55 protein-coding genes (2 of these 55 cut by a window edge) are annotated in these 57,671 nt (G+C 41.3%); 9 read left to right on the top strand and 46 right to left on the bottom strand.

Annotation, left to right across the window (positions count from 1 at the left end; genetic code table 11):
• The 26 genes from C0213_06880 to C0213_07005 form a co-directional block, all read right to left on the bottom strand.
• Window positions 1-1,053: the 5' portion of a citrate transporter gene (locus tag C0213_06880; GenBank protein AUX12151.1), read on the bottom strand. Its footprint begins 297 nt before the window's first position; 1,053 of the gene's 1,350 nt are visible here — the first part of the coding sequence; the start codon lies at window positions 1,051-1,053; its stop codon lies off the left edge, out of view.
• 194 nt (window positions 1,054-1,247) lie between these two features.
• A complete protein-coding gene (locus C0213_06885) occupies window positions 1,248-2,021 on the bottom strand; it encodes a biotin--[acetyl-CoA-carboxylase] ligase (GenBank protein AUX12152.1) in 774 nt (257 codons plus the stop codon).
• Window positions 2,022-2,035: 14 nt separating this feature from the next.
• Window positions 2,036-2,299 (bottom strand): hypothetical protein, encoded by a 264-nt coding sequence (locus tag C0213_06890; GenBank protein AUX12153.1) that lies wholly within the window; start codon window positions 2,297-2,299, stop codon window positions 2,036-2,038.
• A gap of 163 nt (window positions 2,300-2,462) precedes the next feature.
• A complete protein-coding gene (locus tag C0213_06895) occupies window positions 2,463-3,614 on the bottom strand; it encodes a molecular chaperone DnaJ (GenBank protein ID AUX12154.1) in 1,152 nt (383 codons plus the stop codon).
• Window positions 3,615-3,733: 119 nt separating this feature from the next.
• A complete protein-coding gene (locus C0213_06900) occupies window positions 3,734-5,575 on the bottom strand; it encodes a molecular chaperone DnaK (GenBank protein ID AUX12155.1) in 1,842 nt (613 codons plus the stop codon).
• A gap of 36 nt (window positions 5,576-5,611) precedes the next feature.
• Window positions 5,612-6,208, bottom strand: coding sequence for a nucleotide exchange factor GrpE (locus tag C0213_06905; GenBank protein AUX12156.1), 597 nt, complete (start codon window positions 6,206-6,208; stop codon window positions 5,612-5,614).
• 15 nt (window positions 6,209-6,223) lie between these two features.
• A complete protein-coding gene (locus C0213_06910; protein AUX12157.1) occupies window positions 6,224-7,282 on the bottom strand; it encodes a heat-inducible transcriptional repressor HrcA in 1,059 nt (352 codons plus the stop codon).
• Window positions 7,283-7,544: 262 nt separating this feature from the next.
• Window positions 7,545-8,684: a coproporphyrinogen III oxidase gene (locus tag C0213_06915; protein AUX12158.1), complete on the bottom strand. Its 1,140-nt coding sequence runs from the start codon at window positions 8,682-8,684 to the stop codon at window positions 7,545-7,547.
• Window positions 8,684-9,637, bottom strand: a complete 954-nt coding sequence (gene ribF, locus C0213_06920) for a riboflavin biosynthesis protein RibF (protein ID AUX12159.1) — start codon at window positions 9,635-9,637, stop codon at window positions 8,684-8,686. The genes C0213_06915 and ribF overlap by 1 nt, the downstream gene beginning before the upstream one ends.
• An 18-nt stretch (window positions 9,638-9,655) precedes the next feature.
• Complete coding sequence (locus C0213_06925; protein AUX12160.1) at window positions 9,656-10,573, bottom strand: tRNA pseudouridine(55) synthase TruB; 918 nt, start codon at window positions 10,571-10,573, stop codon at window positions 9,656-9,658.
• A gap of 135 nt (window positions 10,574-10,708) precedes the next feature.
• On the bottom strand, window positions 10,709-11,449 hold the full coding sequence (locus tag C0213_06930; GenBank protein AUX12824.1) for a hypothetical protein: 741 nt from the start codon (window positions 11,447-11,449) through the stop codon (window positions 10,709-10,711).
• Between the two features lie 190 nt (window positions 11,450-11,639).
• Window positions 11,640-12,158: a hypothetical protein gene (locus C0213_06935; protein AUX12161.1), complete on the bottom strand. Its 519-nt coding sequence runs from the start codon at window positions 12,156-12,158 to the stop codon at window positions 11,640-11,642.
• A complete protein-coding gene (locus C0213_06940; GenBank protein AUX12162.1) occupies window positions 12,151-13,470 on the bottom strand; it encodes a glycosyl transferase in 1,320 nt (439 codons plus the stop codon). The genes C0213_06935 and C0213_06940 overlap by 8 nt, the downstream gene beginning before the upstream one ends.
• Before the next feature lie 251 nt (window positions 13,471-13,721).
• Window positions 13,722-14,078 (bottom strand): 30S ribosome-binding factor RbfA, encoded by a 357-nt coding sequence (locus C0213_06945; GenBank protein ID AUX12163.1) that lies wholly within the window; start codon window positions 14,076-14,078, stop codon window positions 13,722-13,724.
• A 22-nt stretch (window positions 14,079-14,100) separates the two neighbouring features.
• Window positions 14,101-16,914, bottom strand: a complete 2,814-nt coding sequence (locus tag C0213_06950; protein AUX12164.1) for a translation initiation factor IF-2 — start codon at window positions 16,912-16,914, stop codon at window positions 14,101-14,103.
• 17 nt (window positions 16,915-16,931) lie between these two features.
• Window positions 16,932-17,237 carry a hypothetical protein gene (locus C0213_06955; GenBank protein AUX12165.1) on the bottom strand — a complete coding sequence of 102 codons (306 nt, stop codon included), beginning with the start codon at window positions 17,235-17,237 and terminating at the stop codon, window positions 16,932-16,934.
• A complete protein-coding gene (locus C0213_06960; GenBank protein ID AUX12166.1) occupies window positions 17,234-17,536 on the bottom strand; it encodes a DUF448 domain-containing protein in 303 nt (100 codons plus the stop codon). The genes C0213_06955 and C0213_06960 overlap by 4 nt, the downstream gene beginning before the upstream one ends.
• 11 nt (window positions 17,537-17,547) lie before the next feature.
• Window positions 17,548-18,765 carry a transcription termination/antitermination protein NusA gene (locus tag C0213_06965; protein AUX12167.1) on the bottom strand — a complete coding sequence of 406 codons (1,218 nt, stop codon included), beginning with the start codon at window positions 18,763-18,765 and terminating at the stop codon, window positions 17,548-17,550.
• Window positions 18,766-18,783: 18 nt separating this feature from the next.
• Window positions 18,784-19,257, bottom strand: a complete 474-nt coding sequence (locus C0213_06970; GenBank protein ID AUX12168.1) for a ribosome maturation factor RimP — start codon at window positions 19,255-19,257, stop codon at window positions 18,784-18,786.
• A 273-nt stretch (window positions 19,258-19,530) separates the two neighbouring features.
• Complete coding sequence (locus C0213_06975; protein ID AUX12169.1) at window positions 19,531-19,830, bottom strand: nucleotide pyrophosphohydrolase; 300 nt, start codon at window positions 19,828-19,830, stop codon at window positions 19,531-19,533.
• Complete coding sequence (locus C0213_06980) at window positions 19,817-21,577, bottom strand: ATP-dependent exonuclease (protein ID AUX12170.1); 1,761 nt, start codon at window positions 21,575-21,577, stop codon at window positions 19,817-19,819. Before C0213_06980 ends, C0213_06975 begins: the two co-directional genes overlap by 14 nt.
• A gap of 104 nt (window positions 21,578-21,681) precedes the next feature.
• The gene (polC, locus tag C0213_06985; protein AUX12171.1) at window positions 21,682-26,022 is read right to left on the bottom strand and encodes a PolC-type DNA polymerase III; all 4,341 of its coding nucleotides are present in this window, start codon (window positions 26,020-26,022) and stop codon (window positions 21,682-21,684) included.
• A gap of 174 nt (window positions 26,023-26,196) precedes the next feature.
• Window positions 26,197-27,906, bottom strand: a complete 1,710-nt coding sequence (locus C0213_06990; protein AUX12172.1) for a proline--tRNA ligase — start codon at window positions 27,904-27,906, stop codon at window positions 26,197-26,199.
• A 25-nt stretch (window positions 27,907-27,931) separates the two neighbouring features.
• Complete coding sequence (rseP, locus tag C0213_06995; GenBank protein AUX12173.1) at window positions 27,932-29,209, bottom strand: RIP metalloprotease RseP; 1,278 nt, start codon at window positions 29,207-29,209, stop codon at window positions 27,932-27,934.
• Window positions 29,210-29,414: 205 nt separating this feature from the next.
• Window positions 29,415-30,203 carry a phosphatidate cytidylyltransferase gene (locus C0213_07000; GenBank protein ID AUX12174.1) on the bottom strand — a complete coding sequence of 263 codons (789 nt, stop codon included), beginning with the start codon at window positions 30,201-30,203 and terminating at the stop codon, window positions 29,415-29,417.
• 30 nt (window positions 30,204-30,233) lie between these two features.
• The gene (locus C0213_07005) at window positions 30,234-30,989 is read right to left on the bottom strand and encodes an isoprenyl transferase (GenBank protein AUX12175.1); all 756 of its coding nucleotides are present in this window, start codon (window positions 30,987-30,989) and stop codon (window positions 30,234-30,236) included.
• A 167-nt stretch (window positions 30,990-31,156) separates the two neighbouring features.
• Between C0213_07005 and C0213_07010 the strand changes: the two genes are divergently transcribed.
• Window positions 31,157-33,904, top strand: a complete 2,748-nt coding sequence (locus C0213_07010; protein AUX12176.1) for a phage infection protein — start codon at window positions 31,157-31,159, stop codon at window positions 33,902-33,904.
• A gap of 56 nt (window positions 33,905-33,960) precedes the next feature.
• Here the strand turns inward: C0213_07010 and C0213_07015 are convergent, their stop codons facing one another.
• The 6 genes from C0213_07015 to C0213_07040 form a co-directional block, all read right to left on the bottom strand.
• Window positions 33,961-34,518 carry a ribosome-recycling factor gene (locus C0213_07015; protein AUX12177.1) on the bottom strand — a complete coding sequence of 186 codons (558 nt, stop codon included), beginning with the start codon at window positions 34,516-34,518 and terminating at the stop codon, window positions 33,961-33,963.
• A gap of 3 nt (window positions 34,519-34,521) precedes the next feature.
• Window positions 34,522-35,247, bottom strand: coding sequence for a UMP kinase (locus tag C0213_07020; GenBank protein AUX12178.1), 726 nt, complete (start codon window positions 35,245-35,247; stop codon window positions 34,522-34,524).
• A gap of 135 nt (window positions 35,248-35,382) precedes the next feature.
• Window positions 35,383-36,258 (bottom strand): elongation factor Ts, encoded by an 876-nt coding sequence (locus tag C0213_07025; protein AUX12179.1) that lies wholly within the window; start codon window positions 36,256-36,258, stop codon window positions 35,383-35,385.
• Window positions 36,259-36,364: 106 nt separating this feature from the next.
• Entirely contained in the window at window positions 36,365-37,159 is a 795-nt protein-coding gene (gene rpsB, locus C0213_07030) for a 30S ribosomal protein S2 (protein AUX12180.1), read from the bottom strand.
• Between the two features lie 167 nt (window positions 37,160-37,326).
• Complete coding sequence (locus tag C0213_07035) at window positions 37,327-37,602, bottom strand: hypothetical protein (GenBank protein AUX12181.1); 276 nt, start codon at window positions 37,600-37,602, stop codon at window positions 37,327-37,329.
• On the bottom strand, window positions 37,595-38,338 hold the full coding sequence (locus C0213_07040; protein AUX12182.1) for an SAM-dependent methyltransferase: 744 nt from the start codon (window positions 38,336-38,338) through the stop codon (window positions 37,595-37,597). Before C0213_07040 ends, C0213_07035 begins: the two co-directional genes overlap by 8 nt.
• Window positions 38,339-38,459: 121 nt before the next feature.
• On the opposite strand from C0213_07040, the gene C0213_07045 reads away from it, so the two are divergent.
• Window positions 38,460-39,083, top strand: coding sequence for a 1-acyl-sn-glycerol-3-phosphate acyltransferase (locus C0213_07045; GenBank protein ID AUX12183.1), 624 nt, complete (start codon window positions 38,460-38,462; stop codon window positions 39,081-39,083).
• A gap of 59 nt (window positions 39,084-39,142) precedes the next feature.
• Here the strand turns inward: C0213_07045 and C0213_07050 are convergent, their stop codons facing one another.
• The 5 genes from C0213_07050 to C0213_07070 all read right to left on the bottom strand — a co-directional run bounded on the left by C0213_07050 (window position 39,143) and on the right by C0213_07070 (window position 44,450).
• Window positions 39,143-40,078, bottom strand: coding sequence for an alpha/beta hydrolase (locus tag C0213_07050; GenBank protein ID AUX12184.1), 936 nt, complete (start codon window positions 40,076-40,078; stop codon window positions 39,143-39,145).
• 139 nt (window positions 40,079-40,217) lie between these two features.
• On the bottom strand, window positions 40,218-42,008 hold the full coding sequence (locus C0213_07055) for a multidrug ABC transporter ATP-binding protein (GenBank protein ID AUX12185.1): 1,791 nt from the start codon (window positions 42,006-42,008) through the stop codon (window positions 40,218-40,220).
• A 1-nt stretch (window position 42,009) separates the two neighbouring features.
• Window positions 42,010-43,755, bottom strand: a complete 1,746-nt coding sequence (locus C0213_07060; protein ID AUX12186.1) for a multidrug ABC transporter permease/ATP-binding protein — start codon at window positions 43,753-43,755, stop codon at window positions 42,010-42,012.
• A gap of 141 nt (window positions 43,756-43,896) precedes the next feature.
• Window positions 43,897-44,127, bottom strand: coding sequence for a hypothetical protein (locus C0213_07065; GenBank protein ID AUX12187.1), 231 nt, complete (start codon window positions 44,125-44,127; stop codon window positions 43,897-43,899).
• 80 nt (window positions 44,128-44,207) lie between these two features.
• Window positions 44,208-44,450: a DUF896 family protein gene (locus C0213_07070; protein AUX12188.1), complete on the bottom strand. Its 243-nt coding sequence runs from the start codon at window positions 44,448-44,450 to the stop codon at window positions 44,208-44,210.
• Between the two features lie 134 nt (window positions 44,451-44,584).
• Here C0213_07070 and C0213_07075 point away from each other — a divergent pair, with 134 nt between their 5' ends.
• Window positions 44,585-45,199 (top strand): LexA repressor, encoded by a 615-nt coding sequence (locus tag C0213_07075; protein AUX12189.1) that lies wholly within the window; start codon window positions 44,585-44,587, stop codon window positions 45,197-45,199.
• 144 nt (window positions 45,200-45,343) lie between these two features.
• On the opposite strand, the gene C0213_07080 is transcribed toward C0213_07075, so the two are convergent.
• Together C0213_07080 and recJ are read right to left on the bottom strand one after the other, a co-directional pair.
• Complete coding sequence (locus C0213_07080) at window positions 45,344-45,862, bottom strand: adenine phosphoribosyltransferase (GenBank protein AUX12190.1); 519 nt, start codon at window positions 45,860-45,862, stop codon at window positions 45,344-45,346.
• A gap of 23 nt (window positions 45,863-45,885) precedes the next feature.
• On the bottom strand, window positions 45,886-48,198 hold the full coding sequence (gene recJ, locus C0213_07085; GenBank protein ID AUX12191.1) for a single-stranded-DNA-specific exonuclease RecJ: 2,313 nt from the start codon (window positions 48,196-48,198) through the stop codon (window positions 45,886-45,888).
• A 144-nt stretch (window positions 48,199-48,342) separates the two neighbouring features.
• Here recJ and galE point away from each other — a divergent pair, with 144 nt between their 5' ends.
• The 3 genes from galE (at window position 48,343) to C0213_07100 (ending at window position 50,129) form a co-directional block, all read left to right on the top strand.
• On the top strand, window positions 48,343-49,335 hold the full coding sequence (gene galE, locus C0213_07090) for a UDP-glucose 4-epimerase GalE (GenBank protein ID AUX12192.1): 993 nt from the start codon (window positions 48,343-48,345) through the stop codon (window positions 49,333-49,335).
• An 85-nt stretch (window positions 49,336-49,420) separates the two neighbouring features.
• On the top strand, window positions 49,421-49,786 hold the full coding sequence (locus C0213_07095; GenBank protein AUX12193.1) for a DUF1304 domain-containing protein: 366 nt from the start codon (window positions 49,421-49,423) through the stop codon (window positions 49,784-49,786).
• Window positions 49,787-49,802: 16 nt separating this feature from the next.
• Window positions 49,803-50,129 carry a hypothetical protein gene (locus C0213_07100; GenBank protein ID AUX12194.1) on the top strand — a complete coding sequence of 109 codons (327 nt, stop codon included), beginning with the start codon at window positions 49,803-49,805 and terminating at the stop codon, window positions 50,127-50,129.
• 50 nt (window positions 50,130-50,179) lie between these two features.
• Here the strand turns inward: C0213_07100 and C0213_07105 are convergent, their stop codons facing one another.
• The 5 genes from C0213_07105 to C0213_07125 all read right to left on the bottom strand — a co-directional run bounded on the left by C0213_07105 (window position 50,180) and on the right by C0213_07125 (window position 54,818).
• Window positions 50,180-52,018, bottom strand: a complete 1,839-nt coding sequence (locus tag C0213_07105; protein AUX12195.1) for a hypothetical protein — start codon at window positions 52,016-52,018, stop codon at window positions 50,180-50,182.
• Complete coding sequence (locus C0213_07110; protein AUX12196.1) at window positions 52,005-52,400, bottom strand: hypothetical protein; 396 nt, start codon at window positions 52,398-52,400, stop codon at window positions 52,005-52,007. Before C0213_07110 ends, C0213_07105 begins: the two co-directional genes overlap by 14 nt.
• Window positions 52,390-53,433 carry a hypothetical protein gene (locus tag C0213_07115; protein ID AUX12197.1) on the bottom strand — a complete coding sequence of 348 codons (1,044 nt, stop codon included), beginning with the start codon at window positions 53,431-53,433 and terminating at the stop codon, window positions 52,390-52,392. Before C0213_07115 ends, C0213_07110 begins: the two co-directional genes overlap by 11 nt.
• A 116-nt stretch (window positions 53,434-53,549) precedes the next feature.
• Window positions 53,550-54,161 carry a cell surface protein gene (locus tag C0213_07120; GenBank protein ID AUX12198.1) on the bottom strand — a complete coding sequence of 204 codons (612 nt, stop codon included), beginning with the start codon at window positions 54,159-54,161 and terminating at the stop codon, window positions 53,550-53,552.
• Window positions 54,162-54,305: 144 nt separating this feature from the next.
• Window positions 54,306-54,818, bottom strand: a complete 513-nt coding sequence (locus C0213_07125; GenBank protein AUX12199.1) for a hypothetical protein — start codon at window positions 54,816-54,818, stop codon at window positions 54,306-54,308.
• 163 nt (window positions 54,819-54,981) lie between these two features.
• Here C0213_07125 and C0213_07130 point away from each other — a divergent pair, with 163 nt between their 5' ends.
• Both C0213_07130 and C0213_07135 read left to right on the top strand, forming a co-directional pair.
• Window positions 54,982-55,665, top strand: a complete 684-nt coding sequence (locus tag C0213_07130) for a hypothetical protein (GenBank protein AUX12200.1) — start codon at window positions 54,982-54,984, stop codon at window positions 55,663-55,665.
• Window positions 55,658-56,533, top strand: a complete 876-nt coding sequence (locus C0213_07135; GenBank protein AUX12201.1) for an NAD-dependent protein deacetylase — start codon at window positions 55,658-55,660, stop codon at window positions 56,531-56,533. The genes C0213_07130 and C0213_07135 overlap by 8 nt, the downstream gene beginning before the upstream one ends.
• Before the next feature lie 62 nt (window positions 56,534-56,595).
• On the opposite strand, the gene C0213_07140 is transcribed toward C0213_07135, so the two are convergent.
• Window positions 56,596-57,045 (bottom strand): transcriptional regulator, encoded by a 450-nt coding sequence (locus C0213_07140; GenBank protein ID AUX12202.1) that lies wholly within the window; start codon window positions 57,043-57,045, stop codon window positions 56,596-56,598.
• 130 nt (window positions 57,046-57,175) lie between these two features.
• Between C0213_07140 and C0213_07145 the strand changes: the two genes are divergently transcribed.
• Window positions 57,176-57,370: a hypothetical protein gene (locus tag C0213_07145; protein AUX12203.1), complete on the top strand. Its 195-nt coding sequence runs from the start codon at window positions 57,176-57,178 to the stop codon at window positions 57,368-57,370.
• A gap of 57 nt (window positions 57,371-57,427) precedes the next feature.
• Here C0213_07145 and C0213_07150 read toward each other — a convergent pair whose 3' ends face one another.
• A protein-coding gene (locus tag C0213_07150; protein ID AUX12204.1) for an elongation factor 4 crosses the window boundary here: on the bottom strand, window positions 57,428-57,671 show its 3' end. The gene runs 1,595 nt beyond the window's last position; only the last 244 of its 1,839 coding nucleotides appear in the window; the start codon falls outside the window, past its right edge; its stop codon occupies window positions 57,428-57,430.

The following is a 57,671-nucleotide window of genomic DNA, read 5'->3' on the forward strand; positions in this document are numbered from 1 at the left end:
TGGTGCAGAAATAACAGCAATGACTAAGCCCCAGAAACCGGCTAATTGGTGCGGAATAATCTGAGTAAAGCTTTGTGCCAATGCTTCAGCCATTCCAGTTCCTTGGAATAATCCCATGAAGACCCCGGCTGCAAAGACAAGGATAACAACTTGAACGGCGTCCCCACCATTTTCACCAATTCGTTTAGATTGATCCTTTAAAGATGGATAGTTAACCATTAATGCAATACATGTCCCAACAAGGAATAGTAGTAATGGTGGCATTTCAATCGCTGAGATAAATGACCCTGCAACTAACCAACCAATTAAGACAATTGTCAAAATACCATTAAAAACAAAATTCTGTGGGCGACGCATTTTTTGAACTTCTGGATCAGTGACAGCCGTCATTTCTTCAATTTCAGCGTCTGTTAATTGCTTAACACCTAATCGTTTACGTTCTTGACGTCCCATATGTGGTGCAACGTAGAAAATAACGTAGGCTAATGCTAAAATCATCCCTGGTGCTAGATAGGCTAAAATACTAGCATCAACATTTAAAACGGCCATTGCTCTAGCCGTTGGTCCGCCCCAAGGCAGTAAATTCATGATCGTATTTTGTAAAATAACTAAAACACCTAAGTTCATTAGTTTCATATCAAGTTTTTTGTAGATTGGAATAAAAGCAGAACAACAGATTAAAGTAGTTGTTGTCCCATCCCCATTTAGGGAAACGGTTGCCGCAACAACGGCTGTTGCAATTAAAACTTTCATCGGATCACCTTTAGCGAAGTGAATCATCTTCTTAGTAATCGGATCAAACAATCCCGCATCTAACATAATTGAAAAATATAAAATTGCAAATAATAACATAATACCGGTGTTCGCTGTAGTTTTGATACCTTCTAATACGAAATCACCCAAAGTTCCTTTTTTAGCAACACCTGTCAGCATTGCAACAATAGCAAAGATTAGTGGAATAATAACTAGTGCTGTGAAAGGTGACATTTTTTTCTTCATGATAATATACATAAAAACAATAATCATAGCATAAGCAATAATAGTTAATAGCATGTTCTAACCTTCTTTACTTTATATTTTGTCTTTCATTTCGGAATCCCTATCATCATAATAGCCTGTTATAAAACGCAATGAAAGTGCTTACAATATAAAGAACAATTAAAAAACAATCGTTAGAAATATCAAATAAAAGAGGTATTAATAAGTCCTAACAACTTATTAATACCTCTTTTATTATTTTATCTTTATCACCATGATAAGACCCGCTCTACCTCACCAGCTCTGATAATTTGAAGTCGCTGTTTCTCCGTTTGGATCACTAACTCACCATTATTTGTAATATCTTGAACGTACCCCGTCAAAATTTTCTCTTCATTCAATCGGACAACAATCTTCTTTGATATTAATAAGGAAGCTTCGCGATATTCTGCCATAAATGCTTTTTGACGATAGACTGGTAATAAGCAATCAAATTCTAATAGGATTTGACTAATCAATTGATTACGAGTAATCGGGCTTGTATTAGGTAACAAGACGCCAGCTTTTTCTACTAACTGCTTCAATTGACCATCGTTTTTAAAGTCAATACCAATACCAATGACAATACCGTGATTCGGGATTGACTCTGCTAAAATACCAACCACCTTTCGTCCTTCATAATAGATATCATTAACCCATTTAATCTGCGTTTCAATCTGACAAATTGTTCGAATGGCACGCATAACCGCCACTGCGCTCAAGGGGGTTAGCAATGACGCGTCTTCATTCAATGGTATGTTAGGTAAAAGAAGACTCATATAAATTCCTGTTTGTTGTGGTGAATAAAATTGACGCTTTAAACGGCCATACCCTGCTGATTGTTGATTAGCAATAATTACTTCTGGCATAGCAGACCTATTCAATAAATACTGTTTAGCCCTCTGATTAGTTGACGTCACAAGGTCGTGAATTTCAAGTCTTTTAGTCTTGGTTAAGCCTTGATTAATAAGATCAGCGTCTAATTGATCTATTAGCATACACATCCCCCTCTTTCAGTCTACCAATCACCAAATTTCGTATCTTGAAGCTGTTGTAACAATTTTTGATACTCCTGACTTGTACTTAGCCCTGAATTAAAGGTTTGATCTTGCAAATTATTAAATTTCTCGGCAAGATAATAGGCTGTTAAATAAATCGTCAATTTTCGTTTAACAATTGCTTCTGGATCAAGTTCATCGGACACACGATGCGAATTAACAATCATTTTAGCGAATTCTTTTTGATCTAACTTTAAATTATCATCTGATGCTTGAGTTGTCATACGATAACCTCCGTTTTTTATGGTTTACATTTAGAATATCACAACCAATTCATAAAGAAATTAAATGTTGTTTTTTTATTGTTCTTTTTACAAAAAAGACCGTCAATCAACGGATAAATTGTTGATTGACGGTCTCAAAAGTTAATTGTGCTTAAACGCACTTCTATTTCTTATGTTTTTTATTCAAAATCTTATCGAACAAATTGCTGTCTTGTGGGTTAACTGAGTCACCACTAGCTACTGCAAATGCTTTTAAGGCATCTCTTTGTTTACTGTTTAAGGTCTTTGGTGTCACCACGTTGACTGTCACGTTTTGATCACCGTTACCTGTGCCGTGAAGTTTAGGCGCACCCTTACCACGTAGCCGGAAAACAGTATTCGTTTGTGTCCCAGCAGGAATCTTCAATTTAACTGGACCGTGGACCGTGTTAACTTCGATTTCATCCCCTAAGGCAGCTTGAACAAATGTGATTGGCACTTCAACAAAAATCTGAGCACCGTCACGTTCGAATTCATCACTAGGTGCAACGCGGAAGACGATAAATAGATCCCCATAAGGACCACCATTTGAACCGGCTTCACCTTGACCTTGAAGGCGCATTTGTTGTCCGTCTTCAACCCCAGCAGGTACTTTCACCTTAACGGTGTGCCGTTCTTCTTCGCGACCTGTCCCATGACAAGTATCACATTTTGACTTAATTTCCTTACCAGTTCCACCACAGACATCACATGTTTCGCGTGACATCATGCGACCAAGTGGTGTTTGACGTTCCACTTGAATTTGACCAGCACCGTGACATTTATGACACGTTTCAGGACTTGTCCCAGGTTTAGCACCTGAGCCATGACAGGTATGACATTCAGCTTCACGGCTATAAGAAATTTTCGTTTCCTTACCAAAGATAGCTTCTTCAAACTTCAAGTCCATTCGATATTGTAAGTCAGAACCTTGACGTGGGCCGTTAGGTTGTTGACGAGCGCCGCCACCAAAGAATGAACTGAAGATATCGTCGAAACCACCGAAGCCTTCAGCGCCACCGCCAAAGCCACCAAAGCCTTGACCAGCACCAGCGCCGCCACCAAAACCACCATTCATGCCCGCATGACCATATTGATCATAGGCTGCTCGTTTTTGCGGATCACTTAATGCCTCGTAGGCTTCAGTAACTTCTTTAAATTTTGCTTCTGCATCAGGTGCTTTATTGATATCTGGATGATATTTTTTAGAAAGTTTACGATAGGCTTTTTTAATCTCATCGTCAGAAGCGTCGCGTCCGACACCTAAGACGTCGTAATAATCTCTTTTTTCAGCCATTGTGGGCCTCCATTCATTTACTTACGGGTTAAATCTACCCTAACAAGAATAGCATAACTGACTGATTAAAAAAAGCCAAAGCCCTAGACCATACTAGGTTTTGGCTTTTTTTATCGTTCTTATTCTTTGTCGTCTTTAACTTCTTCGAAGTCGCCGTCAACAGTACCATCATCAGTCTTAGCATCAGTTGCGTTACCTTCAGCGCCACCTGCAGCTTGTTGTGCTTCTTGGGCTTGTTGATATAACTTAACTGTCAATTCTTGAACAATTTCACTTAACGCATCGCGTTTGGTCTTCATATCTTCAAGATTGTTTTCTTGTTGTGCTTTAACTAATTCTTCTTTAGCATCTTTTGCTTTTTGTAATTCTTCGTCAGAAACTTTACCTTCAAGTTCTTTCAAAGTCTTATCTGTTTGGAAGATTAATTGATCAACATCGTTCTTCAAATCAACTTCTTCTTTACGTTTTGCATCTGCTTCTTCGTTTTCTTGTGCTTCTTTCATCATACGATCGATTTCTTCGTCTGATAAACCAGAATTACTCTTGATAGTGATTTTTTGTTCTTTGTTTGTGCCAAGGTCTTTAGCAGAAACGTTAACAATTCCGTTCTTATCAATATCAAATTTAACTTCGATTTGTGGCACACCACGAGGTGCAGCAGGAATATCTGTTAATTGGAAACGACCTAAAGTCTTGTTGTCAGCAGCCATTGGACGTTCACCTTGTAAGACATGAATGTCTACGGCAGGTTGATTGTCAGCAGCAGTTGAGAATGTTTGGGCCTTGCTTGTTGGAATAGTTGTATTCCGGTCGATTAACTTCGTGAAGACACCGCCCATTGTTTCAATCCCTAATGATAATGGTGTCACGTCAAGTAAAACAACGTCTTTAACGTCACCTGAGATAACGCCACCTTGAACAGCAGCACCAAGTGCAACGGCTTCGTCAGGGTTGATTGAGTGATCAGGTTCTTTGCCAGTCCAGTTCTTAACAGCTTCTTGAACCGCAGGAATCCGTGTTGAACCACCGTTTAAGATAACTTTGTCGATTTCGTTTGCATCTAAGCCAGCATCTTTCAAAGCATTCATCACTGGTGCTTTTGTACGGTCAACTAAGTCTGATGTTAAACGATCAAATTCAGTCCGTGATAATGTCATTTCTAAATGTAAAGGACCATTTTCGCCAGCTGAGATAAATGGCAAGCTGATTTGTGTACTTGTCACACCTGATAAATCTTTCTTAGCCTTTTCAGCAGCATCTTTTAGACGTTGCATAGCCATCTTGTCTTTTGATAAGTCGATACCATTGTCTGATTTGAAGTTTTCAACTAACCAGTTCATGATAGCTTCATCAAAATCGTCCCCACCTAAACGGGTATCACCATTTGTTGATAATACTTGGAAGACACCGTCGCCTAATTCAAGAACAGAAACGTCAAAAGTACCACCACCAAGGTCATAAACTAAGACTTTTTCGTCTGTTTCTGTCTTGTCCAAACCGTAAGCTAAAGCTGAAGCTGTTGGTTCGTTGATAATCCGTTTAACATCTAAACCGGCAATCTTACCAGCATCTTTTGTTGCTTGTCTTTGTGAATCGTTGAAGTAAGCAGGTACGGTGATAACCGCTTCTGTCACTTCTTCACCAAGATAATCTTCAGCGAATTTCTTGATGTATTGTAAGATCATTGCTGAAACTTCTTGTGGTGTGTATGACTTGTCGCCAACAGTTACTTTGTAACCTGCTTCGCCAATGTGACGTTTGATTGATGCGATTGTATCTGGGTTAGTGATTGCTTGACGTTTAGCAACTTCACCAACTTGGATTTCACCATTTTTGAATGATACAACAGATGGTGTTGTCCGAGCGCCTTCTGGATTTGTAATAATTTTGGGTTGTCCGCCTTCTAATACGGCAACAGCTGAGTTTGTTGTTCCTAAATCAATACCGATTACTTTACTCATTGAAAATACCCTCTTTTTTTAATTTTTTAACTTTTATTATTGTGCAACGACAACCATTGCTGGTCGTAAAACGCGGTCCTTCAAATAATAGCCTTTTTGGAAGACTTGAACCACGGTGTCAGCTTTTTGATCACCATCAACCGCAACCGTTTGAACGGCTTGATGAATGGTCGGATCAAAAGGTTGACCTTGCGCCTCAATTTCTTTAACCCCATGATCTTCTAAAGCATGTTTCATATGATCATATGTCATTTGAACACCTTTTTTAAGGCTTTCAGCACTTTCATCAGTGGCTTCAGTTGCCAACGCACGTTCTAGATTATCTAAAACGGGTAAGACATCTTTGGCTAATGATTGGCCATCATATTTTAACAAGTTAGCTTGTTCTTTTTGATTGCGCATTTGAATGTTCTTAATTTCAGCTTGTGAACGTAAGAAACTATCTTCCATGGCATCGTATTTCTTTTGAAGTTCAGCCAGCTTATCATCTGCTTCAGGTGCTTTTGTCTCAGGTGTTTCTTCGACTTCATCAGCTTCCATGACTGGTTCAAATGGTGTTTCTTTTTTAGGCGTTTCTTCTACAGTTTCTTCAGTTGGCTTCTCTTGGTTTTCAGCCTTTTCTTGCTTTGTCAAACAAACACGCTCCTTTTAAGATTGATTATCATCAAAATCTGCATAATAATCAATTAGTTTCTTCGCTAATTCTTCGCGGAATAAATCGAGTAACCCGATCATGCGCGAATATGGCATGCTAGTGGGACCTAATAAAGCAATCAATCCTTGGCCGTGTTCACCAACATCATAATTAACAGTCATTAAACTGTAATTCTTCAATAAATCATTGGTCATTTCATCGCCCAAACGAACCTGAACTTGGCTATTGGCCTCACCCGGTGATAACTCTAGCAACTTGGCTAGATCGTCCGATTGATTAATGATGTTGTAGATTGACTTCAACTGTGATACATCCGTCAACTCTGAGAAGTTTAATAAATTCGACTGGCCCCCCACATATAACCGTTCCTGTGAGGCTTGTTTTAAGACATCATCGAAGATGTTTAAAAAGCCACCCGGCGAGCCCATGTATTGCATTAGCAATGCCGGTACCTCTGTTTTCAACTTCTGACTAACAACGGTTAGCGGTAATCCGATTAGATGATCATTCACAACTCGAATCGCTTTTTCAAGTTCGTCACCCGAAATACCATTGGGAATTGTGAAAACCTGATTATCAACCGTTCCGGCACTTGTCACGATAATCGCCATTACCTGATGATTACCAAGTGGTACAAGTCGGAAACCTGTCAACCGAATCTCTGCCATCTCCGGCCCTAACGTAATTGCTGTATAGCTCGTTAGATTTGAAAGAATATTGGCAGATTGTGAAACAATTTCGTCAATCTTATGATAATGGCGTCCAAACGATTGTTGCACAGTCGCAACATCCATTGGATTTAAGACAGCGGGCTGAATGAGATGATCTAAATAGTAACGATAACCCTTCATAGAAGGGACCCGTCCAGAAGACGAATGCGTCTTCTCTATTAAACCGACATTCTCAAGATCAGCCATATCATTCCGGATTGTCGCGGAACTAACGTGCATTGGTAATTCAGACATTAGCTTCTTAGAACCCACCGGCTGACCACTCTCGGTAAAAAGACGAATAATTTCTTTCAAAATCATTAATTGCCTTTCGGTCAGCATGTTATCACCTCTTTTTAGCACTTGATTATTACGAGTGCTAATTACAAGTATTAATATAGCAAGAACGTCAAATAAAGTCAAGAATTGAACTGTAATTTTCACAGATTTAATGAAAATGGGACTTAAGACTGAGTAAGGTACTAGACTAACGAACATAAAAAAAGCCAGTCTCGATATGTCGAGACTAGCTTTTTAAACTTAATTATTGATGAATACCTTGTTATGCTAGTGTGCGGAACATAACCGGTTTGAACGCACTCATTTAATAGCTGTCTAACAAGAATTCCTGGAAGACTTCGTTGCCTAGGAACTTTCCTGATTCAGTTAGTCTTAGCCAGTCGCCTTCTTGTTTTAGGTACCCTTTTTCAATCTGATTGGCGACCGTTTCGCCGTAGATATTCTGTAGCGGATATCTAAATTTTTCTTCAAAATGCTTAATTGAGACCCCTTGCATCGTCCGCAGACCTAAGAAGAGTTCTTCTTCCATTTGTTCGGTCAAAGGAAGCACGTGACGTTCAATCACTGGCACTTTATGTGCTTGCAGTGGTTCTAGGTATTGTTGGATTGGGCCGAAATTGTGATAGCGGTCCTTACCTAAATAACCATAAGCACCGGCCCCAAAGCCGAAATACTTTTCATTCCGCCAATAGGTTAAGTTGTGCGCTGATTGGTAGCCTGGTTTGGCAAAATTACTAATTTCGTATTGTTCTAAACCAGCTTGTTGGAAACTATCAATCGCATTTTGGTACATGTGGGCTTCAACATCTTGTGATGGCAAGCGTAACTTACCTTGACGCATCAAATTATAGAAAATAGTCTTCTTTTCTAAGATCAATGAATAAGTTGAATAATGTGGCAAATCAAGGTCGATTGCCTGTTTCAAGCTATCCATAAAATCTGCCTCGCTTTGTTGCGGTAGTCGGAAAATCAAATCAATACTGATATTTTCGAAACCGACTTGCCGCGCATTAGCGATGGCCCGATAAACGTCAGCACTGCGATGAATTCGCCCAATCTTTTTAAGAATGTCATCATTAAAAGATTGCACGCCAATACTCAAGCGATTGACGCCGTTGTCTTTTAGCACCTGTAATTTAGCGGTATCTTGTAAATCATTGGGGTTGGCCTCAAATGTAAACTCGCCGCCCTCATAAGGTAAGTACTGATGAATGCCGTCCAACAAGCGCTGGAGTTGGGCTGGTGAAAGTGTTGTTGGTGTCCCGCCGCCGACATAAATCGTTTCAATTTTTTCGTCTGGGTATTCCGCCATTACCAATTGAAATTCGCGAATTAACATGTCAACATACTCATCAACCGGTTGCCCTTCAATGAAGACCTTGTTGAAGTCGCAGTAATAACAAATATGTTCGCAAAACGGAATATGAATATATGCGCCTGCCATTAATGTTGACCCTCTAATTTCTCAAAATAAGTCCGGGTATCAGCTTCATCTTGGTGAAGTTGGTCGATCAACGCTTCCGCTGAATCAAACTTCACTTCACCTCTCAGGTATTGATACCACTCAACTTTAACTTGTTCCCCATAAATATCCGCGCTAAAGTCGAGTAAGTTAATCTCGACTGTCACGGGATTATTGGCATGGAACGTCACGTTCCGGCCAATTGACGCCATTCCCCAGTACCATTGACCACGGACCAACAAACGAACCGCATAAATCCCAATACCTGGTAAACGTTCCGGTTTTTGACTTTCAATATTAGCCGTTGGAAAGCCGAGTTCTCGGCCCCGCGCTTCACCATGGACAACTTCCCCAGTCGTTTGGTAAACATAACCTAACAACTCGTTAGCGGCTGCTACTTGGCCTTGGTCTAAATCTTCACGAATCAAAGTTGAGCCAATCTTATGCCCTTGGTAGTCATGTTCCGCCACCGTCACGATTTCAAAGCGGTCTCTGGCATACGTGCTAAGCGTCTGCATATTTGCGATGTCTTTTTTACCATAAGTGTAATCAAACCCCGCAACCACCGTTTTCGCGTGGAGGGCCACTAAATATTGATCGACGAAATCTTGGGGTGCCAACTTCGCAAAGCCGTCATTAAAATGGACGACATATAAAATATCGACACCTAAATCAGCCATTAATTCTTGCTTGCGTTCAACTGTTGATAAATAACGGAAATCAGCTTGATTAACGTTCCGATAAACAATCGCGGGATGAATATCGAAAGTCATCACTGCCAATGGTCGGTTCTGTTGCACCGCCAATTCTTTAGCCGTCTTAATCACTGCTTGGTGTGCCCGGTGGACACCATCAAAAAAGCCGAGTGCTAAAACAATTTCTTCGGCTGGTACTTGTTCTTTTGAATAGGGATGAATTAATTCAATCACACGCATTTTTTTCACCTAGTTTTTTTAATGAGTCCCTTGGTTTTGTAAATACATTTTATATGGTCGATAGAGATGTTGTTTCGCGTTAGCCACTTGGTACAAGGCCTTGATGTGCCCCTCGTAAGTTAAGGCTAAGATCTCTTCTGTTTGTTCTGGGAACGTTAAGAAGACACCGTTTAAAATTTTGGCCCATTGATCATCATCAAGCGCAATCTTGACGTTTTCTTCAAAAACATGATCTAATGGAATCAAAATATCCGCTAATTGACCGTTATCAGCAGCTTCAGCTAGTTGTGCCAAGGTAACGCAACTGCCAATTTGAATGCCACCACTCTTAAGCCGCGTTAAATCAGACATGACTGCCGGTAAGCCTAACTTACGGCCAAAATCAACAGCTAAGGTCCGAATATAAGTCCCTTTTGAACAGCCCGCAATAAAGCGGAATGTTTGGCGACCCGTTTTTGCATCGAATTCTGGTTCGCCTTGCAAGTCAAATTGCGTAATTGTAATTTTGCGTTGTGGGCGTTCCACAGGATCGCCGGCCCGTGCATAATCGTATAGACGGCGCCCGTTAACCTTTACGGCTGAGAACATCGGTGGAATCTGGATTGAATCCCCTAGAAAACTGGCCAGTGTTTCTTTAATTTTTTCAGTTGAAATTGGTTCAGCTAATTGTTGTTCTTCAACGACTTCACCATCTAAATCTTCGGTGGTCGTTGATAGGCCCAACGTAATTTCACCAGTATAAACTTTACCAGAGTGCACCAATTGGTCCACTACCTTGGTTGCTTGGCCAATACAGATTGGCAAAACACCATCTACATTGGGATCAAGCGTTCCAGAATGCCCCACTTTTTTCATATGAAGAATCCGTCGTACTTTAAAAACGCAATCGTTGCTAGTCATGCCGCGCTCTTTATATAAGGGTATAATGCCGTCCATAAGTAATCTCCTTTTAACTATTAACTAAACCATTATAGCATAGAGTGCTAACCCGCACGGGATTTGCTTTATGATGCGCCTCAATTTATCGTTAACAGACAAAAAGCCGGGACAATTATTAAATTGTCTCGGCGTTTACTTTGAAAAGATGAGTTCTTGATTTTGAAGCTGACTGTCGATTCGGGCACTTTTTAATGCGATCGCATAAATAATTTCTTTTTCCTTTTCTTCTTTAGATAAACTCGCTGCATAACCAGGCACCTGTTTTTGATAGGCGGCCGCCACATCATCAAAGCGATACTGCGTGCGGTATACCTTGAGGCGATTGCTGGTAATCCTTAGCCCCTCACTCGTGGGTAGCGTATAAATTGCAGCTCGGCCTAGATCCAGTTCACTCACTTTCGGTGCTTCCGGGTCCGTTCCAAAATACCAAATATTGGGCACATCATTGAGCGTGACAAAACTAATCTGCCGACTAGAGGGCTGTCCCTGTTCGTCTGCCGTACTTAGTATAATTGTATTAAACTGCTTAACATATTTACGGAACGCACTTAAATTATTCTGATACAACTCGGGACTAGTCGTTTGACTGTCAATATAAGCAATCGCATCATCAATCGTCTCTAAAGTCGGATTAGCTTCAAGATAATAAAGAATCTGGGGAATAATCTGTGATATTTCTCGTTGATGGTAATAAAATTGCAACCACCGATTAGAAGCTGATAGCGCATCTGTATAACGCTTATCCAACTGTCTGCGATAACGGTGCACAATATTTTTTAATGGCCGATACTTAATCAATTTTTGAAAGACTGCTAAACTCACCAGGAACATGACAATGGCAACTAAAATATTAATTTTAACAATTCCCACCATTGGCCAGCCTTCATACTGCATCAAGCAATCATATAATATCACTAAAAAAACGGTCAGCACTGCCGCACATATAATCACTAAGCGGCGTTTAAAAACCCGCCGTTTATGGGTCATCGCTTCAATTATTTTTTGCCGTTCTTTCATGGTGCGTTCGCGGGCAATCATTTCATCAATCACAACTTGGTCTGCTTCAGAAATCATCGTCATCCTCCTCAAACGCATCAAAGCGCTGGCGTAATTCATAAGTCCCGACATCCGCAAAATCAGAAATAATGATATTTTGTCGCTGTTTGCGCATGCTTGCTGCGCCATATTTAGCAGTATACATCTCTTCAGCCCAGGCTAAACGCTGTTGTAGCCGCTGTTCATCAAACGTTTTAATAACGCCCTTTCTAATCCGCCGTTGCTTCACTTTATTCATTAAATAAAGACTGATAAAAAAGACCGAAAAGGCGATGATATAGAGTAAGAAAAAATAATTCGTTCTTTGCAATAATTGTTTAAAAGCGGCCCGATTGATGGGGATCATTGTTTCACGGGTTAGATAGAGGCCTAAAGTGGTCGCCGTGGGAATGAGACACATCAACCAGCCAATACCAATTAGTACTAGTTGACGCAAACGATGACCAGTTTTTTTAGCTGTAAAAAACCAATCAATCGTAATGTGATCTTCACTTAATTGATGGCGAATATAATCTGGTTTACTCATCTGAATCCCCTCCTTCTCGTTTTCCGGTTGCTTCGGTCGAACGTTTCGGTGATTTCCAAACCCCAGCATCTTTGCCCCTGATAATTTGGCGAATCGTTGGGACAATCTCGACCGCTACGGTATACGTATTAACCATCCAATAAATCAAAATATACCAAGGCGCAAAAGCAATATACTTCAACGAGCGACCCCCATCATTAAAATAGGAGGCTTGTACCAACTGAATTAAGCCCACCAAGATCTCAATCGTGATAAAAATTGCTGAAAAAGACAGATTTGAGAGCAATTGTTGCCAATCATGATTAATCAGATAGCCAAACTGAAGGACGATAAAAGTGATGACACTTATCCAATAGAATAACGACCAAATGATACTCAATCCATAATCGATAATGATTGGAACCATCGAGAAATGTTTAATCGGATGGCGTAAAATACCAAACGATTTCGTTAAGAGGACGTAAATCCCACCAGAGGTCCATCGCCGTCGTTGTTTCACGAGTTCTGGTAGTGTTTCTGGCACATCCATAAAAAAACGAATATGCGGTGCAAAATAGGCTTGCCACCCTGCAGTTTGCATATCCCATGAAATTGCAATATCTTCAGTCGGTTGTTCCGCTTGCCAACCACCAACATCAATTACCGCCGATTTGCGATACATCGTATTAGCCCCAGAAAAGGCAAACAAGCCGCCATAAGAAAGCTGCGAACGTTTAATGAGCCCAATGATTGAATTGAGTTCATTTTGTTGGGCTTCTGCCACCAAAGTTGTCTTATTGATCGACAGCATATTGCCAGTCACAGCACCTAATTGCGCCCCACCTTCACGCTCGAAATAGTACATATACTTCCATAAAGCATCAACTTCTGGTTTGGAATCGGCATCGTTGGACAAAATAAATTCGCCTTTAGCAAATCCCAAAGCACTATTGAAACCAGCTGCTTTGCCACGATTATTAATAATTGTGAGGGTTCGTAACCGTTGCCCATATTTTGCTTGTAATGCTTCTAAAATAATGCCGGTTCTATCTGTTGACCCATCGTTGACGACAATGATTTCATATTGATCGGTTGGATAATTCATTTGGGTTGCTAAATGATCAATCGTGGCTTCAATCGAAGCTTCTTCATTATGCGCCGGCACTAAAATCGTGATGAATGGTGTTCCCTTTTTAAGATAGCGTGGTTGATCATCCTTTTCCATTAATAACCAATAATATAAGCTAGAAACAATGAACGATAATCCCCCAATAATCGGATACGAAACGAGGGTATAGATCAGTATTTGGGTGAAATAGTCGATCAATATCATATATTAGGCCTCATTTCAGATTATATTTTATTCGCTAACAATGCATTCAAATGCTTTCACTAACTTTCCTCGATAAGTCATAATATGATACTAATAGCGTTTTAAAATAACTGCCAGTAACAATAGTTGTCTATAACATAATAGTAATATGGTACAAATAGCCGTGTCAATTTAAGGGATTATGGTTGCCATATGGTCATCAAAACAAAAAAAGAGCACCGACGAATTTCGTCGGTGCTCTTGCTCACAGCCTAACGCTGTGCTTCATCTTGATGTAACTTACGCAATAATTCGTCGATATGTTCACCATAACGAACTGAACCATCTTGTTCAAAGGTAATTTCTGGAATTTTGTATAACTTAATTCGTTGGCCAAGTTCGCTACGAATCAAGCCTTTAGCTTTATCCAAACCTTTTTGTGCTTTTTCAGCATCACTGGCTAGATTAGACAAGATACTGTAATAAACCTTCACGTGTTGTAAGTCACCACTCAGATTAATATCTGTAATCGTGACCCCTTCAACTCGGGGATCACGTACACGTTTTAATAAAATATCATTAACTTCACGTTGAATTTCTTGTTCAACACGACCGACACGATGTTTCATCTGTAGTCCTCCTGTAAATTAATTATTTAACAGGTACTTCTTCCATCACGTAGGCTTCAATTTGATCATCAATCTTGATATCATTGTAATCTTCGATTGTCACACCACATTCAAAGCCGGTTTTAACTTCTTTAACGTCATCTTTGAAACGTTTCAAGCTTGAAAGTTTACCTTCATAAATCACGATGCTATCACGAATCAAGCGGACACCACTATCACGTTGGATAACACCAGTATCAACGATACAACCGGCAATTGTCCCGATCTTAGAAACATTGTATGTTTCACGAACAGTTAATTGACCTGTTACTTTTTCTTCGTAAACTGGTTCTAACATACCCTTCATAGCAGCTTCGATTTCTTCGATTGCCTTGTAGATGATTCGGTGTAAACGAATATCAACTTGTTCGGCATCAGCTTGGATCTTAGCTTGTGGTGTCGGACGAACGTTGAAACCGATAATGATAGCGTTACTTGCAGCAGCTAATGTGACATCACTTTCGTTAATCGCACCAACGGCTTCATGAATAATATTCACGCGAACGCCTTCGACTTCAATCTTCCGTAAACTACCAGCCAAGGCTTCTGTTGAACCTTGAACGTCGGCTTTGATAATAACGCCAACTTCTTTTAATTCACCTTGTTTCATTGTTTCGAACAAGTTATCTAATGTGACAGGGTTTGAACGGCTACGTTCCTTCAAGAGGGCCCGTTTAGCACGTTCTTCACCAGCAGCACGCGCTGTTTTTTCGTCTTCAAAGACAACGAAACGATCAGCTGCTTGTGGCACATCATTTAACCCAGTAATTTCAACTGGTTCTGATGGGAAGACTTCTTTAACACGACGGCCGCGATCATTTGTCATGACACGGACACGACCAAAGGTATTCCCAACAACGATTGGATCACCGATCCGTAATGTCCCTTGTTGTACTAATAATGAGGCAACAGGTCCCTTACCTTTATCAAGGCGGGCTTCAATAACTGTCCCAACCGCTTTTTGATCACGGTTAGCCTTCAATTCAAGCACGTCGGCTTCAAGAAGCACCATTTCAAGCAATTCATCAATGTTTTCACCAGTTTTAGCTGAGATCTTAACAAAGATTGTATCGCCACCCCAGTCTTCAGGAACAAGACCGTAACCCATTAATTGTTCCATTACGTGGTCAGGGTTAGCACCTGGTTTATCGATTTTATTAACCGCAACGATAATTGGGGCTTTAGCCGCCTTCGCATGGTTAATGGCTTCGATTGTTTGTGGCATCACACCATCATCAGCAGCGACAACTAAGATGATGATATCAGTAATATCAGCACCACGTGCCCGCATGTTAGTGAAGGCCGCATGTCCTGGTGTATCTAAGAATGTGATTAAACGATCGTTTAACTTGGTTTGGTAAGCACCGATATGTTGGGTAATCCCACCGGCTTCACCATCAGTAACGTGACTGTTACGAAGGTTATCCAATAATGTTGTCTTACCATGATCAACGTGACCCATGATTGTAACAACTGGTGGGCGGCTCACAAGGTTCGCATCACTCTTAGCTTCTGTTTCAAAGACTGAATCAATATCAGCGATATCCACTTCAACTTTTTGTTCTGCTTCAATACCGTAATCAGTTGCTAATAATTCGATCGTATCCTTATCAAGTGATTGGTTCATGTTAACCATAATCCCTAACATGAATAACTTCTTGATAATTTCAGCTGGTTCACGATGAATCTTCTTAGCGATGTCTGCAACGTTCATACCTTCAGAATAAACTAATACTTCTGGTAATGGCCGTTCTTTACGTTGTGGCATTTCTTTCTTAGCTGCATTTTGTTCAGCTAATTGTTGCTTACGTGTCTTCTTACGTTTCTTATTGAAACGTTGTTGACTATTGCCATAGCTGTTGTAGCCGCCGCCACGTTTTTTATCTGGGCCAAAGTTCTTTGGCTTGCTTGCTGTATTGTTTGATGCTGGTTTAGAAGCACTAACAGTATTAGCTTGCATTTTTTGTTGCATTTCTTGTGCCGAAACTGGCCGTGATGGTGTCGTTGCTGGACGACTGTTCGTTGGTCGGTTATTCGTCGTATTAGGACGTGCACTGTTGTTATTGTTTGGACGGCTGCTACCTAATGGGCGACCATCTTTTGTAACGGTTGGTCGTGGACTGTTAGTCGTTGGACGGGCACCGTTGGTTGGTTTGCCGTTTGATGGGCGGTTGTTTGAAGCATTGTTTCTTGTGGGCCGTGGACGACTTGCTTGTTCACGACGCTTCTTTTCGTCTGCTTCACGTTGTTCACGTTGTTTTTGAATCCGTTCTTGGGTTCTTTGACGACGTGCATTAGCCTGTGAAATTTGTTCTTGTAAGCTCATCGGATGATTAGCGCTTGTTGAACGATTTTGGCTATTGTTATTTGGCCGACTATTTGTGTTAGGGCGGCTGTTATTTGGACGCGCGCTATTGTTGTTAGGACGCACATTGTTTGTCCGGTTTTGACCATTGCTTGCTTGACCGTTACGGTTAGCATTAGCTTGTGGGCGGTTATTTGAATGTTGTGTTGGTTTTTTGTCGGCTTCTGGGCGGCGACGGATAGCAGTTTTACTAATCTTGATCTTACCACTTTCTGATTTTTCGCTCGCTTTAGGTGCGGCAGGTGTTGCTGGTTTACTTGCAGCTGGTGTTGCTTTTGTTTGGAAAGCAGCCCGCAATGTTTTTTCTTGATTATCATCAATTGTTGCCATGTGATTCTTGAGATCATAGCCTTTTTTGTTGGCAGTCTCTAAAATGTCTTTGCTAGCAACATTAATTTCTTTAGCTAATTCATAGATACGTTTTTTACCCATATCTTCACGCTCCTTTATTATCCCAGTAGCGTTATCATCTTTTTGGCAAACCCAGCGTCGACAACCGCTATGGTGGCTCTATGTAATCCAATTGCTTGGGTTAGTTGGGCCGCGGTGTAGGCCTTTGTTTCTGGGATTTTGTAGAAATGACTCTTATCAGTCAATTTCTTCTGCGTCAGTGGGCTGATATCCTGGCCGATAAAAACCAATTTAGCTTTTGACTGCTGAATGGCTTTTAGGACCTGTTCTTCACCACTGACCAGTTGCCTTGCTCTCATACAAATGCCTAAGAGTTGCAATAAACGGTCTGGTTGTTCACTCATTTTCGTTCTCCAAATAGTTCTTGACGGGCATTTTGATGGTCAACATACTCGAACAATTCTGTGTAAAAGTCTGCTGAAACATCAATGCCAAAAGTCTTTTCTAAGATTTTCTTAGCTTGCGCGGTCTTAATCGCATCTGGTTCTAATGAAACATAGGCACCGCGACCAGATTTCTTACCGGTCGGATCGATACTAATTTCACCTTCAGCGGTTTTAACAATTCGCACCATTTCTTTTTTAGGCTTCATTTCTTGTGAAATAACGTCTTTTCTCATTGGTACTTTTCTTTGTTTCATCATGAACACCTCACTTATTCTTGTGGTTGTTCTTCAGAATCAACAACAGTTTCTGCTGGTTGTTCAATGTCTTCAGCAACTTCTGCCGTTTCAGGGGCTACTGCAACTGTTTCTTCAGTAGTCTCTGGTGTGATTGTTTCTTCTTCGAACCCTTCAACCACGGCTGATTCATCTTCACTATCATCGCCATCGACAAATTCGACTTCTGATTCAGGTTTGATGTCAATCTTGTAACCTGTTAACTTAGCAGCTAAACGGGCATTTTGACCTTTTTTACCGATTGCCAATGACAATTGATAATCAGGGACGATTACCGTACATGTATGTTCGTTGCCATCGTTAAATTGAACAGCAATGACTTCGGCTGGGTTCAAGGCATTGGCGATGTAGTCTGAAGGATCTTCTTCCCACTTCACAATATCCATGTTTTCGCCGTGTAATTCATTAACGACTAATTGAACCCGTTGCCCCTTAGGACCAACACATGTTCCGACTGGATCCACGTTAGGGTCGGTTGAACGAACGGCCATCTTAGTCCGGTCACCAGCTTCTCTTGCAATTGACACAATTTCAACTGTGCCGTCATAAATTTCTGGCACTTCTTGTTCAAATAAACGTTTTACCAAATCAGGGTGTGTCCGACTAACAAAGACTTGCGGGCCTTTAGTTGTGTTTTCCACTTTAGAAACATAAACCTTGATCCGGTCATGTGCGTTATACACTTCGTTAGGGATTTGATCTTGCTTACTTAAAACAGCTTCGATCTTACCTAAGTTGACGTAGATAAACTTGTTATCGCGACGTTCAACAATCCCTTGCATAATTTCGTTTTCGTATTGGCTGTATTCGTTGTAAATGATACTTCTTTCAGCTTCGCGAACCCGTTGCATAATAACTTGCTTAGCAGTTTGGGCGGCAATCCGACCAAAATCCTTAGGTGTCACTTCAAAACGAATTGTATCGCCAACTTCATATGCTTTGTTGATTTCTAAAGCATCTTGATAGCTAACTTCCAAACGTGAATCGAAAACTTCATCAGTCACTTCCTTGACAGCATAAACGTGGATGTTACCCTTCTTTTGATCGAATTCAACTTCCACATTTTGAGCTTGACCGTAGTTTCGTTTATAAGCCGAAACAAGCGCTGCTTCAAGTGCTTCAATGACGATTTCTTTCTTAACACCTTTTTCTTGTTCTAGCGCATCTAGGGCGCCTAACATTTCCTTGCTCATGTAACTAGCCTACCTTTACTAAAATTCAATTGCTAAGCGAGCTTTGGCAATTTCCTTGCGATTAAATGTCACTTCTTTTTGACGCGTTTTAATTTTAATGGCTAATGTTAAGGTCTCTTGATCAAGCGCCTTTAATATTCCTTGATAAATCTTCTCGCCATCAACGGCTTGATATAACGAGATATGAATGTATTCGCCAAGTGCATTTTGAAAATCGGCTTCCTTCTTCAAAGGACGCTCTGCACCAGGTGATGAAACATCTAAGAAATAAGCCTGCGGAATTGGATCCGGGTCGATTGAATCCAGTTTCTCACTTAACGCATCGTTAACTAAGGCACAATCTTCAAGGTCAATGCCGTTTGGTTTATCAATGAAGACACGTAGATACCAGCTACTACCTTCTTTAACAAATTCAACGTCGACTAGCTCAAAATGGTGTTGATCTAGTATCGGCACGAGTAGATCATGAACTGTTTCCACAACGGTACTCAAATGATTCCCTCCAATTCATTTATATATTCAGATTAGACATGCTCCAATAAAAAGAGTGAGCATTTCTGCTCACTCGCTCTGAAGTATCTAATTACTGATAACAATATAACATAATTTTCATGAAAATACAAGGTGATGACTTTACCACTACCACGCACTCTATAGATAGTTTAAGCTGGACATTGAAATATATTGCGCACCAACTTTCAGCGTTAAAATTATCAGCCTCAATTCACCAGTCACTTAATTTTTCTGCAAGTGATATTTATAAAGTTATTCTTTAGGTGCTGGATATTTCTCCGCATTCTTCACTAATTTCTTAGCAATGATATCATCAATATCGAGGTTCAAATTGTCAGCCATCATATAGCTATAAATTAACACATCGGCTAATTCTTCTTTTACCCGTTCAATATCTTGAACGCCTTCTTCTGCTGTCTTCCATTGGAATAGTTCCAATAATTCAGAAGCTTCTAGTGAGATTGATAATGCCAAATCTTTTTCATTATGGAATGGGCGCCAATGACGTGCATCCCGAAATTGGTTAATCTTTGTCATACTACTTTCTGTCATTTAATACCGCTCCTTTTTTTAAAGCCGCTCTTAATTCATCATCTACAGCATATAGATATAGTCCGTTTACGCCACGTGATAGTAGCACGTTTAGTTCATTCCTCAACATTTCTTCTGAAACGTCAACTTTAGAACCATCTTTTAAAGACCGACGCTGTTTTGCTTTGTTATTCTCACTTGCCGCTTTATCAAACACAATCCGACCATTTCGATATTTAACTGATGGGCCAATAATGACACCGGCATAATTTAAATCAAACCCTTGAATCGTAAAGGTCGAACCAACCTCACCAATCGTTTGTGGTTGCTCAGCCCAAGCTAATTTTTTATTCTGCTTTTTCTGTACTTTATCTACTGGTAATTGTAAATTCCATGGCAGCTGCCAATCACCAATTTTAACGTACCAAGGATGGTCACCGTCTTTTTTACCATTGACGTATTTCCAATCAAATGTCGCTAAAAGACGTGAAATACCAAAATTCTCATCTCGTGCCTTATCTTCAATTGCCTTTTGTAATACTGCCGGTGAATCAAAAAGTTTAATTTCATAATTTTTCTCATCATTTTGTGGCAGTGGTTTAACTATCTGTTCATCAATTAGACTACGAATCCAAGCGATTGTTTCTCTACCAGCATTAATTCGTAACTGATTTTTTAAACTAATTAAATTTCCTTGCTTTTCGACATCTGCTAATAAACTATCAAGCTGGTCAGGTTCCCAATATTGTTCCCGTGATAGTATTTGCTTTTTATCAAAGACGGCAACCACCACCCGTGCACGTTTTAATAAATCATTCAGTTGATTTTGCCCCGTATATGATTGCTTACCTTGCGTTAATAATAAGTGAGCTTCATCAACAATAACAACATCGACAGGATTATCTTCGGAGTAGCGATTAATAAATCGTGTTGGCTTCAGGACCGTTTCTTGTTTTCCCAGTTTGAAAATTTCTAACTTCTGCGCAATTTCTTCATAAACCTTTAACTGCTGATCATGGTTAACTAACAAGAATTGACTTGTATTTCTTAGGATAGGATTTTCAGATTCATCCTTCGCTAACTGATTCAACTCATAAAATAAACTACTCATCAGAACTGTTTTCCCAGAACCAGCATCTCCTTCAACCACAATCAACTGACCTTTATTTGTTTTGCTCGTTAAATTAGCTTCAATGGTTGCCATAATTCTGTCTTTTGCATCTAACTGCTCATCAGTCAATTTATGAAACGGCGATGCTTTAAATAACGCCGAATCCCTGATCGTTCTCTCTAATGGAAAAAGACGTTTATCAAACTTTCTTAGCTTACGCCAAATTTTAGAAAAGATTTTTTCCATTTCATCATGAGAGTAATATAGATTTTGCTGATTAGTACGTCGATTATTAACCTTTTTCACAACGTCAACACTGGCCATATATTGCATCATTTTATTTTCAATATCTAGTGTCATCGATTTATTAAAATGTTCGTGACCGATGATATACATCTCTGAGGTTTTAGAATCAGCTAATTCGCGCCAATCTGCTCTTTCTTTCGAGTCAACACTAATATGTTCAATTGTCCGCCGCTTAATATCACTCGTTTCACCGACATAAACAGAATAATTCAACTGTTTGTCAGCATCTTTGACAATGTAAACAGTTGGATAACTCAAAATGTACTTCTTATCCTCTTCCTCAATGATATCTTGGTCGATAATTTCTTTTTCGTAATTCATTTCATATATGATTGGTTTCAAATGTGGCATCTTGTACCCCCAGGTGTTCAACTTAACTAAATTATACTATTTATCGATTCCCATTAAAATAGCCCACCTAAACTGCAGTCTGCAATCTAGGTGGGCTTTTTAATTTACATCATATCAAACAACGATAATTGATTCTCATCTGGTAAATCATTTAAGACGTTATTTTCTGTTAAATATTCAATCAATGTTTTCGATACTTTCCCACGGTTTGATAAATCTTCTTTAGATAAGAAAGGTTTTTCTTCGCGGGCGGAGACGATTTGCTTAGCAACGTTATCGCCCAGACTTGGGACGGCTCTAAATGGTGCAAGCAAGGTATGGTCGTCTTGGATAATGAAGTTGGCAGAATCTGATTTTTCGATGTCGACCATCTTAATCGTGATGCCGCGTTCCAAACATTCATTGGCGATTTCAAGTACGGTTAATAAGTTCTTTTCTTTCGTGCTAGCTTCCATCCCTTTATCCGTGATTTCCTTCATGCGTGCCTTGACGCCTTCTTTTCCTTGGGCCATCGCCACGAGGTCGAAGTCACTGGCCCGCACACTGAAGTAAGCACAGTAATAAATAATGGGGAAGTACACTTTGAAATAGGCAATCCGGAGCGCCATCAAAATATAGGCGGTCGCATGGGCTTTCGGGAACATATATTTAATCTTGAGACACGAATCAATATACCAATCCGGCACGTTTTCATTATCGCGCATGGCTTGTTGCCAATCATCCGGAATCCCTTTGCCTTTACGAACCCGTTCCATAATGTTGAAGGACATACTATCGTCCATTCCCCAGTGAATTAAATCCATCATGATATTATCACGACAACCGATAACGTCTTTCAGGGTGACAACGCCTTTATTAATCAATTCTTCGGCATTGCCCAACCACACGTCGGTCCCATGAGAAAGACCAGAAATTTGGAGTAGTTCTGAGAAGGTTGTGGGATGGGTTTCTTCCAACATTCCGCGAACAAATCGCGTCCCGAATTCTGGCACACCCAAGGTGCCCATCTTCGAGTTAATCTGTTCCGGCGTCACACCAAGTGAATCAGTGCCGGAGAACAAGGCCATCACGCCTGGATCATCGGTTGGAATCGATTTAGGATCAATCCCCGAGAGATCTTGGAGCATCCGAATCATCGTGGGATCATCATGACCCAGGATATCGAGCTTCAAGATATTATCATGGATCGAATGGAAATCAAAATGGGTGGTCTTCCAAGCCGCATCTTGATCATCGGCTGGAAATTGGATTGGCGTGAAATCATAGATATCCATGTAATCCGGCACAACGATAATCCCAGCTGGATGTTGTCCGGTCGTCCGTTTAACACCGGTTGACCCTTTTGCCAACCGATCGACTTCAGCCCCACGGAAAGTTTGTTCCGTATCACGTTCATAGACTTTAACATAACCGTACGCCGTTTTATCAGCGACCGTCCCAATTGTCCCGGCTCGGAACACGTTATTTTCACCGAACAAGACCTTCGTATAGTTATGAGCGACTGGTTGATAATCACCGGAAAAGTTCAAATCAATATCCGGGACCTTATCCCCATGGAAGCCAAGGAACGTTTCGAACGGAATATCATGGCCGTCTTTATCAAGTGGTGTCCCACATTCAGGGCAATCTTTATCCGCTAAATCGTAACCCGAACCAACTTCCCCTTTGGTAAAGAATTCGGAGTAGTGACAGTTAGGACACCGATAATGCGGTGGTAATGGGTTAACTTCGGTGATCCCGGTCATGGTTGCGACCAAACTCGAACCAACCGATCCCCGGGAACCAACCAAGTACCCATCCTTGCCACTCTTATAAACCAATTTTTGAGAAATCAGGTAAATAACAGAGAACCCGTTCCCGATGATACTCTTCAATTCTTTTTTCAAACGAGCTTCGACGATTTCAGGTAACTCAGCACCATACAATTCGTGTGCCCGGTTCATCGTTAAGGTTTGAATCTCGTCTTCAGCACCATCCATCTTAGGCGTATAAAGTTTATCTTTAACCGGCACAATTTCGTCGATTTGATCAGCAATTTTTTGCGGATTGGCCACGACTAATTCTTGCGCTAATTCTGGCCCCAGGAAGTCAAACGCCGTCAACATTTCATCCGTTGAGCGGAAATGAACATCTGGTAACTTCGAACGATTCAAGGGATTAGCCCCGCCCATTGAGTGAATCAGAATCTTCCGATAAATCGCGTCTTCTGGGTTCAAATAATGCGCATCGCCAGTTGCGACAACTGGTTTGTTGAGTTTTTCGCCAACTTTAACTAAGTTGCGAATAATTTCTTCAAGCGCGCGATTGTCGCGCACCAATTCACGTTCCAATAAAGGCGCGTAAACCGCTTTGGGCATCACTTCGATATAATCGTAGTATTTAGCACGATCGAGCGCTTCGTTATACCCTTTTTGCATCATCGCTTCAAAGACTTCACCATTACTGCAGGCAGAACCGACTAAGATCCCTTCGCGTAAGGCATCGAGTTTACTCTTAGGCAAGCGCGGTGTCCGGTAATAGTATTCGGTCATTGAGGCTGAAACTAGTTTGAATAAATTCTTCAAACCAGCTTGGGTTTGCGCCATTAAGACCGCATGTGCTGGACGGGCTTGTTTGTAAAACTCGCCGACCCCAACGCGATCATTTAATTGATTGACGTTTACCATACCATAATTTTCAGCGGCTTCTTTTTCCAACTTATACAATAAATAACCAGTTGATTCGGCATCGGCATTGGCCCGATGATGGTGTTCGAGGTTAATTTTGTAGCGCTTGGTCAATGAATCCAACTTATGATTCTTGTATTCAGGATGCAACATCCGCGATAATTCCAAGGTATCAATGACTGGGTTGTCAATCAAGCCAATATCGTTCCGTTCATAACCCGAATTTAAGAAGCCCATATCGAAACTAACGTTATGGCCGGCTAAGACAGCATCACCAGTAAATTCCTTGAACATTGCCAAGACTTCGGCTTCCTTCTTAGCACCGTGGACCATTTCGTTGGTAATACTGGTCAGTTGCGTTGTGAAGGCTGATAGTGGTCGCTCTGGGTCGATAAATTCATCGAACGAGGCGACAACTTCACCATCGCGCATTTTGACCGCAGCCAATTCGATAATTGAATCGTAAACGGCTGACAAACCAGTTGTTTCCACATCAAAAATCACGTATTCGGCTGATTCTAGGACTTGGTCGCGCAAGTTATAAACAACTGGCGTGCCATCGTTGACCAAGTTGACTTCGACGCCGTATAAAATCTTGACGCCGTTTTTCTTCCCAGCGGCATAAGCATCCGGAAAGGCTTGGAGATTATAATGATCGGTCACGGCAATCGCCGGTTGGCCCCACTTAGCGGCTTGTTTGACATAATCGCCGATGGGGTTGGTTGCGTCCATTTGAGACATATTGGTATGCAAATGCATTTCGATTCGCTTACCTTCAGTCGCTGTATCTTCACGTTTAGGATGACTAACTTCAACTAAATCGTTGGCGTTAACCGTTAAATCCCGCATGAAGTTATCTTCTTGGACACTCCCACGAACCTTAAACCACATCCCTTTATCGATTGCGGCGAATAAACTTTCATCGCTAGCATCTCTTGAGAACTTCTTGACCGTAAATGAGGATGAATAATCAGTCATCTTCAAGATTAATAATTGGCGACCAGAACGGAGCACTCGCACTTCTTTATCAAAGATAAAGCCTTCAATCACGATTGAACGTTCCTCTTCAGTGATACTAATCATCTGACGAACTGGTTCAGCTGGATTAATCCCGCGACCCATCACGATTGGGCCATCAACTGGCTTGCCTTCTGTTTTACGTTTTTCTTTGAGTGCTTCGTTTTTCTTAATCGCTTCGGCAGCGGCTTGCGCACGTTCAGCATCTTGCACTGCCCGTTTTGCTTGGAAATCCTCGATTGATTTTTGAGAAGCTGATTCGTCGATTAATGGTTGAATCGCAAAGTTGGGGAAGCCCAGGCGTTTATAGCCGGCTTGAATCGTCGTTTGCGCTTGATTAATGAAAAAAGTTTTTACAATATCATTTTCCACAACCAACAAGACTTTACGCCCTTCAATATAGGGCGTCTCCTTGGCACATAATTCATGCAAGAGTGACGATTGAATCCCACTATGATTGACGACATACTCCCAATAAGCGGCTAACACCCCACCATCAAGTTCTTTGGCATCGGTACTGATTTCAATTGAAACGGCCGCAATCGCTTGAAAAGCCGCTTCTAAATGTTCTTCAAATGCTGTGTAAACCGCAAAGGGTAACACGTTATCGAAGTGTAATTTAAAGGTCCACCGTTTTGACGTTTCGTGGACAATCACTTGTTCGACCTGCCCCGTTTTAAAGCCGGGATAGTGCGCGACATCCGCAGGTAAAGCAATCTGTTCTAATAATTTTTGAAACAATGCGGTTTGATCTAATGCCACAAAAGGGCCTCCTTCTAGTGATACGCTGAATTAAAAAGAGGCCGAAAAGTAACGATTGCCTATAAACGTGCAATCTTGCTACTTTTGACCCTTTTTAAAGCTTACTCAGTGACAAAAAACGAGTCTGAGACAAAAGCAAGTTTCATCCCAGGCTCGACTAATGTCAGTTCATCTTTATTTTTCTGAGGCTAACAAAATGCTGAGGGAATTGATTAATTCATCCTTCTTCACTTCTAATGTTTCGCCTGTTTTACGTAATTTAACTTCGACGATTTCTTCGGCAGCTTTCTTACCAACTGTAATTCGGATTGGTAAACCAATCAAATCGCTATCGGCAAACTTAACGCCAGCGCGTTCTTTACGATCGTCGACTAAAACTGAATAACCAGCTTCTTCTAACAAGCCTTCAATTTGTTCCGCCAATTCAACTTGTGCATCATCCTTAACGTTCACTGGGACAACGTGTAAGTCGTATGGTGCGATGGCACTTGGCCAAACCAAACCGTTTTCGTCGGCTTGTTGTTCTGTGATTGCTGATAATAAACGACTAACACCAATCCCGTATGAACCCATGATGATTGGTTTAGCACGACCGTTTTCATCTAAGAAGGTTGCTCCGAATTGTTCAGTGTAACGGGTTCCTAATTTGAAGATGTGACCAATTTCGATTCCTTTAGTGAATTGTAATTTACCTTCACCGTCTGGGGCGGTTTCGCCTTCTTGGACAAAACGTAAGTCAGCATAATCTGCAACGTTGAAATCGCGCTTGCTGTTGACGTTGAGGAAGTGATGATCAGCTTCGTTAGCACCTACTACGGCGTTAACAAGTGCTTCAACACTGTAATCAGCCACGATTTGAACGTCTTCTGGTGCATTAACAGGTCCGATTGACCCCATTGGCGCGTTCATCGTTGCTTGAACTTGTTCAGCCGTTGCGAGGTCTAAGAAGTCAGCATCTAAGAAGTTCTTCAACTTAACATCGTTGACTTCATAGTCACCACGTACCAGCACTAAGACTGGTTTTTCATCAGCAATGAAAAGGACACTCTTAATAATTTTTTGCGCGGGTACTTCTAAGCGTGCTGCTACTTCTTCGATAGAATGGGCGTCGCCAGTTGCGACTTTTGCCATTTCTAATTGAACGTCGGTTGAACTTTGACCAGGACGAACCCCGGTTGCCATTTCTAAGTTAGCAGCGTAGTCGCTTTGATCAGAATAAACAATTGTATCTTCCCCGATTTCAGCAATCGCAGAAAATTCCATTGAATCCTTACCACCCATAGCGCCGGCATCCCCAACGATTGCGCGGAAATCTAAACCGCAACGTTCGAAAATGTTCGTGTAAGCTTGGCGCATTTGTTGGAAAGTCGTATCCAAATCGGCTTCATTAGCAGAAAATGAATAAGCATCTTGCATGATGAATTCACGGCCACGGAGTAAACCATAACGGGGACGATCTTCGTCACGGTACTTCGTTTGGATTTGATATAACGTTAATGGTAATTTCTTGTATGATTTAATGTTATTCCGCACTAAATCAGCAAAGGTTTCTTCATGTGTTGGTCCGAGGATAAAGTCTCGTGAATGACGATCTTTGAATTTGAATAAGTTGGCACCGTATGTTTCATAACGGCCAGATTCTTGCCATAATTCAGCTGGTAGAATACCAGGCATTTGCATTTGTACTGCGTCAATCTTGCTCATTTCATCTTTGATAATCGCTTGGATGTTTTCCAATACGCGATAAGCCAAAGGTAAGTAGCTATAAACACCAGCTGAGACTTGGTGAATGTAACCCGCACGAAGCATCATTCGGTGACTTTTAGCTTCAGCCGAATTAGGCACTTCCTTGAGGGTTGGGATAAATAATTTTGATTGTTTCATAAATTGTTACGCCTCCAAAAATATTCTAAAAGAAAAATCGTTGTATATCATTCCACGTGACTAAGACCATTAATAACACCATAATACCGACACCGATTAATGTCACGATGCCTTCTTTTTCAGGTGAAATTGGTTTGCGACGAATCGCTTCAATAATGTTCAAGACTAACTTACCACCATCTAACGCCGGAATCGGAATTAGATTCATAATCCCCAAATTAAGTGATAAGAACGCTAAGAAATAAACTAACGCATTAAAGCCTTGTTGGGTAAATTGGGTCGTCATTGAATACATGCCGACCGGCCCCGATAATTTATCTAGTGAGAACCCACCGGTTAAAAATGACCCGAGGATCTTGAAAATCTGACTGGCAATTGACCAAGTTTGCGTAAAGCCATATGAAACCTTGGCTTTTAAACTATGATCAATTTTGACTTTTTGTGTGACCCCCACTTGACCAACCTTTTCTTTTTGGTTAGCCACTTTGACAGCCTTGGGAGTCACCTTGATTGTCTTTTCAGCTGCGCCCCGTTGAACGCGCACCGTAACAGTTTCGTTAGGGTGTTCTGAAATAATTGCACTAAAGTCAGTGAAGCTCGCTACTTTTTTGTTATCAACCTTCAAGAGGCGATCGTTGGCTTTGAGGCCCGCCTTTTGCGCAGCTGAATTCTTTTGTACCGTGCCAATTTGATTGGATTGCTGTGGCACACCCCCGCTTAGAAAAGCGAAGAGGATAAAGGCTAAAATTGCGAGGATGAAGTTGTTAAATGGTCCGGCAAAGTTCGTTAACATCCGATTAAGCAATGTTGCTGATTGGAATTGGACATCCACGGGTGCGATTTGCACTTCCGTTCCGTCCGCTTCGATAATCGTCGCCTCATGTAAGACGGGATAACGTTTCATTTCTGATTCGTCGCCGCCTTCGTAACCTTCAACCCACAATTCCTTTTGTAAATCTGTTTTAGCAATTTGGAAAGGTACCCCGTTTAACGTGGTGACCTTGTCACTGGTATTAATCTGTTGAACGCGTCCTTGTTCGTCCAAAATTAAAGTCGCTTGTGTGCCCGCTTCAATTTCAGATTCATCGTCGGCCATTCCCGCCATTCGAACGTAACCACCTAATGGTAACCACCGGATGGTGTAAGTTGTGCCGTTTTTGCGAGTTGCAAATAATTTAGGCCCCATGCCGACAGAAAACTCACGCACCAAAATGCCCGAGCGCTTTGCCATGTAGAAATGCCCAAATTCATGAACGACTACTAAAATACCAAAGATGATGATAAACGCAATAATTGCAGCCAATGTATCCGACCTCCTTTTTCAATACCGTCATTCAGATTCTGATTTTATAGTGAACTGTCTTATTATATCACGAAATGAAAAGAAAAAAGAGTGCTTTTGCATGCGCCCCTTTTCACAGCTCGATTGCAGAGGATCGAGTTGGTGATAATGAACGGATGGAAAAACACTCTGATTTGAATGATAGCTTTAAAAACGGTCATTCATGCTAGATGATGCCAAACAAATGTAGTAATGGTAGTACAAACAACATACTGTCGAAGCGATCTAAAATACCGCCGTGACCTGGTAGGATTTTACCTGAATCTTTAACGCCATAGTAGCGTTTGTAAGCTGATTCAACTAAGTCCCCTAATTGACCACAGATTGAGAAAATTAAGGTTAAGCCTAACATGATTGGCAATGAGTAGATTTGTGGGAAGAAGTATAAGTAAACTGCTGCCACAGCAACGGCTAATAAAGTCCCGCCAATTGAGCCTTCCCATGTTTTATTGGGGCTGATTGCTGGCCACATTTTGTTTTTACCAAATGCACGACCAAACATATAAGCACCAATATCTGTCATCCAGATGACCAATAAGATGTACATCACTGTATCAAAACCACCTAAGTTACGAGCCCCGGCTAAATAGTGAAAGCCAAGTCCGATATAAAGGCTGGCTAACGTTGTGACACCCATATCATCGAAGTTCACACGATTTTTCGTGAAGACCGTAATCGCTAATAAGATTGCAACGAATAGATAGAATAAATCAAATTGTGAAACGCCATCTGGCAACCAATCAAATGCCCCCGCTGGTAATGCCAAACTTAATACGGCTAAACCGGCCACCATTGCATCTGGTGAAACGATGATCCGTTTGCGCATAATAAAGACTTCTGATAATGCGACTAATGCTAATACGGCTGCGGCGATATCAATGAAAATCCCCCCACTAATTAAAATCGGGATAAAGATAATTAACGCAACAACCGCTGTAATGACTCGTTGTTTCATAAACTGAACTGCCTCCTAATAAGTAAACGTCTATTTTAAACCGCCAAAGCGCCGGTGACGTTGTTGATAAGTAAAAATTGATTTTTCAAAAACTTGCGGTGTAAAATCTGGCCAGAATTCATCCACGAAGACTAATTCACTATAAGCAATTTGCCAAAGTAAAAAGTTCGAGATGCGTTCTTCACCACTGGTGCGAATCAATAATTCTGGATCAGCATCCGCCCCTAAGAACCCTGTCATTAAATACCGGCTAATCAAGTCATCATCGATTGAATCAGCCTCAATTGTACCACTTACGGCATCTTTAGCAATCTGTTGAACGGCCTGTTGAATTTCATCGCGACCACCGTAGTTCAAGGCGAAATTTAAAATCATCCCCGTATTTTGTGCCGTATCAGCCATCGCATCTTGCGCTGCTTTTTGCGTTTTTTCAGGTAAGGCATGGATGTTACCCATCACTTTCACGCGTACGTTTTCTGCAATTAATTCTGGCATGAACGTGCCGAAGAAATCCACGGGCAACTGCATCAAGAAATTGACTTCATCACTGGGACGCTTCCAATTTTCCGTTGAAAAAGCGTATAACGTCAGGACCTTAACGCCCATCCGACTAGCAGCTTGGGTAATCGTCTTCACGTTTTCCATCCCGGCTTTATGGCCTGCCACTCTCGGCATTAACCGTTTGTTAGCCCAGCGCCCATTGCCATCCATAATAATCGCAACATGGTGCGGGATATTTTCCGGATCAAGTTGAATTTTTGCTGTTTCTTTTTTATTTGTAAACAAAATGACTCCTCCAGTTTAGTTACTCAACACTGATTGTACCAAAAATTGATAGGAGTGACTATTTAAAATAATATTAAATATTTTTTCAAATCATCACGATAAGCTCCAAGTATCCTATTAAATATGCTAAACTAGTCAGATAACTTTTATTTTCAAAGGAGTCCTCTATGAAAAAGACATTCGAACTCTTCCGCTTGGATTGGCGCCGAATTATCAAAAGTCCAATCGCATTTATGCTAATCCTGGCCCTCATTATTATTCCATCCCTCTACGCATGGTTTAATATCTGGGCTTTGTGGGATCCTTATAGCAAAACGCAGGATTTGAAGGTTGCTGTCTACTCGGCGGACCAAAGTGTGACCGTTGCTAAAAAGAAAGTCGCAATCGGCGATGAATTAATCGACCAATTGAAAAAAAACGATAAACTTGGTTGGCAGTTTACAAGCAGTAAAAAGCAATTAGACGAAGGCGTTAAAACTGGTAAATATTATGCTGGTATTTACGTTCCCAAGAACTTCTCTAAGGATTTAATCAGCTTTGTCGACGGCAAAATTCAAAAGCCAACGATTGTTTATTCATCTAATGACAAGATTAACGCGATTGCCCCTAAAATTACTAGTGCGGGCGCCACAACGCTTCAATCAACCATCTCGGACGAATTTGTCCAGACGGTTACTAAAACCCTCATGTCTTCTCTCAATAAGGCTGGGTTTAAACTCGATGAAAATCTGCCCGTTATTAACCGTTTCTCAAGTATGATTCTTAAAACAGATCAACAGATTCCGGAAATTAACCAATATACAGATCAAATCGTTACCCTCCAAAAGAAAATCCCTGAGATGCAGGCTAAATTAACACAAGCCAACGACTTCGTAAACTTCTTACCAGAAGCGAATAAAATGGCTAAGAAAGTCGTTGGCGTTAATCAGTACCTCCCAGAAGTTGAATCAGCAGGCGCCCTGGCCGTCAAAGTCCAAGGTAAAATTCCTGAAATTCAAAACGCTGGTAAACAAGTCGCCACCCTCGATAGTGACTTTGATGGGATCGCCAATACCTTAACCAATGGTATTTCCGAAGCTAAAACTGGTTTGACCGTTCTTAATAAGACTCAAACCGTCCTCCCAGAGATCATCACCTTTGGTAAATCCGCGCAACAAGTTTCTAGTCAGGTTAAAAACGACCTGATTCCAAAACTTAAAACGACCTTACCTGTCATTCAAAGTGCTGTTGATCAAGGCTTAACGATTACTGATCAATTAGCGAAGAATATCGATAACGACTTAAATGCTATTAACCAATTATTAGAACAAGCTAAAAACGATCCTGATAATCAGGAATTAAAAGCCGCCTTAAAGACCAACCTCGAACAATTATCAGCTCATACCGCAACTTTACAGGCTAATAACACACAGTTGGCCAATACCTTGCAAAGTTTACAAGATGCTTATAACGAATCAGCTGTCGCAGCGGGTAAGCCTGAATCACATCTCCTAGATGAACCGATTCAAAAGCTTAACGCCGCTGCAACTCATCTTGGTCAATTAAAAACCAAGATTGATAACGTGCTCGCCCATTACGACGATCTTTCTCTAACTGATATTCAAAAGCAACTGACACCAATTATCGCTTTTGCTAAGCAAGTTCAAAATACGGTGAGCCAAGTGCAAAATGCCGGTATCGGCGCAAATGTTAAGAATGTGCTTGCTAAGTTCGAAACAATGATTACGCAAGGCGATGCGGTTTTAAATCAAATCAACACCGCTGTGCTACCGAAATTACCGTCTCTACTAACCAATACACAAAAGACGTTAAAAACAGCTATCGATTATCTCGAAAAATACCAAAAGCAAATTCCAGCCTTAAAACAAGAGATTCACGATGCGAATACCCTCTTAAATGGCAATATGGGTACGATTGTTGGTGGTTTGAACACTGCTTCTGATCTCTATCAAAATGATTACCCAACGTTGAAAAATAAATTGCAACTGGCCACCGGCTTCATCAATAACGACTTACCCGGTATCGAAAATGATTTAACAACCACGCTAGCAATGGCCAACGCTAAATTCCCACTCCTTGAAAAAGCATTAAATGATGCCACTGATTTAATTCATAATGACTGGCCATTCTTGAGAAGTGGGATTCAAAAAGGTGCGGAAGCCATCCGTAAACAACAAAAGACGGTTGATTTAAAAGACTTGATCAAACTACTCCGTCGTGACGCCACTAAGGAAAGTAACTTCTTAGCCGAACCGGTTAAATTACAAGAGAAACATATCTATCCCATTAAAACTTACGGCTCAGCAAGTGCACCGTTCTATACCGCCCTTTGTCTTTGGGTGGGGGCCCTCTTGCTCAGTAACATCGTCCTCACGAACTTCTCGTTAGACGATAAGCAAAAAGAACGTTACAGTAAGAAACAACAATTCATCGCTCGTTGGCTAACCTATATTGTCATCGGGGTCGCCCAAGCGGTCTTTGTTGCACTTGGAAATATCTTCCTGATTAAGGCCTACATCGTTAGCCCGCTTCCACTCTTGTTATTGGCCATCTTCCTCAGCATGGTCTTTATGACGATTGTTTATGTCTTGGCCGCGATGTTTGGTAACGTCGGAAAAGGCTTGGCGATGATTATCCTCGTGCTCTCTATTTCTGGTGGGGGTGGGAACTTCCCGGTTGTCTTATCCGATAAGTTCTTCCAATTCATTAACCCGTTATTACCATTTACTTACGGCGTTAACTTGCTACGAGAACCAACCGGCGGCATCTACGCACCAAATCTCTGGCATAACTTCATCATTCTAGCGATCTATGCCATTGTCTTCTTCTTCATCGGCCTCTTCTTAAAAGATCGGATTAGTCCTTTCTTTGAAAAACTCCATAAAGAAGCAGCCAAAAGTAAGATTATTCATTAGTTCAAAAAAAGCGTTGAGACAAAATTTGTCTCAACGCTTTTTTAATGACCGTCAGATTAACCTTCAGTAATTTCTTTTTCTTTTTCTTTAGAAATAGCATCGATTTTCTTCGTTGCTTCGTTCGTTAAGTTTTGGACTTGTTCTTCCAAATCATGCATTTCATCTTCACTAATTTCGCTAGCTTTTTCAGCCTTTTTCAAGTTATCCATTGCGTCACGACGAGCATTACGCACAACAACTTTAGCTAATTCAGCTTCTTTACCAACTTCTTTAGCGATTTCCTTACGACGTTCGCCCGTTAATTGAGGGATTACTAAACGGATTACTGAACCATCGTTAGCTGGTGAGATACCGATATCAGCTGTGTAAAGAGCTTTTTCGATATCTTCAAGTGCACCTTTATCGTAAGGTGTGATTAATAATACCCGGGCTTCAGGGATTGTGATTGCAGCAATTTGGTTAAGAGGTGTCATTGCCCCGTAATATTCGACGTTGACCCGGTTAACCAAGCTTGCATTAGCGCGACCGGCCCGGATTTGACCAAGTGTCCGGCGCAATGAAGCTTCTGCTTTTTCCATGTTTTCTTTAGCTTGTTCTAAAATTGGATTTGCCATTTTTTATTCCTCTCCTTCAATCGTTGTACCAATATTGGCACCTTCAACAACCTTTTTAATGTTGTCTGGTTCGTTCAAGTTGAAGACCACCAATGGAATATCATTATCCATTGATAAAGTACTTGCAGTTGAATCCATCACTTGTAAACCTTTGTTGATAATATCTAAGTGGGTTAAAGTATCGAACTTAACAGCGCTAGGATCTGTGTTAGGATCTGCAGAGTAAACACCATCAACGTTGTTTTTAGCCATCAAGATAACGTCTGCATCAATTTCAGCAGCCCGTAATGCAGCTGTGGTATCTGTTGAGAAGTAAGGGTTACCGGTCCCACCAGCAAAAATGACCACGCGGCCTTTTTCTAAATGACGGACAGCCTTCCGACGGATGTAAGGTTCAGCGATTTGACGCATTTCAATTGATGTTTGAACACGCGTTGGGACACCAATACTTTCCAAATTGTCTTGTAATGCCAAAGCATTCATGACAGTCGCCATCATACCCATGTAATCAGCTTGTGCACGTTCCATGCCCATTTGTTCGCCAGTCACGCCGCGCCAGATGTTACCACCACCACAGACGATGGCGATTTGAACACCTAAATCATGAACTGATTTAATTTCGTTGGCGACCACTTTAACGATTTCAGGATTGATCCCGAAGCCTTGTTCGCCGGCTAATGCCTCGCCACTTACTTTTAAGACAATTCGCTTATATTTTGTATTTGTCATATTTAATATCCCTCCGTTGATTACTAGGCCCATTTTACCATATTTAACTAGGCATTTGGGTATGCGATTCTGAATTATCGTAAAACTGCAAAAAAAAGGAGCGCAAATTGCGTTCCCTTTTTGAAGCAAATATGCTTATTTGATTTGACCCATAACTTCATCAACAAAGTTATTTTCTTTTTTCTCGATACCTTCACCAACAGTGAAACGAACGAAGCCTTTAACACTACCATTTTTTGATGCAACAAATTGTGCAACAGTTTGGTCTGAGTCTTTGATGAATGCTTGGTCGTTCAAGCTGATTTCTGACAAGAACTTGTTAACACGGCCTTCAACAATCTTAGGAATGATGTTTTCTGGCTTGCCTTCGTTCTTTGTTTCTTCAGTTAATACTTCACGTTCGTGATCCAATGTTTCTGCAGGAACATCTTCGCGAGAAACGTATTGTGGGTTAACAGCTGAAACGTGCATAGCAACGTCATGAGCTGCTTCATCATCAGCACCTTCTAAAGTAACTAATGAAGCGATTTGGCCACCATTGTGTAAGTATGAACCGAAGTGATCGCCATCCGCTTTTTCAACTAATTCGAAACGACGGAAGCTGATCTTTTCGCCGATAACAGCTGTTAAGTTGATTACTGAGCTAGCAATTGTGCCTTCGCCCATAGGTAATTCTTCAGCAGCAGCCATGTCAGCTGGTTTGTTTTTAGCAATTGTTTCAGCAATATCTTTCAATAAAGCTTTGAATTGATCGTTTGAAGCAACGAAGTCAGTTTCTGAGTTCACTTCAACGATTGCAGCCGTGTTGCCATCAATAGCAATACCAGCTAAACCTTCAGCAGCAATCCGGTCGCTCTTCTTAGCAGCCTTTGCCATCCCTTTTTCACGTAAAGCATCGATTGCTTCTTCAACGTTACCATCACTAGCAACTAGGGCTTTTTTAGCGTCCATGATCCCAACGCCAGTTTTCTTACGTAATTCCATTACTTGAGCAGCTTTAATTTCAGCCATAATTCGTACCTCCGACAATTTATATTAAATATGATTGGTTTAAAAAAAGCTGTCCCACAAGTCAGGCAGTATTTGCGAAACCTCTAAGACAGCTTATTTGAATCTACTATTTAGCGTCAGTGTTAGTATCGTTGTCGCCTTCAACTGCTTCAACGATTTCTTCCATTGAGTCTGCTGATTTGTTTTCTGCAGCAAATGTAGCTTCTTCAACATCATCTTCACCTTGACGGCCTTCGATGATAGCATCAGCCATTTTAGCTGTGATTAAACGAACAGCGCGGATAGCGTCATCGTTTGATGGGATAATAACATCAATATCATCTGGATCTGAGTTAGTATCAACCATAGCAACGACTGGGATATTTAATTTTTGTGCTTCCTTGATAGCAATCCGTTCTTTACGAGGATCAACAACAAACATTACATCTGGGATGCGTGGCATGTCTTCGATACCGCCTAAGAATTTTTCAAGTTTTTCTTGTTGTTTCTTCAACAAGGCAACTTCTTTCTTAGGTAGACGTTCGAAAGTACCATCTTCGTCCATTGCTTTGATTTCTTTAAGACGTTTGATACGTTTTTGGATTGTATCCCAGTTAGTTAATGTACCACCTAACCAACGGTGATTTACAAAGTATTGGCCTGCACGTACTGATTCTTCAGCAATTGCATCTTGTGCTTGTTTCTTAGTACCAACGAATAAGAATACACCTTCGTTAGCAGCTTCTTCTTTAACGAAGTCATAAGCATCGTCAACCATGCGAACTGTCTTTTGCAAGTCGATGATGTAGATACCATTTCTTTCAGTAAAGATAAATTTCTTCATTTTTGGGTTCCAACGACGTGTTTGGTGACCGAAGTGAACACCCGCTTCTAATAATTGTTTCATTGACAATACAGCCATGTCAACAGACCTCCATATGGTTTTATTCGACCACTGGTTTCACTTTTTTAGAGAACTTGTCGCCAAGCACCTCTCTAGAAATCAACCAGTGTGAATTATTTTTTGGTAATGAAATACCGTTTAAAAGTATACTAAAGATATCCGCTAGAGTCAACCTGTAATCCCGTTTAAAATTGGCTGCTTTCAATCCCATGTGCGATTAAATACTGTTCCTTTTTTAAACGGCTCTGATGTTTAAAGGCGTATTCGGCTTTCAAAGCGGATGATTTGTCCGCAAATGTTTCGTAATACAACAAGCGTACCGGACGCCGCAGTTTCGTGTACTTCGCCCCTTTACCAGCATTATGTGTGGCAACGCGTTTTGTGACGTTCGTCGTAAAGCCCCCATAAAAACTACGATCCGCACAGACTAATACGTAAAAATAATAAGCTTTCTCAGTCATCTTCTGCCATGAATAACTTCGTGCGCATTTCTGGGGTATAATCGCTATTTTCATCATAGATTGTAAGTTCCGGAAGCATTCGCAAGCCTCCTTTTTTACCATCTTTGACCGCTTCGATCAATACCATGCTGGCTTCTTTACCGGCTTTAGGATAAACAAACCGGACGCGTTTAGGTTCCATGCGCGCTGCCCGCAATTCATCACAGATTTCTAAGAAGCGTTCTGGACGGTGCACGAGGTAGCCTTTACCATTCATCTTCAACAAACCACTCATCGTTTGGACCACGGTTCTTAAATCCGTCGCAATTTCGTGGCGCGCTAGAGCTAGGTGTTCATTCGGATTCTTTTGACTATTGGGCGCCACCTTAAAGTACGGTGGATTACAGGTCACAATATCGACGCTATCTTTTTTAATAACGGTTGTCACATCTTTCAAATCCATATTCAAAACACGCAACTGTTCCGTCAAATCGTTCAATTCAATTGAGCGTTGTGCCATATCTGCCAAACGTGGTTGTAATTCGACCCCTACGATTTGGCCGTTTGTTTTGGGGCTCATAAATAAACCCACTGCCCCATTACCAGCACATAAATCAACAATCAGGCCCCGCTTTGGCAATTGCGCAAAATCAGCTAACAAGACCGCATCCATTGAATAGGAAAAGACGGCTGGACTTTGAATAATTTGAATATCTAATCGGAATAACTGATCAATTCTTTCGTCTGCTTTTAACATGCTACTTTCAACCCCACTTGTATTTAGCCCATATTATAACAAAGACCAGCGTTATTTGGTATAATAGCTAGGTAGTTCGTTAAATCGCCTTAAAAAAGGTTTTTTGAAAGGAATTAAAATTATGTTTTTCTCATTTGCCCGCTTCATCGTGCGGATTCTTGCCTGGTTACTTAATGGCCGAATCAACGTTGAAAACAAATCAGCTTTACCAGAGGGCACCTACGTTCTAGTTGGTCCCCATCGGACTTGGTGGGATCCCATCTTCTTCGCACTTGCTGCAAGCCCGCGTAAGTTTACGTTTATGGCTAAAGAAGAATTATTCAAAAATCCAATCTTACGTTTTATCTTGAAACACGCCAATGCGTTTCCTGTTAACCGTCAAAATCCCGGCCCCTCAGCGATTAAAACACCGGTTAAAGCCCTACGTTCAAAGGACTTATCTTTAATCATGTTTCCCACTGGTAGCCGTTATTCAAGCGAATTAAAAGGTGGTGCAGTGGTCATTGCTAAAATGGCACGGGTCCCATTAGTGCCTGCCGTTTATCAAGGCCCCTTGAAGTTTTCAGACGTCTTAAAACGTAAAAAGATTACGATTCGTTTCGGCGAACCGATTCCAGTTGACCCTAAACTTAAATTAAACGACGAAAATCTGACAATGATTGGTGATCAAATGCAAGCCGCTTTTGATCAAATCGATCACGACATCAATCCGGATTTTAAATATGAGATTGACGATCACAAATAACACAAAAAAGACGCGCACCAACGAGGAAGCTCATCGTTGGTGCGCGTCTTTTTAAGACTCTATTTTTCCCAATACTGATTCAAAAACTTTGCAACCTTGTTGCGATAAGCAGTTGGTTGCTTGGCTAATGCTTCCCCATGACCTGCATCTGGAACAACCCATAATTGCTTAGGCGCATTAGCAGCTTTGTAATTTTCGTAAACCATCTTGGTTGGTACGAATTTATCTTGAGCGCCATGAATCAACATGATTGGTAATTTCGACTTAGCGAGACTCTTAGTCGCATCCCCTTCACTAAAGTTATACCCAGCACGGACCCGCGCCATCAAGTTAGTCGTATAAAATAGCGGGAACTTCGGTAAGCCAAACAAATCGTTGAGTTGATAAGCCAACTCACCTGAGATACTGCTATACCCACAGTCTTCAATCACTGCTTTAACCTGTTTGGGCAACTTTTCGCCAGCAGTGTACATCACGGTGGCACCACCCATGCTGACCCCGAAGAGTGCAATTTGGCTGTCCTGACCATTTTTAGCAATCACTTGTTTGATCCATTTAACATAATCTAAGCGATCTGGCCAACCATAACCGATATAATTGCCTTCCGATTCACCGGAACCACGGTCATCAGGTGCCAATACGTTGTATCCCAAGTCATGATAGAGATGGATATAACGCGCCATATCTTCTTTGTAGCCCATATAACCATGCGCGACAACGACTGTTTTATTCGTCTTTTTAGCAGCTGGCACGTAAATCGCGTCTAACTTAAGATCATCGGTCGCTGACTTTTGATACCACTTCACTTTATCGGCTCTTGCCAACCATTTCTGATTATCGCGATAAAATTTGCTAGGGTGACCATTATTCAAGAATGATTTTTGACCTGGTACGAAAGCATATTGATACATATACAGCGTTGCGCCAAAGATACCGATCACAATCAAAATAATAACGCTTATTAAAGACCATTTCAGCCAGCGTTTCTTTTTCATCTCTAAAAATCCTCCCGTTTATTCCGAAATGTACTAAACGTGTGCTATAAGTCATATCCTTGCGGTTAACGCCGAATGTCAAACGATGGCTTACAGCCATCATTGGCCACTCTTCGTTAATCCTCAGGATATAACCGACTTATAGCCCACTCTGTCCATTTTGTAATTGATACATTTCATAATAGCGGCCTTTTTGGGCCACTAAGCTATCATGATTGCCCCGTTCGACAATTTGACCTTGATCCAAGACGAGAATTAATTCTGCGTCGCGAATCGTTGATAAACGATGGGCAATTGCAATACTCGTCCGCCCCTGTCGCAAACGAGCAAGGCCGGTTTGAATCACTGATTCTGTTTCGGTATCAATGTTGGCAGTCGCTTCATCCAAGACCAGAATCTTCGGATTGGTCACTAACGTTCTAGCAAATGAAAGTAACTGGCGTTGACCACTCGAAAATTGGGCGCCGCCTTCAATCACTCGTGCGTGGTATTGGCCAGGTAGTTCCTTAATAAATTCATCCGCTTGAACAAATTCAGCGGCAGCTTGAATCTGTTCATCCGTGATTTCATCGTTAAACAAGCGAATATTAGAAGCAATGTCCCCATAAAACATGAAGGCATCTTGTAAAACTAAGCCCATTTTACGGCGTAATTCTGCTGTTTGAAAACTGCGAATATCTTGACCGTCAATTAAAATTTCCCCTTCGTAAAATTCATAAAAACGCATCATGACGTTGATAATCGAGCTTTTACCAGAACCGGTATGCCCCACTAGCGCAACCGTTTGGCCTGGTTCAACGACAAACGAAATATCATGAAGAATTTCATGCTTACCATCATACGAGAACGACACGTGTTTGAATTCAACACGACCATCGGTAATTTGACTAGCCGCATCGGCATCTTGGGCTGGTGCAAATTCCGTTTGATCCAGAATTCTAAAAATACGACGACCCGCAACCATCCCATCTTGTAATGAGGATAATGAATCCATCATATTGGTCATCGGATTGAAAAAGTTGCTAACGTACGTGGTAAAAGCATAAACCAACCCAGCCGCAACAAAACTATGCAACGCTGTAATTCCAAATAAACTTAAAACAACCACTAATGCCAACGTATACAACAAGTTAACGACCGGTGCCAATAATAAGGAATTAGTCCGAATCATCGCTTCTCTTGTTTTAAGATAATCTTCATTAACCGTTTCAAATTCAGCTGTGAGTCGTTTTTCTTGGCGGAACTGTTGAATAATCGTAATCCCTTCAATCGATTCGTTCAACTTAGTGTTCAATTGACTCAACTTTTCACGCATATGGCGATAAACCTTGGCACTATAACTGCTGTAATACCAAATAATGACTAATAGGATTGGCAAGAACCCAGCTGTTGCTAGTGCAACCTTCGGCGATAATAACCACATTGCGATGAACGCCGAGATAATTGAAAATGAGCCCACTAATAATGACAGGAATACATTCCAATAATCAATTAACGTCATCGTATCATTGGTGACGCGGGAAACAATTGACCCCGCCGGTGTTTGGTCAAAATAACGCATCCCTAAACGATGCAACTGACGGAAAAGATCACGGCGGACATCTTCCATCGCACGTTCAGATCCCATTCCAAAAAGAAAAGATTGGGCAAACTGGGTGATAGCTTTCAAAATAACCCCTAAGGCGTATAACCCAGCGACCCCTAATAAAATCTGGGTCGTCGCCGTTTGTTTCGTCAAGTAACGATCCATAAAAACTTGTAATAAACGCGGTAACAAGATGTTAATCGTTGCTAAACCCGCTGCTGCGATGATTGCGCCGATAAATTGTCGCTTATAGCGCTTGGTATAACCAAAGAGGCGTTTCATAATTTGAAACTGTTCTTTAGTCGATATCTTTTGTGACCATTCAGATTGATACTTTTGTGCCATCCTATTGGCCCCCCATCGCTTGATTTAATTGTTGTTTAACCCACATCTCAGCATACCACCCTTGTTGGGCTAATAAACTATCATGTGTGCCACGTTCGGCAATCGTTCCATCATCCATGACGATAATCTCATCAGCATGCATCACACTACTGAGTCGATTAGCGGTAATAATCGTGGTTTGATTTGCCCGTAGCGTCTTGAGATTCATTAAGATTGCTTCTTCCGTCTTCGCATCGACCGCAGATAATGAATCATCTAAAATTAAAATTTCAGGATCCGTCATTATTGCCCGGGAAATAGCAATTCGCTGTTTCTGTCCACCTGATAAGGAAACGCCGCGTTCGCCAACGACCGTGTCGTAACCCTGTGCAAACGTTAAAATATCTTCATGAACCGCACCCGAGCTCGCCGCTGCTTCAACGGCCGCTTGTTCTTTTTCAAAATCCGCGAACCGAATATTATCGCGAACATCTGTTGAAAATAAAAAGTTGTCCTGTGGTACATAGCCAATACTATCGAGTAATGCATCTAATGTGTAATCCCGAATATCGTGCTGGTTAATTTTAATTTGGCCCTGATATTGATCATATTCCCGTAATAGCAACTTGATTAAAGTACTTTTACCAGAACCAACCTTTCCCACAATCCCTAATGTCTTTCCTTGTGGCAATTGGAAATGTACATCCGTCAAAGTTGGGGTTTGTTCTTCAGGATAAGCAAATTGTTGAATCGCGTAGTCAATATCACCAGTTGCCAACGTTTGAATGGCATCTGGCTTTTCAATAATTGTGCTAGTTTCTTTTAATAATGATTCCACCCGATCATAACTAGCATTGCCACGTTCAAGCACATTGAATAAACGACCAATCGCAAACATTGGCCAAACCAAAGCTGCGATATAACTAATAAAAGCAATCAATTGGCCAATGGTAATACTGTGGTTCATGACCAACGTTCCGCCATAGATAATCGTGACGAGGTATGTTAACCCAATGATCAAACTAATCGCTGGATCAAATAACCCATCGATGAAGTTAACACGCTTGTTAATCGCAATTGTCTTCGTCACAATTTGGTCAAAATCGTTGATATCCGCTTCTTCTTGACCAAACGTTTTTAAAACCTTAATCCCAGAAACACTCTCTTGCGTCTTATCATTTAACTTCGAAAAGGCTGCTTGTGATTCTCTAAAAGCCGTATGCAAATGCGTGCCTAAGCGCCCTGAAGCCACTGCCAATAAAGGCATCGGAATCAAGGCCATTAATGTGAGCCGCCAATCAACAAAAATAATCATCGCGATGATGGTCGTCCCACCTGTAATAATCGAATCCGCGAACGTTAAAATACCAGCCCCCGCAACTTGTTGAATCGCGGTTAAGTCATTAGTGGCATGGGCCATCAAATCACCGGTCCGGTGTTTTTGGAAGAAAGTTGTGTCCATCTTCATAAAATGCCAGAACAAACGACTCCGCAATGTCCGTTCTAACTTGGCTGCGCCACCCCAGATACGAGTCCGCCAACCATAGCGAAAGAGATATTGTAAAATCGCGGCTGCTAATAAGACCCCAATCCACATTAATAAGACCGACACTTTTAACTTTCGAGCGGCCATTAAATCGATTAACGTCCCAATCACTTTTGGTGGCACAATCTGCACAATCGCAACTAAGACTAAAAAAATAACCCCTAATATATAGCGGCGATATTCTTGTTTAAAATACCAGCCTAACTTCTTAAATATACCCATAAAATATCTCCGTCTTCAAAATTAGATAATCCTCATTATAGCAATCTTAGTTCAGTGGGACAATTATTTCTCTTCCAATAAAAAGAGGGTTCCATACAAAAATAAGTTTTTGTACGAAACGCCTCTTTAATTAAGTCATGTTTATTTTTTGCTACGTTTTTGTTGTGCTTTCATTGAGCTCATCATCTGGTTTAATTTCTTTTCAGATGGTTTTTGCCCCATTTGCATCATCATAGCTTTCAACATATCTTCATTAACTGGTGGATTTTCTTCGAAATATTTCTTCATGTAAGCACGTGCGCCGAAAAAGCCAGCAACTGCACCTAATAATGCCCCAATGACAAATATTAATACGCCTATTCCGATATTCATATCTTATGCACCCCTTCCTCATTCAGTTCACTTAAATATTCTACACATTATTGCCCTAAAAAGAAAGCGGAATTCCTAGATTAATCGTCACGTAAACCCTTTTCACGTTGAATGTCCTTCACTTTTTCAGGTGTGACTTCCTTACCATCTTTATCATAAACTTGTAACATCTCAACTTGTGAGCGGAAACTAGCACGGAAATCCTTCAAATAAGCGTCGCGCAATTCTTGACGTTCTGCTGTTTCTTCAGGTGTTAAACCCTCTGCTTTTGCTTTATGTGCTAATTCATTAATACGATCGAGTCGTTTTTGATCCATTGCCATCATCGGCCTCCAAATTTAAACTTTTATCCTATTTTGGACTAAAATGCTCAAAATGTCAAAAAATACGAACACTTGTTTGAAATCCTACTATAAATATGCTACTATATGCTTAATAGAACGAATGAGGTGCGCTTATGACTAAAACTGAATCCAAACAATTAGAGGTCTTACGTTTTATTCACGAACGTGTTCAAGACAAAGGTTACCCGCCCACGGTCCGCGAGATTTGCGAAGCCGTTAATTTATCGTCCACTTCTACTGTCCATGGGCATTTAGCCCGACTTGAGAAGAAGGGCTTATTACAAAAGGATCCCACTAAACCACGGGCGATCGAGTTAACGCCCGCTGGTCTCACGGCCATTGGGGCGACACCGCAAAAGATTCCAGTCTTAGGGGTGGTTACTGCTGGTGTCCCTATTTTGGCAGTTGAAGAAGCAACTGATTACTTCCCACTACCACCTAGTTTGCAAACCGAACAGGATTTGTTCATGTTAACGATTCGTGGCGAGAGTATGATTAATGCCGGTATTTTAGATGGCGATGAGGTTATCATTCGGAAACAATCAACTGCTGATAATGGCGATATTGTCATTGCGATGACTGCTGAAGATGAAGCAACTTGCAAACGATTCTTCAAAGAAGCAGATCATTACCGTCTCCAACCAGAAAACGATACATTTGAACCGATTATTTTAAATGAAGTTAGCATTTTAGGGAAGGTCGTTGGCCTTTACCGCGATCGCATGTAATAAAAAAGAAGTTCGCCTAGGCGAACTTCTTTTTTTGTCTGTTTCTCTTTAACGTGCTTTCACCAACTGCTTTCTGCGCTTTGCCAGTAATCCGCCTGATTAGGCAAATGCTCAAAAGCAACCCGTTGATGACACACTTCTTGATTAATATTCCATTAATTTGAAAATATCATAGTCCTTAATCTTTTCGCGGCCGTTTAAGTCCTTCAATTCGATGAAGAAGGCTGTCCCCACGACGATCCCGCCTAGTTCTTCAACCATTTTGATTGTTGCGGCAATTGTGCCACCGGTTGCTAATAAGTCATCTGTCACTAAGACTTTTTGGCCTGGTTTAACAGCATCTTTGTGCATATACAACGTTGATTCACCGTATTCTAAACCATAGCTAGCTGAAACTGTTTCGCGTGGCAACTTGCCCTTCTTACGAGCAGGTGCAAAACCGACACCTAATTTGTAAGCAACTGGACAGCCAACGATAAAGCCCCGGGCTTCAGGGCCAACGATCATTTCAACGCCTTTGTTCTTAGCGTATTCAACAATTTTATCCGTTGCTGCTGCGTATGCTCCACCATCGGACATCAAAGGTGAGATATCACGAAAAGTAACGCCAGCTTCCGGAAAATCCGGAACACTTGCGACATAATCTTTAAAGTTGATTGACATATATAATTCGCTCCTTAACTCTTTTAGCGATTTGCTACTGCTGGGAGAGTTGCTAGCCAGTCTTTCACCTCGGTAAAGGTTGAATAAACAAGCTGTTTTTCCATTTCAATTTTAGCTAATCGTTTTTGATAACTTGGTGCACTTTCCAGTGCATGCTTTTCAGGTTGTAACTCGGCCGTAATCAGACCACGTTCTATTCTAACAAATCCGAGGTCAAAAAACACCTGCAACATGAAAATCATTAGCGGTAATTGTAACTTTAAATACGCGGCTAATTCAGCTAACCGCGCTTTTTCAATGTTTGGGTGCTTCCGCAAGTAGACTAAGAAGGTCGCAAACTGTTGTTTTGTCGGCATTCCTTCTAAATAAGCAGAGTGTTTAGCATAAAAAATCAGACTTAATCTAGCCGCCTGTTGTTGTTGATAGAATTGTTCAAAAGCAGTTAAATCAGCCGGTTCATCGACCACAATCAGTTCTTGGCTTGTCGCGACTTGTTCATCAGTCGCTAACAACGCTTGACTCCCTGCTGGTAAATAAGCTTGCAGTTGCTCGCGCATTTTATCATTAAAAAAGACGTAGTCGCCTGTTGCTTGGAATAATTGTTTTGTCAGACGATTGCTACGCTGATCAAGTATGACTTGCCCGCTCGTGGCAAGGTCTTTTACCATTAATTGCAATGTCGTTTGACCGCGCCAAGTATTCTCACTCAAGCTTCCGACCAGTTTTACATCTTCTGCAGCAGTTAAATCAGGCATCAAAGCCCCCTTATTGAAAGCTAAGACCGCTAATTGCTGTTGTTGATCGACCGCCATCATCTTCAAGTGCTTTTGATCAGCACCAATTTGTTTGACATCAGCTAACTGGGGCGCGCTAAGTTCAATTAACGGTTCTGGATTATCGCTACCAAACGGTGCCAATTGTTGTAAGGCTTGATATAAATCAGGCGTAATATCGGCCAACGTCAGCGCTAAATCAACTGATAATGGTTGGCGTCCCGTTAAATCTAACTGGTTAACTTGCGCATACTCGTTCATCGCAGTTTGAATCATCGCTAATTGATCAACCTTAGCAGTCAAACCAACGGCCATGTGATGGCCCCCAAAATGAACCAATAATTCACGATGCGCATCTAACGCTTTAAAGAGATGGAAAGCTGTCACACTACGGCCAGAGCCTTTAGCTAAACCAGTTTCCGGGTCAATCGTCAAGACTAAGGTTGGTTTACCAGTTTGTTCAACAACGTGACTAGCCACAATCCCTAGCACCCCTTCGTGCCAGCCTTCATGGGCAATGACCAAAGTGGTACTTGCTTGATTTTCCGGTGTTTCAGCGATTGTCATCGCTGTTGCCGTAATTTCTTGGACTAAGCCTTGGCGTTTTTTATTTTGTTGTTCAATAAATTGGGCCTGTTCGACCGCTTCTTCGTCATCGAGCGTCGTCAATAGTTGCACACCAAGAGTCGCATCCCCTAACCGACCAATCGCATTTAAACGCGGGCCAATTCCAAACCCAATATTAGTGGCATCTAGGGTTGCTTGTTCTAAGCCGGCTGATTGACATAATGCGACCAAACCTGGTCGATCGGTATTTTGTAATTGTTGTAAACCTAAACTGACCAACGTCCGGTTTTCATCGACTAAGGGGACGATATCACAAACCGTCCCGATTGCAGCTAAATCTAATTTATCATAAGGAATCTCTTCCAATAAAGCAGTCGCCACTTTAAACGCCACACCGACCCCACAGAGTTCACCAAACGGATATTGTCCTTCTGGATGTCTAGGATGCACAATCGCCACTGCATTGGGTAATTCTGCTGGTAACTCATGATGATCGGTCACAACCACGTCAACACCGTGTTCTTGCGCGTAAGCGATTGGTGCTAGGCCGCTCACCCCGTTATCAACAGTCACAATTAATTGGGTGCCATTTTCAATCAAGCGTTTATAAGCTTCTAAATTAGGCCCATAACCGTCCTTAAACCGATTAGGCACATAGACTTCAACAGCGGCGCCTAAATCATCTAAAGTTTCCTTCATTAAAGTGGTGCTGGTAATCCCATCTGCGTCATAATCGCCATAAATCGTAATTTTTTCGCCATTCACAATTGCTGCTTGAATCCGATCAATCGCCTTTTGCATATCATGCAAAGCGTATGGATCATGAAGTTGGCCGACATTGGGATTCATAAAATTATTGATCTGTTCTGCATCCCGCAAGCCGCGTTGCCACAAAAGTTGCGCCGCAGCCTTAGGTAGCGGATTATCTTTTATAATTGTTTGTAATTCAGCTTCAGTTGGTACTGGTTTTAATTGCCATTCATATTGTGCTTCCAAATTAATCCCTCACTACTTCCCAGTCATTAACTAACCCATTATAGCAAAATTTAACACTTTTCGCCTAACTTCACCTTTTGTTTAATCCGATAGATGCTATACTATTAAGAGTACAATTGTATTCTCAACTTAGGGGGAAATTCCATGTCAATTCTAGTTTTAGGGGGCGCCGGTTACATCGGTTCCCACACCGTTGATCAATTAATCCAACGCGGCTATGACGTCGCTGTTGTCGATAGTTTGGTAACGGGTCATCAAGGCGCCATCAATCAACAAGCCCGCTTTTATCAAGGTGATATCCGCGATAAAGACTTCATGCGGACCGTTTTCCAACAAGAAGACGTGACGGGCGTCATTCATTTTGCCGCCTTTTCAATCGTGCCTGAATCAATGCAAGCACCACTTAAATACTTCGATAACAACACTTATGGGATGACCGCCTTATTAGAAGTGATGAATGAATTCGATGTTAAACGCATCGTCTTTTCTTCAACTGCCGCTACTTATGGCGAACCTAAATCAATTCCGATCAAGGAATCTGATCCACAATTACCAACCAACCCTTACGGCGAAAGTAAATTAATGATGGAAACCATGATGAAATGGGCTGACAAAGCTTACGGCATTAAGTTTGTCGCCTTACGTTACTTCAATGTGGTTGGCGCTAAACCAGATGGTTCAATTGGTGAAGATCACCATCCTGAAACCCATCTCTTACCAATCGTCTTACAAGTTGCTGCAGGCAAACGTGATCAATTATCAATCTTTGGTGATGATTACGATACACCAGATGGTACCAACGTCCGCGATTACGTGCACGTTTTAGATTTAGCAGACGCCCACATCTTGGCCTTTGAATACCTCGCTGATGGTCATGACAGTAACGCCTTTAACTTAGGGTCTTCAACTGGTTTTTCAAACATGGAAATCGTTGAAGCCGCTCGTAAAGTAACTGGCAAAGCGATTCCACTTGAAATGGCCCCTCGTCGTGCCGGCGATCCAAGCACCTTGATTGCCGCTAGTGACAAAGCCCGCGAAACGCTCGGCTGGGCACCCCAATATGATAATATGGAAGCTATTATTGAAACCGCATGGAATTGGCATTTAAACCATCCTAACGGTTACGCTGATCGCTAAACTAAATTAAAGCAGTTCAAACCCCAATGACGGTTTTGAACTGCTTTATTTGTTATAATGAAAACAGAACTTAAGGAGGTTCATCATGTCTTTATTCATTACAATTTTAACAAGTTTAATCGCCATCGAACATCTCGGCATTATGGGACTCGAAATGTTTGCCAACGATCAAACAAAGGCCAAGGCCTTCGATATGCCCCTGGATTTCGTCCGATTACCTAACGCCAAAGTCGCCCTTGCCAACCAAGGGATTTATAATGGGATGCTTGGTGTCTTAATCATCGCCGTCAATTGCTTATTGACCGGTGCCGCTTTAAAAACCGTCTTAGCATTATTAATGTTATACATCTTCATCGTTGCCCTTTATGGCACTTTTACCGCAACGAAAAAGATTTTTTTCTTACAAGGCTTACCAGCGCTGATTACATTGTTACTAATTTTAATCTTTTAAAAAAGGAGTTTTCATAATGACTAATCAAATTTTAATCACCACGACCGAAACGATTCCGGGCAAACAATATGAAGTGCTTGGTGAAGTTTTCGGCCTCACCACCCAATCTAAGAATGTTTTCAAAAACATCGGTGCCTCACTTAAAAACGTGGTTGGTGGCGAAATTAGAGCCTATACTGAAATGATGACCGAATCGCGCGACGTCGCAATCGACCGCTTGCGCCAAAACGCCATTGAGATGGGGGCTGATGCTGTTGTGATGATGCGCTTTGACTCTGGTTCAATTGGGACGGACATGCAATCCGTCGCGGCCTATGGGACAGCCGTTAAATATATCGACTAATTAAAAAGCCTCGTAATTGGTTTAACAATCAATTACGAGGCTTTTTTTAGTTAGGCTGCTGGTACTTCAGGCTGCGTATTATTTAATGTCCAAGTAATATCACTGGAAAAAGTTTCACCAGCTTCAATTTGGAGGTCTGAATTGGCAGCCATCAATAAGTTACCCGTTACTTGCCAAGCGTTTGATAACTTGGTCGATGCAATCGTTGTTTCACTATCATTATCAACCAATCCTAAATTAGTTCCGCCTGGTAAGCCACTCATATTAACCGTCGTTGTATTCAAGCGATGGCCAGCTTTAGATGCCATTTTAGTCATTTTTGCTGTTAATTTCCAACCCGGATTAACTCTAGAATCAGTAATTTTTAATGTGTCACTAACTTCGTATGGCTGCTTTTGCACATTTGTCCCTGCATAAACATCTTTCGCTAAAACATTACCAAATCTAAAGTTAGGCACTTGATCCAATGTTAACTTACCTAATGAGGGCTGAACTTGTAATTCGGCCTTATTAGAGACGACGACCACCTTTTCTGTTTTTTTACTTGATTCTTCTTCAGAATCAACGTTGGTCGTTAGTGTTAGCTGCGCTTGATAACTCTTACCACTGGCAGTCGCAGCTGCGGCCTGTTTCATAAACAGACTATCCTTAGCAAATGTTAACGGTTGTGCCGTATTTAAGTCAACCAGCTCATCAATATCGCCGCTACTGTTTGTCACACCACTAGCAGCAGGTAATTCTATTGTCTTGCCTGTACTATCCATAAAACGCCAAGCATAATGCCAGGCACTTGTTGAACCAGTGGCTTTAACTAAGTCACTTAAACCGCCGACGGTCCAACTGCCACCAGTATCCATTGGCCGATTATAGGCTGGCAGCCCACCAACATAAACACCTTTATTAGCTGCTACATTGCCAGCTGCCACCTTAAAGTTAGCCGGAATTCCTGGTACTTTAGGATCACGATTGACTTGGTTAACATAATAAGAATCCGGTATATATTGTTTGTCGCTACCAACCTCACCATTACCAGCCATTAGCGATGTTTTTCGCCCGTTATTTGGTGTAAATTTCAACAAATCTTTAGCACTGGCTGCTTGCCAAGTAATATCATCGGTCGAATCAACGGGGTCAATAATCGCTCTAGCCCCATAATCGACGTCCGAATAGATGACTTTAGGTGTGCCGTCAGCATTATCCGTATCGGCATTAATCGATTTAGCCGGTTTCGGTTCTGGCGTAATCCCGACCTTCGCTAAATCAGAATAGAAAGTCTTATTAAAAGGCCAAATACCATCTGAGAAGCTAAATTGGTAATAGTACGTCCCGACACCTAAATTACCCGACTTATTTAAGGCGTAATCATTAACATCTAAAAAACCCAAAGAGCCCATGATCAAGGACCAACCCGTCTTGGCTTTAGGTTGTCTTTTATCCTCAACCCAGTCATTCTGACTGGCATCCCAATGCCAACGCCGAACAGTAATATCTTTACCTAAGCCATTCCCTAAGTTGGTTAGAATGCTCATCCCTGAGAACTTAGCCTTATCAATATCTTGCAACGCAAAATAATCTTCTTCTTGCGGCTGATGGCTAAATCCTCGTCTAAAAATGGTTAGTAAGAAGCTCCATCCATCTTTTGACGGCTTATCTGCATCACTGGGTGTCCCGACTGGTTCCGCACTACGACTGGTGGGTGTTTTTTCATTTGTAGCTAATTTAGGTGCACTTGCATCGACTGCTTCTGTTGATGCCCCTTTTTCGGTTTCACTCATACTGGTTGCTGGTTCTGATTCAGCCGCCCGAACTTGAACCGGCACATTAATCAAGCTACTCGTAAGCAGTATGCCGGCTAAGCCGCCATAAACTAGGCGCTTAATTTGCATCATAGTCGCCCCCCTTAATGTTAGATTGCCGACGCCGCCAGCCAAGTACTAATAGCATTAGCGCACTACCGACTAAACTGAGTAACGTACTCTTTAAAGCACCCGTTTGCGGTAGACGTCCAGTAACATTTTGAGTGCCACTGGCCGTATAATGAATTTCTTGTCCATTTTCCGGGATCGTCGGTTGTGCAACACCGCTATCTTGGTTGTGATCACCCGGTGCTGTTGGCCTCTTTTGATCAATATGCACTGCAAAACTAACAGTGCTTTGACCGCTATCAATTCGATTAGCCTGGACTGGCTGCACCATCGTTACTAATAAGAACACTAGCAACGTTAATGCAAGCGTTAAAATATCCTTACGTTCTGATAAACTACTCGTCATGTTCCCCGACACCCCTTTTTCGACCGATTAAATAGGCACCTAACGCAATCCCTAATAATAATAAAATACCAAAAGAGCCCCATAACCACCAATTAATCCCTGGTTTTTCTGGATCGATTAGTGTTTTGTTGACTTGTTCACGGTTAGCGCCGTCAACTGTAAAGCGTTGTTTTAAATTAAAGGTTTTCTTACCTGATACCATTTTGACATGATAAGTATATTGGCCTTTGGGTAAAATTTTATTATTCGTCTCAATTGCATAGTTAAATGTTGAGCGCGGCGCCATTGCTAATTTTTCAGCATTCTTTTGATATAATTTTTTAGTATCATTTTTTTGAGTAATCCAAGCATACATTTTAATTTGACCAAACATTGTCGGTTCATGATTAGCAATTTGACCGACCACTTGTGGCACCCCACCATTTGAAACCAACTTAGTCTTCGTTAACGTTAACTTGGGCGTGATTTTTCGATTGAAATCTTGTGTCATCACGATTGGAATTGTCATCGCAAAGCTGTTTTTAATGCCAAAGCCCTGCTTTTGCGGTTCGTTATTCGACATTCGTTTTACATAGACACTACCTAGAATCGTTCCTCTAAAACCTGCTCTAGGTACTTTAACCTTAAAAGTGACTTTCTTCGAAGCGCCGGGCGCTAGCGTCAGATTTTGCTTACGGGCTTCTTTTGAGACCAAATCAGGTAACAATGGCGCTTTTGTTTTAACCATTTTTTGATGCGTCGGTGTATAGTCAATACTGCCGCTATTTGACGTTGAGGCGGCTACAAGCTGTGCATTGAAATCATTTGTTTTCTTCATATTTAAATTCTGCACATTAACAGTAATCGGATACGTTTGCCCTTTTTCAGCTTTAATTGCGAAATAACCCAAACTCGCATCCGTTTGTCCTAAGCCATATTCAGGTGTCACGGTAAATTCAGCACCCTCTGCCTGCACCGCTTGTGCAAAACTACCAATCCCCACCAATAGACACATTAACCCTAATAATACGATTAAACCTTTCTTTTTAAACAACTTTGTAGCCTCCTATAAAAATAAGGGGTGGGCAAATCACTTTGCCTGCCCCTTATCCAATCATCATTCACTTACTTGACTATGACACTAGCGCCAATTGCTGTTTATTGTTCAGCTTAAGCTTCTGGTGCCACTGGTGTTGTTGATGATAAATTCCAGTTGATGGTTGTTGAGAAAGCTTCATCCTTTGCTAAATCAGCAGCTGGGTTAGCAGCCATTGTTAATTTACTATCAGCAGCGGCCATGTTGAATGTATCAACACCATGGGCACCGTTACCTTTAACCACTTCAACAGCACTTGCATCATCTTTAATAGCAGTTGCTAAGTCTTCACCCAATGAACCAGTAGAAGCTAAGTTCAATGTTGACCCTTTTAATTGGTTATCTTTATCAGAAAATTGACCCATATCAGCTGTTAATGTCCAATCTGATGCACCTAAACGTGTATCAGATACTTCTAAAGTACCATCGGCTTGTGCTTTTTTACCATTAAACCCAGCATAAATATCACTAGCTTCAATTGTACCGAAGTTAAAACTTGGTACTGATTTTAAAACCAAAGTACCATTTTCAGGATCGGTTGGGTTAGTTGGATCTTTAGCAACCACCGTAAAGTCCGCTTTTGATGTTTGTGGTGTTACCGCATCAGCTGATACTGAACTGATTGTCATTGCAGCTGGTGCCACCAATGCTGCTACTGCTACTACTGAGAATAATTTAGTCTTCATATTATAATTCCTCCAAATATTAATAATTAATTACATACAATATAATAGCATGTCATTTATATGCCAAATCACAAAAAAGAGATACCAAATGGTATCTCTTTTTTGTGATGTCCTTATTCTTTTTTGAAATAATGAATAGCTTTATTATTTACCAATCACCAATCTCCTCGTATACACCGCTTGGCCTGAATGCATCACAGCATCGTCGATAATTGAAACTAACCGCGCGCCGCGGGTGACTGCCGGTGTCCAATTATCATCAATCACTTCCTCTAAACTTTCTAAAGAAACATCTTGAAGATAGACTTGCGTTAAATCAACAGCTGCTGCTAAATAGTCGATTAGAAGTTGCCGATCAACGACCACGACCTTGGCCGCCTCTTCGGGGCTATGCTGCCAATCTTGCGTATCATCTGGTAGTGCTAAGCCAAACCGACTTGTCCAATCCGCACTAAGCCATAATGGTGGTTGCCCTTTTAAATCTGAAATCTGGTAGTCTAATTCCCGTGCCGTATGCCAAATAAGCCATGTTACTGATTTGATAAGCGGATTGGGCATCGTATTGGCCTCTTCTAGTGTCATCTGTTCTAAAGTTTCTAACAGACGTTCTTGGGCGCGAGTGACAGTTTCAACTGATAATGATATTGCTTCTAACATATGGCCATCCCTTTTCTAGTTAAGATTTGTTTCTGCTTAGTATACCAAAATAAACCACTAGTCTGTCATTAATTTAACGCCATGGTTGTAATTTTAAAAATAACAGTGTACAATACATAACATTGCTGTTATTTTTATAAATACACCGAAGGAGATTTAATTTATGAATGATTTTAAAATGGCGCGTCGTTGGCTTGATAGTGCGGATGCGATCTTGATTAGTGCTAGTAACGGCTTATCCATTACCGAAGGCTATAACATATTTGCATACGATCAGGCTTTTAAAGACCATTTTCAACAATTCCATAATCAGTACGGTTTTATGAACATTTTGCAGGGACTCACCTATCAATTTCCAACGCCCGAAGAGCGCCAAGTATTTTATAGCGCAATCTTTGATTATATGGTCAATAATTACCAAGTAAGTCCCGTATTCCAAGATCTTAAAGCCTTAATTGCCGACCACGCGTATTTCATTGTGACTTCGAATGGTGATACGCATTTTCAATTGAGTGGTTTTAATGCAAATAGCATTTTTGAAGTTGAAGGTAATATTTATAATAATCAAAACCCGATACCGGCTATTAAACAACAACAAACACGCTTCAATTCTTTTATTGAACGTTACCAAAATAAAAATGTGGTGGTTCTCGAGCTAGGAATTGGTGCTCACAATCAGTTAATCAAAGCACCGCTCATGCAATTAGTTGCCCAAAACTCGCAGTATAAATACATCACATTAAACTTACCACCGGAAATTAATATTCCAACAGCCATTGGGGACCAATCAATTGGCTTAGCCGGTTCAATCGATAAAACGTTTAAGGAGCTCCTCAAAAATGACTAATTCAGATTATCAAATAACGCTACAAAAAACTGCCGCTGCCATTAAAGCGGCCGATTACATTATCGTCGGCGGTGCGGCTGGCATGTCAGCGGCTACTGGCCCTGACTGGTATAATCCCGGTGATCCGACCTATCTGGCAAAATTCAAAGCGATTGAAGCTAAATACCATGCTGGCAGCATCTGGCGGAATGGTTATCTCGAACAGTATATTGGGCGAACTTGGGACAATCAAGGCGATTATTGGGGGTTCAAATTAACCTTAATCCATTTTGTCTTGAACGAACCGGTCTATCAACCCTATCGTGATCTCAAAGCTGTGCTAAAGGGCAAAGATTTTGAGATTGTGACTACCAACCAAGACCATCAATTTACAACTGCCTTCCCTGAAAAGGACGTTGCTGTCATTCAAGGTGACTGGTCCTATTTCCAATGTAACAATCGCTGCCACGACAAGGTCTATCCAAATCGTGATTTAGTTGAGCGGCTTTATTCGCAGGTCGTCGATGGTCACTTACCGGAAAATCTAATCCCACGTTGTCCAAAGTGTGGTGCTGAAATGAACGAATGGGTCCGTGGCCTTAACTTTTTAGAAGGCGAATTCTACGAAGCACAATATGCCAAATATCGCGCATTTAATAAAAAAGCTGAAAATAAAAAGACGGTTTATCTTGAACTCGGTGTTGGGATGATGACGCCAATGTTTATTAAGGAACCTTTTATGAACCTCACTTACCAAAATCCCCAAGCAACCTATATCACCGTTAACCCCAAAGATGCGATTGTTCCTAAAGAACTAACGGATCGCGGAATCCCGGTTAAATACGACCTCGCTAAAGTCTTGGCTGATTTAAAACCAATGTTGTCATAAAAATATGACACTACTAAAAAGGCCGTCCGTCAACTCATTGAAGTTGTTCGGATGGCCTTTTTTTATGCTTCAAACTGACTCAGTTCTGGATGTTTTTCAAGACGTTCTTGATACTGTGCTAAAATGTCGGCTAATTTAATACTGTGCATCTGTTGTTCGGCTTGCGCCTGAATCTGATCATAATAATCCGCCAATGATAGCTGAATATTTTGACCAGGCCCGCAACTAGGATCAATTTGCGTATCAATATTTAATAATCGTGTATCATCAACTGCTTTATAGATATCATAAAGTGAAATTTGAGCGGGATCCTTCGTTAATTTTGGTTCTACGTGCCCTTTAACACTCGTTAGTAAATCCGCCTGTCGTAATTGACTCATAATCTGCCGAATAAAAGACGGGTTGGTGTTGATACTCTTTGCCAGTCTCTGGCTTGAGAGATTATCAAACGGATTTAACGCAATCAAGGTCATCAAATGGACGGCATTACTCAAGCGAACTGATTTTTTCATAAACTGACTCCAATCGTAATAGGTGTTATTAGTATTATAACACCTATTACGATTTTTAACTAAAATTAGTCGTGATTAGCCTTTTTTGCTATACTACTTTATATTATCAACAGTCAAAAGGAGTCTTTTTATGTCATCAGCACAACAAATTATCTTACTATTTATCGTCTTTTGTTCAGCCGTCGCCGTGCTCGGCTCATCAGTAATGAGTTTGATCGCCTTTTATAAACATAACGCCACCCTCAGAAAAAGCGCCAGCGTCACTTTCTGGATCAGTATCGTTATCCTCATTATCTTTTTAAAACTAATCGATATGTATCAATAACAAAAAGACCTCCGATCATGCGCAACTTGCGCTATTAATTCGGAGGTCTTTTGCTATTTATTTACCTTTTTTATCTTCTTCGTTCATCTTAAGAATGGACATGAAGGCTTCTTGCGGTACTTCCACCGAGCCCACGGATTTCATCCGTTTCTTCCCAGCCTTTTGCTTTTCTAACAATTTCCGTTTCCGGGTGATGTCGCCACCGTAACACTTGGCCAGCACGTTTTTCCGGAAAGCTTTAACAGTTGAACGGGCAATAATCTTATTCCCAATAGCGGCTTGGATTGGCACTTCAAATTGT

This window comes from Latilactobacillus sakei, from assembly GCA_002953655.1.
GTDB classification, from domain to species: Bacteria; Bacillota; Bacilli; order Lactobacillales; family Lactobacillaceae; genus Latilactobacillus; species Latilactobacillus sakei_A.

What these genes read in the sequence shown, in the direction of transcription:
- C0213_06885 (AUX12152.1), bottom strand. Translation starts at nt 2,021, where the DNA reads ATGTGTATGCTAATAGATCAATTAGACGCTGATCTTATTAATCAAGGC.
- C0213_06890 (AUX12153.1), bottom strand. Translation starts at nt 2,299, where the DNA reads ATGACAACTCAAGCATCAGATGATAATTTAAAGTTAGATCAAAAAGAA.
- C0213_06895 (AUX12154.1), bottom strand. Translation starts at nt 3,614, where the DNA reads ATGGCTGAAAAAAGAGATTATTACGACGTCTTAGGTGTCGGACGCGAC.
- C0213_06900 (AUX12155.1), bottom strand. Translation starts at nt 5,575, where the DNA reads ATGAGTAAAGTAATCGGTATTGATTTAGGAACAACAAACTCAGCTGTT.
- C0213_06910 (AUX12157.1), bottom strand. Translation starts at nt 7,282, where the DNA reads ATGCTGACCGAAAGGCAATTAATGATTTTGAAAGAAATTATTCGTCTT.
- C0213_06915 (AUX12158.1), bottom strand. Translation starts at nt 8,684, where the DNA reads ATGGCAGGCGCATATATTCATATTCCGTTTTGCGAACATATTTGTTAT.
- ribF (AUX12159.1), bottom strand. Translation starts at nt 9,637, where the DNA reads ATGCGTGTGATTGAATTAATTCATCCCTATTCAAAAGAACAAGTACCA.
- C0213_06925 (AUX12160.1), bottom strand. Translation starts at nt 10,573, where the DNA reads ATGGACGGCATTATACCCTTATATAAAGAGCGCGGCATGACTAGCAAC.
- C0213_06930 (AUX12824.1), bottom strand. Translation starts at nt 11,449, where the DNA reads ATGGTGGGAATTGTTAAAATTAATATTTTAGTTGCCATTGTCATGTTC.
- C0213_06935 (AUX12161.1), bottom strand. Translation starts at nt 12,158, where the DNA reads ATGAGTAAACCAGATTATATTCGCCATCAATTAAGTGAAGATCACATT.
- C0213_06940 (AUX12162.1), bottom strand. Translation starts at nt 13,470, where the DNA reads ATGATATTGATCGACTATTTCACCCAAATACTGATCTATACCCTCGTT.
- C0213_06945 (AUX12163.1), bottom strand. Translation starts at nt 14,078, where the DNA reads ATGAAACATCGTGTCGGTCGTGTTGAACAAGAAATTCAACGTGAAGTT.
- C0213_06950 (AUX12164.1), bottom strand. Translation starts at nt 16,914, where the DNA reads ATGGGTAAAAAACGTATCTATGAATTAGCTAAAGAAATTAATGTTGCT.
- C0213_06955 (AUX12165.1), bottom strand. Translation starts at nt 17,237, where the DNA reads ATGAGTGAACAACCAGACCGTTTATTGCAACTCTTAGGCATTTGTATG.
- C0213_06960 (AUX12166.1), bottom strand. Translation starts at nt 17,536, where the DNA reads ATGATGAAACAAAGAAAAGTACCAATGAGAAAAGACGTTATTTCACAA.
- C0213_06965 (AUX12167.1), bottom strand. Translation starts at nt 18,765, where the DNA reads ATGAGCAAGGAAATGTTAGGCGCCCTAGATGCGCTAGAACAAGAAAAA.
- C0213_06975 (AUX12169.1), bottom strand. Translation starts at nt 19,830, where the DNA reads ATGACAGAAAGTAGTATGACAAAGATTAACCAATTTCGGGATGCACGT.
- C0213_06980 (AUX12170.1), bottom strand. Translation starts at nt 21,577, where the DNA reads ATGCCACATTTGAAACCAATCATATATGAAATGAATTACGAAAAAGAA.
- C0213_06990 (AUX12172.1), bottom strand. Translation starts at nt 27,906, where the DNA reads ATGAAACAATCAAAATTATTTATCCCAACCCTCAAGGAAGTGCCTAAT.
- C0213_07000 (AUX12174.1), bottom strand. Translation starts at nt 30,203, where the DNA reads ATGAAACAACGAGTCATTACAGCGGTTGTTGCGTTAATTATCTTTATC.
- C0213_07010 (AUX12176.1), top strand. Translation starts at nt 31,157, where the DNA reads ATGAAAAAGACATTCGAACTCTTCCGCTTGGATTGGCGCCGAATTATC.
- C0213_07015 (AUX12177.1), bottom strand. Translation starts at nt 34,518, where the DNA reads ATGGCAAATCCAATTTTAGAACAAGCTAAAGAAAACATGGAAAAAGCA.
- C0213_07020 (AUX12178.1), bottom strand. Translation starts at nt 35,247, where the DNA reads ATGACAAATACAAAATATAAGCGAATTGTCTTAAAAGTAAGTGGCGAG.
- C0213_07025 (AUX12179.1), bottom strand. Translation starts at nt 36,258, where the DNA reads ATGGCTGAAATTAAAGCTGCTCAAGTAATGGAATTACGTAAGAAAACT.
- rpsB (AUX12180.1), bottom strand. Translation starts at nt 37,159, where the DNA reads ATGGCTGTATTGTCAATGAAACAATTATTAGAAGCGGGTGTTCACTTC.
- C0213_07035 (AUX12181.1), bottom strand. Translation starts at nt 37,602, where the DNA reads ATGACTGAGAAAGCTTATTATTTTTACGTATTAGTCTGTGCGGATCGT.
- C0213_07040 (AUX12182.1), bottom strand. Translation starts at nt 38,338, where the DNA reads ATGTTAAAAGCAGACGAAAGAATTGATCAGTTATTCCGATTAGATATT.
- C0213_07045 (AUX12183.1), top strand. Translation starts at nt 38,460, where the DNA reads ATGTTTTTCTCATTTGCCCGCTTCATCGTGCGGATTCTTGCCTGGTTA.
- C0213_07050 (AUX12184.1), bottom strand. Translation starts at nt 40,078, where the DNA reads ATGAAAAAGAAACGCTGGCTGAAATGGTCTTTAATAAGCGTTATTATT.
- C0213_07055 (AUX12185.1), bottom strand. Translation starts at nt 42,008, where the DNA reads ATGGCACAAAAGTATCAATCTGAATGGTCACAAAAGATATCGACTAAA.
- C0213_07060 (AUX12186.1), bottom strand. Translation starts at nt 43,755, where the DNA reads ATGGGTATATTTAAGAAGTTAGGCTGGTATTTTAAACAAGAATATCGC.
- C0213_07065 (AUX12187.1), bottom strand. Translation starts at nt 44,127, where the DNA reads ATGAATATCGGAATAGGCGTATTAATATTTGTCATTGGGGCATTATTA.
- C0213_07070 (AUX12188.1), bottom strand. Translation starts at nt 44,450, where the DNA reads ATGGCAATGGATCAAAAACGACTCGATCGTATTAATGAATTAGCACAT.
- C0213_07075 (AUX12189.1), top strand. Translation starts at nt 44,585, where the DNA reads ATGACTAAAACTGAATCCAAACAATTAGAGGTCTTACGTTTTATTCAC.
- C0213_07080 (AUX12190.1), bottom strand. Translation starts at nt 45,862, where the DNA reads ATGTCAATCAACTTTAAAGATTATGTCGCAAGTGTTCCGGATTTTCCG.
- galE (AUX12192.1), top strand. Translation starts at nt 48,343, where the DNA reads ATGTCAATTCTAGTTTTAGGGGGCGCCGGTTACATCGGTTCCCACACC.
- C0213_07095 (AUX12193.1), top strand. Translation starts at nt 49,421, where the DNA reads ATGTCTTTATTCATTACAATTTTAACAAGTTTAATCGCCATCGAACAT.
- C0213_07100 (AUX12194.1), top strand. Translation starts at nt 49,803, where the DNA reads ATGACTAATCAAATTTTAATCACCACGACCGAAACGATTCCGGGCAAA.
- C0213_07105 (AUX12195.1), bottom strand. Translation starts at nt 52,018, where the DNA reads ATGATGCAAATTAAGCGCCTAGTTTATGGCGGCTTAGCCGGCATACTG.
- C0213_07110 (AUX12196.1), bottom strand. Translation starts at nt 52,400, where the DNA reads ATGACGAGTAGTTTATCAGAACGTAAGGATATTTTAACGCTTGCATTA.
- C0213_07120 (AUX12198.1), bottom strand. Translation starts at nt 54,161, where the DNA reads ATGAAGACTAAATTATTCTCAGTAGTAGCAGTAGCAGCATTGGTGGCA.
- C0213_07125 (AUX12199.1), bottom strand. Translation starts at nt 54,818, where the DNA reads ATGTTAGAAGCAATATCATTATCAGTTGAAACTGTCACTCGCGCCCAA.
- C0213_07130 (AUX12200.1), top strand. Translation starts at nt 54,982, where the DNA reads ATGAATGATTTTAAAATGGCGCGTCGTTGGCTTGATAGTGCGGATGCG.
- C0213_07135 (AUX12201.1), top strand. Translation starts at nt 55,658, where the DNA reads ATGACTAATTCAGATTATCAAATAACGCTACAAAAAACTGCCGCTGCC.
- C0213_07140 (AUX12202.1), bottom strand. Translation starts at nt 57,045, where the DNA reads ATGAAAAAATCAGTTCGCTTGAGTAATGCCGTCCATTTGATGACCTTG.
- C0213_07145 (AUX12203.1), top strand. Translation starts at nt 57,176, where the DNA reads ATGTCATCAGCACAACAAATTATCTTACTATTTATCGTCTTTTGTTCA.